General features: G+C 46.9%; 22 protein-coding genes and 3 pseudogenes (1 of these 25 running past the window's edge). 17 read left to right on the top strand and 8 right to left on the bottom strand.

Features of this window, described 5'->3' with window-relative positions; translation table 11 throughout:
* Positions 1–332, bottom strand: partial view of a Uma2 family endonuclease gene (locus tag QUB13_RS23525; protein WP_333385512.1) — the 5' portion only. The gene continues 325 nt to the left of window position 1, outside the view; the window shows 332 of its 657 coding nt (coding positions 1–332); it begins with the start codon at positions 330–332; its stop codon lies off the left edge, out of view.
* 116 nt (positions 333–448) lie between these two features.
* Complete coding sequence (gene gyrA, locus QUB13_RS23520) at positions 449–3,166, bottom strand: DNA gyrase subunit A (protein ID WP_333385508.1); 2,718 nt, start codon at positions 3,164–3,166, stop codon at positions 449–451.
* A 529-nt stretch (positions 3,167–3,695) separates the two neighbouring features.
* Between gyrA and QUB13_RS23515 the strand changes: the two genes are divergently transcribed.
* Complete coding sequence (locus QUB13_RS23515; RefSeq protein ID WP_333091941.1) at positions 3,696–4,619, top strand: histone deacetylase family protein; 924 nt, start codon at positions 3,696–3,698, stop codon at positions 4,617–4,619.
* Here QUB13_RS23515 and QUB13_RS23510 read toward each other — a convergent pair.
* On the bottom strand, positions 4,616–4,768 hold the full coding sequence (locus QUB13_RS23510; RefSeq protein ID WP_333385505.1) for a hypothetical protein: 153 nt from the start codon (positions 4,766–4,768) through the stop codon (positions 4,616–4,618). The two genes, QUB13_RS23515 and QUB13_RS23510, sit on opposite strands and share 4 nt — an antisense overlap.
* Positions 4,769–4,957: 189 nt before the next feature.
* On the opposite strand from QUB13_RS23510, the gene QUB13_RS23505 reads away from it, so the two are divergent.
* Positions 4,958–5,146 (top strand): hypothetical protein, encoded by a 189-nt coding sequence (locus QUB13_RS23505; protein ID WP_194008036.1) that lies wholly within the window; start codon positions 4,958–4,960, stop codon positions 5,144–5,146.
* Between the two features lie 341 nt (positions 5,147–5,487).
* Here QUB13_RS23505 and QUB13_RS23500 read toward each other — a convergent pair.
* Positions 5,488–6,113 (bottom strand): annotated as a pseudogene (locus QUB13_RS23500) (transposase family protein); the annotation flags it as partial.
* Positions 6,114–6,302: 189 nt separating this feature from the next.
* Between QUB13_RS23500 and QUB13_RS23495 the strand changes: the two are divergent.
* From QUB13_RS23495 to QUB13_RS23480, 4 genes and pseudogenes are all read left to right on the top strand, one after another.
* Positions 6,303–6,624: pseudogene (locus QUB13_RS23495) on the top strand (DUF4277 domain-containing protein); the annotation flags it as partial.
* Positions 6,625–7,454: 830 nt separating this feature from the next.
* Entirely contained in the window at positions 7,455–8,777 is a 1,323-nt protein-coding gene (locus tag QUB13_RS23490) for an energy transducer TonB (protein ID WP_333385503.1), read from the top strand.
* A 102-nt stretch (positions 8,778–8,879) separates the two neighbouring features.
* On the top strand, positions 8,880–9,953 hold the full coding sequence (locus tag QUB13_RS23485; RefSeq protein ID WP_333385501.1) for a hypothetical protein: 1,074 nt from the start codon (positions 8,880–8,882) through the stop codon (positions 9,951–9,953).
* 95 nt (positions 9,954–10,048) lie between these two features.
* Entirely contained in the window at positions 10,049–12,136 is a 2,088-nt protein-coding gene (locus tag QUB13_RS23480; protein WP_333385498.1) for an acylase, read from the top strand.
* A gap of 169 nt (positions 12,137–12,305) precedes the next feature.
* Here QUB13_RS23480 and QUB13_RS23475 read toward each other — a convergent pair whose 3' ends face one another.
* From QUB13_RS23475 to QUB13_RS23465, 3 genes are all read right to left on the bottom strand, one after another.
* On the bottom strand, positions 12,306–13,592 hold the full coding sequence (locus QUB13_RS23475) for an MFS transporter (protein WP_333385495.1): 1,287 nt from the start codon (positions 13,590–13,592) through the stop codon (positions 12,306–12,308).
* A 204-nt stretch (positions 13,593–13,796) separates the two neighbouring features.
* Positions 13,797–15,053 (bottom strand): PepSY-associated TM helix domain-containing protein, encoded by a 1,257-nt coding sequence (locus tag QUB13_RS23470; RefSeq protein ID WP_333385491.1) that lies wholly within the window; start codon positions 15,051–15,053, stop codon positions 13,797–13,799.
* Positions 15,054–15,062: 9 nt separating this feature from the next.
* Entirely contained in the window at positions 15,063–17,837 is a 2,775-nt protein-coding gene (locus tag QUB13_RS23465) for a TonB-dependent receptor domain-containing protein (protein ID WP_333385488.1), read from the bottom strand.
* A 950-nt stretch (positions 17,838–18,787) separates the two neighbouring features.
* Here QUB13_RS23465 and QUB13_RS23460 point away from each other — a divergent pair.
* The 10 genes from QUB13_RS23460 (at position 18,788) to QUB13_RS23415 (ending at position 54,968) form a co-directional block, all read left to right on the top strand.
* Complete coding sequence (locus QUB13_RS23460; RefSeq protein ID WP_333385485.1) at positions 18,788–27,379, top strand: amino acid adenylation domain-containing protein; 8,592 nt, start codon at positions 18,788–18,790, stop codon at positions 27,377–27,379.
* Positions 27,380–27,600: 221 nt separating this feature from the next.
* On the top strand, positions 27,601–32,313 hold the full coding sequence (locus QUB13_RS23455) for an amino acid adenylation domain-containing protein (protein ID WP_333385482.1): 4,713 nt from the start codon (positions 27,601–27,603) through the stop codon (positions 32,311–32,313).
* 1 nt (position 32,314) lies between these two features.
* Complete coding sequence (locus QUB13_RS23450) at positions 32,315–35,587, top strand: non-ribosomal peptide synthetase (protein ID WP_333385479.1); 3,273 nt, start codon at positions 32,315–32,317, stop codon at positions 35,585–35,587.
* A gap of 184 nt (positions 35,588–35,771) precedes the next feature.
* On the top strand, positions 35,772–37,460 hold the full coding sequence (gene panP, locus QUB13_RS23445) for a pyridoxal-dependent aspartate 1-decarboxylase PanP (RefSeq protein WP_333385476.1): 1,689 nt from the start codon (positions 35,772–35,774) through the stop codon (positions 37,458–37,460).
* Positions 37,447–38,997, top strand: coding sequence for a condensation domain-containing protein (locus tag QUB13_RS23440; RefSeq protein WP_333385472.1), 1,551 nt, complete (start codon positions 37,447–37,449; stop codon positions 38,995–38,997). Before panP ends, QUB13_RS23440 begins: the two co-directional genes overlap by 14 nt.
* Before the next feature lie 64 nt (positions 38,998–39,061).
* Complete coding sequence (locus tag QUB13_RS23435; RefSeq protein ID WP_333385469.1) at positions 39,062–40,111, top strand: TauD/TfdA family dioxygenase; 1,050 nt, start codon at positions 39,062–39,064, stop codon at positions 40,109–40,111.
* A 22-nt stretch (positions 40,112–40,133) separates the two neighbouring features.
* On the top strand, positions 40,134–43,373 hold the full coding sequence (locus QUB13_RS23430; protein WP_333385467.1) for a non-ribosomal peptide synthetase: 3,240 nt from the start codon (positions 40,134–40,136) through the stop codon (positions 43,371–43,373).
* Positions 43,370–49,126 carry a non-ribosomal peptide synthetase gene (locus QUB13_RS23425; protein WP_333385463.1) on the top strand — a complete coding sequence of 1,919 codons (5,757 nt, stop codon included), beginning with the start codon at positions 43,370–43,372 and terminating at the stop codon, positions 49,124–49,126. The genes QUB13_RS23430 and QUB13_RS23425 overlap by 4 nt, the downstream gene beginning before the upstream one ends.
* A gap of 68 nt (positions 49,127–49,194) precedes the next feature.
* Positions 49,195–53,535, top strand: coding sequence for a non-ribosomal peptide synthetase family protein (locus QUB13_RS23420; RefSeq protein ID WP_333385459.1), 4,341 nt, complete (start codon positions 49,195–49,197; stop codon positions 53,533–53,535).
* A gap of 59 nt (positions 53,536–53,594) precedes the next feature.
* Entirely contained in the window at positions 53,595–54,968 is a 1,374-nt protein-coding gene (locus QUB13_RS23415) for an aspartate aminotransferase family protein (protein WP_333385456.1), read from the top strand.
* A 39-nt stretch (positions 54,969–55,007) separates the two neighbouring features.
* Here QUB13_RS23415 and QUB13_RS23410 read toward each other — a convergent pair.
* A pseudogene (locus QUB13_RS23410) lies at positions 55,008–56,077 on the bottom strand (IS630 family transposase).
* Positions 56,078–56,457: 380 nt separating this feature from the next.
* Here QUB13_RS23410 and QUB13_RS23405 point away from each other — a divergent pair.
* Complete coding sequence (locus QUB13_RS23405; protein WP_333385453.1) at positions 56,458–57,480, top strand: ABC transporter ATP-binding protein; 1,023 nt, start codon at positions 56,458–56,460, stop codon at positions 57,478–57,480.
* Positions 57,481–57,671 lie beyond the last annotated feature (191 nt).

Raw genomic sequence — 57,671 nt, 5'->3', positions numbered from 1 at the left:
CTGCCGCGAGGTGCCATTTGTACCCGGTCTCCGATGTAGTAAGAAGCATCAGGTTGAGCGCCTCTGACACCTGTTTTGGCGTAGCTACAGTTGACCAGCAGTCTCATTTTTATACCTTTAGCAATGCCAAATAAATTGATTAAGATGACGATAATTCCGTTGTCATCAGCATGATCTGCCCCGACTGCTGCCATTTCAATCCTCAACTGTCCGTTGTAGTAGTAGCATTTTGCTCGATCGTACTCCGGCTGTTTAATAATTTCTATATATTCATCCCAAGTCGCTGTAACCCAGGTATCAGTTAGTAGTTTGGTTTGGAGTTGACTCATCATTACCTCACCGGAAAAAATATTTGACTTTTGAGGGAAAACTTCTGAGTAGGGGCGATCGCACTTTTAGCATTCAACAGCAGTAAGGTGCACCGCAGCGCACCCTACAAACTATTAACCTATGACTCCTCTGTCGCTTCCTCAGATGCCGATTCTTCGATCGACTCTTCACCCGAAGCCGGCACCAAAGCCACAGCTACAATTGAATCATCCTCATCCAACCGCTGCACCCGCACGCCTGTTGCAGTGCGCGATTGCGTGGAAATTGCACTCACAGCCTGACGGATAATAATACCTCGGTTGGTAATAATCATCAACTCATCATTGTCGTTGACAATTCGCAGCGCAGCCACGTAATCCTTAGCCTTTTTCGACTTGAATTTAGTAGCAGTCAATCCCTTCCCAGCGCGTCTTTGCAGGCGGAATTGAGAAACTGGAACCCGCTTGCCGTAGCCGTTGCTAGTGATTACCAACACCGAGGGAACTTCGCTGCTAACTGCGGGAATTTCTTCGGCATCTTCGCCTTCAATTTCCTCGGCTTGCAGTTCTAATTCTTCCTCTTCAAATTCCACATCTTCAGCTTCTAATTCAGCAATTTCTGCTCCTTCAAATTCCAATTCTCCCGATTCTAACAGAGCAACTTCTGCTCCTTCAAATTCCGATTCTCCCGTTACCAATTCAGCAATTTCGGCAATAATTGAACTCGGTAAAATGTCCATGCTGATCAGCTCGTCGCCCGATCGCAATTTCATTGATTTCACACCCCGAGTCGCGCGGCCAACCGGGCGTAACTGTTCGTGATTCGTGCGGAAATGAATCGCCATACCTTGGCGCGTACCGATGATGATGCTATCACCAACTTTTGCTCTCCGTACCCAGCGCAATTGATCGCCTTCTTCCAGAGAAATCGCGATTAAGCCATTAGTGCGGATATTAGCAAAAGCCGAAAGTGCGGTTTTCTTAATGTAACCGCCGCGAGTCAACATCACCAAGTATTCTTCACTGGTAAATTCTGTCACTGACACCATAGAAGTAATTTTTTCTTCTATAGGAATCGGCAGCAGTTGCACCACGGGAGTGCCGCGAGCAGTCCGCGAACAGACGGGGATTTGATAAGCTTTGACAGAGTAAACTACGCCCCTGTCACTGAAGAACAAAACGCTGTCGTGATCGCAACAAGAAAGGAAATGTTCTACTCCGTCATCTTCCTTCATTTTCGCGCCTGCTTTGCCGCGAGTAGCGCGACTTTGAGCCTCGAAAGTGCTGACAGGCATCCGCTTGATGTAGCCTTGCTCTGTAATCAGAATAATTGCTTGTTCGTTAGCAATTAAATCTCTTTCATCGATTTCTCCCTCGGCGTGTTCGATGACGCTGCGTCTAGGAGTAGCGATTTTGGTTTGGATTTCGACTGCTTCAAATTCGGCGATTTCTAAGATGCGTTCCCGGCGCGCTAAGATATCTTCCAAATCGGCGATTTTAGTTCGCAGTTCTTCGTGCTCTTGCTGAATTTTTTGCGCTTCCAAGGCTGTCAAACGCCGGAGCTGCATTTGCAGAATTGCGTCGGATTGCTGTTCGGAAAGACCGTAATTATCGATCAATTCCTGTTTGGCTGCTGCGGAGTCGGCAGCGGCACGAATTAGGTGAATAATTGCATCTAAGTTGTCTAGGGCAATTAATAAACCTTGCAGGAGATGGTCGCGTTCTTCTGCTTTGCGGAGTTCGTATTGAGTCCGACGAGTAATTGTTTCAATGCGGAAGTCTAGGAAGACATTGAGGAATTGTGAGAGCGTCAGTAGTTGGGGTTCCCCATTTACTAGCGCTAACATATTGGCTCCAAAGTTTGATTGGAGCGGTGTTTGTTTGTAGAGGTTATTGAGGACGACGCGGGGATAGGCATCGCGTTTGAGTTCGATCACGATCCGCATTCCGTCTCTGTCGCTTTCGTCGCGAATGTCGGAAATTCCATCTAATCTTTTGTCGTTTACCAGTTCGGCAATTTTCTCGATTAGCGCTGCCTTATTTGTTTGGTAAGGCAATTCGGTGATAATAATTGCTTCTTTGTCTGGGCGGCCGACGTGTTCGATGGTTTCAATGTTGGCAACTCCGCGCATGGTAATCGAACCGCGCCCGGTGGTGTAAGCATCGCGAATGCCGCCTCTGCCGAGAATTTGCCCTCCGGTGGGAAAGTCCGGGCCAGGAATGTACTGCATCAATTCCAGGTCGGTAATTCCTGGATTGTGGATTAGCGCTATTAAACCGTCAATTATTTCGCCCAAGTTGTGCGGCGGAATGTTGGTGGCCATCCCGACGGCAATTCCAGAGGAACCGTTGAGCAAAATTTGGGGGATGCGTGCGGGGAGCACGAGGGGTTCTTGTTGGGAACCGTCGAAGTTGTCGCCGAAATCTACTGTTTCCGAGTCGATGTCGCGCAGCATGGAGTCGCTAGTCAGGGCTGTGAGGCGACATTCGGTGTACCGCATGGCAGCGGGCGGGTCGTTGTCAACGGAGCCGAAGTTGCCGTGGCCGTTGATCAGGCGTTCCCGCATGGAAAAATCCTGAGCCATCCGCACCAGGGCGTCGTAAACCGCTGTATCTCCGTGGGGGTGATACTTACCGAGCACCTCCCCGACGACGCGGGCGCATTTGCGGAATGGTCGATCGGGAGTCAAGCCCAATTCGTTCATGGCGTAGAGAATGCGTCGGTGAACGGGCTTGAGACCGTCCCTCGCATCTGGTAGCGCCCGACCGACTATTACGCTCATGGCGTATTCCAAGTACGATCGGGACATCTCACCACCCAGATCCGTCGGGATTATCCGCGACTCAGAGATACTCATAGGTTGAAAAACTCCGTTAAAACTTTAAATTTGACCGCTATAAATCTCAAAAATGCGATAAAATCGATTTGGATTCAGTAGAGCTGCCAAATATTGCAAATTACTCCTAAAATTATATCACAATTTGCCTTTGACTTTAGGGGCAAGTTGCCAGAAAAATTAAGGGACGAAACGAGGGAAATTCGTAAGTTGGTAGTTGGTGATTTAGTCATCAATTTGCCGGAGCTAGAAAGGGTTTTTGAGGCGGTCGGTTTTCATGTTTTGGTGAGCTTTTTTGAGTGCTATCTAAAAAATTAAAAGGGAGCATCGATCGCGCCATTTTTAATGCGTGCTATCGAGAGTTGGCAGGGGGTTAGATCTGGAAGCGAGTTCTCAACAGCGCGCATTAAGAAAAAATGCCTTTTACAAAGCCCCAGATAATCTCAATTAAAATGGTTGCCCGGACGCAATTTTAATTTCATAAAGCCGAATGTCGAATTAAATCAAAATGAAAATCTAAGATATAAAAAATTAACTCTAAAATCTGCTGATGCTACCCGTCATCTACTCCCCTGATTTTTTGCTGCACAAGACTGGAATGCTTCACCCAGAGCGACCAGAACGTTTAACGGCGATCGTCAATGCTCTGAAAGCTGCCCCTTGGGCCGATCGCCTTGACTGGCAACTGCCCGCGCCAGTGGCGCAGCGCCAAACAGAATTGTTCTCGGCGCTCAAAAAAGTTCACGCGCCAAGATACATCAAAGAAGTCGAACATTTGTCTCTTCAAGGAGGCGGCTACCTCGACGGCGATACGCCGATTTCTGCTGAAAGTTACGATGTAGCGCTGCTGGCGGCGAGTGCTTGGCTCGATGGGGTCGATCGAGTATTGGCAGGAAACGCACCAGCTTTCGTGCTGGCCAGGCCGCCGGGACACCATGCCGAAAACAATCGCGCGATGGGTTTTTGTTTGTTTTCCAATGCTGCAATCGCAGCGAAGTACGCCTTGGAACAGCCGGGAGTTAACCGTGTCGGCATCCTCGACTGGGACGTGCACCACGGTAACGGCACTCAATCCGTGGTGGAAAACTGCCGGAAAATTGCCTACTGTTCCCTGCACCAATCTCCCTGCTATCCGGGAACTGGAGATGCCGACGAGCGCGGCAGCTACGACAACGTGCTGAACATTCCGCTGTATCCCGGCAGCGGTATAGCTGAATATCGGAGCGCTTTTGAATCTCTTGTGGTGCCGTTTTTGTCAAATTTTCAACCAGATTTGTTGATTGTCAGCGCCGGTTACGATGCTATTGTCTCGGATCCGCTGGCGAGTATGAATCTGGCCCCGTCAGATTTCGGTACTTTTACCGGATATTGCTTGCAAATCACCAGCCGCCTCGTCTTTGGTTTGGAGGGGGGTTATGCGCTCAAAGAATTGGCCGAGTCGGTGGTGGCGACTATTGACCGATGCCTCAATTAAATGCAAAATTGACAGAGGCGAAAATGATGTTGAAAACGGATTAGTAAGGGATTGAGAGCAATGGCGATCGGCGGAGTTTTGTCGATCGCCCGATCGGCCCTCTCCCCTCTTCCTTCTTCCTTCTTCCTTCTTCCTTCTTCCTTCAACATCAGTGACTGGGATCACAAATTAAAAAGATCCGAGTCACATGGTTTCAAAGTCTAGGTCACAGATTTGTAGCCCAAAAATCACACGGTGTCAATGTTTTCGATCGCCCAAATAGGCCCTTGTACAAAGCATAATAGATATATCAGAGCCTGTGAAAATTTTATTTATCTCAATCAATTAAGAGGTTTATCATGTCAGTTACCCAAATGACACTCGAAGAATTATTTGGTCAAGTCATGTTCTCCAGCGTCGTGACTCGCCACGACCGGAGACAGCTCAGATCCGCACTCTTAGAAAGAACGCTGAATGAAGATGAGTATGCCATCATCAACCGACTGCTGTACAACGTGCGCCGCGGTTGGGTAAAAATTATCGATTAAAGACACCGCAGTCAACTCTCGTTTGGGAGTTAATACTACTTTCAATTTCGATTGGGGCATTGAAGATTAAAGAACTGGGAATGACCGATCCCTATCGGAGTTTATATCGGGGGCTTAGTCATTATTTGCATTGTTTGGGTAAGTGGTTAAAAGTAGAACTTGCCACCTGCAGAAGTTTTGGTTTTTTAATACTGCGATAGACAGTTTGATGTGTTTGAGAGCGGTGTTAATGATTCAAATCGCGATCGACATCAACCTAGAGGTAGAGATAATTATATAAGAACAGGCTTCGGGTGCATCTCTACTAATTAGACCTCTTGCAAAAAAAATCTATGTTATAATTAAAGGCTTTGAATTTGAGACATGAGAGCTAACTCATAATTGTAAAGTGCTGACAACAAATTACAACGGAGATCATAACGGCGGCGACGGTTTCGATAACGACTTGACAAAATCTTGAAAACTTTGAGACTCCTATTAACATTTTCAATTACTATTCGCTTCTGGGCTAAGGCTCGATTGTAGTCTTTTTCTAAAAGAGAAAGCTTCCCATTTTTTGGTTTCTTTTTAGGAGTATAACTATGAGAGTGATAATCTTTTATCCCTTGATAGCCACTATCTTGTAAACTATCTATCTCAGAATGGAAATGAACATTGTTTTTTTTGAACAAGCTGAAATCGTGGCAATAGTCCAAAATTTAGGCAAATAATCTGTGCCGGTTTCTTGATTAATGACCACTTGCATTTTTAGGGTGTGGTATTTTTTCTTACCTGAGTGATATTTTTTTTTTGACGTTCTATAGATGTTTCTGTGACATCCATTACCACAGCTTTGCTGATGCCCACAACCTTAGAACAATGCTTTTTTCCCAGGAATACCAAACTTTCCCGTTTTCATTAAAGTTGATTCAATATTAGTGACAATTCGGCAAATCGTTGATTCAGATACCCCCCAATTTGTCCCTATATCCCACATTCTGCACTTCAATAGCACTACCAAATATAGTATATTGCTACCAGAGCTGACTAAGTAAAAAATACTTAGACAGTTGAGGCAAAAAAAGTGAGACAATCAAAAAAACGTCAAAAATATTATCTAGCTAAAAAAATGCCCCCTACTTCAGAAATAAAAATCAAAAATATCGATCACTGAGGAATAGTAGCTGAACTAATTGATGAGATAGGAAGATTTGAAATAATCAACGATAAATTAGGAATAAATGTTCGGAAAAAAATCTTAGCGGGTATATTAGTGAAAGCTATTTTAAATCAATGGATTAGGGTTTGTATCAAGACCGTTATATTTACTCAGTCAATTTTTTGAAGACAAAGGAATCGAAACCTTGTTAGGTGCTGGAATAAAAGCGGATTATATAAATGACGATAAAATTGGAAGAGTCATGGATAAATTATATAAATATGGATTGAAAAAGCTATTTATGGAAATCGTATTATCCGTAATAAAAAAGTTTAAAGTATAACCAAAATATGCTCATTTAGATGCTCCATTATTAATGTAAATGAAAGCATCCATTGGTTTGTATTCTCGTTAGCTGTGTTGAGCGATCGCCAACTGCCTAATCATGCAATTAGCCCGATCGCAGGCTGGTATAGTTTTTGCGTCAAGCAGGCACAAGTGATTCAGACGGAGAATTGTTTCACTTCCCGCACTTCCCGCACTTCCCGCACTTCCCGCACTTCCCGCACTTCCCGCGCTACCTGTATCTGACTATCTTCGTCTGCAACCAAAATGCTCCTACTGCGATCCTGACCGATTTTTCTCCCCCTGCTTCTTTGGTAAGTATGTGCGTTAGGAGTTGACAATAATCTTAAATACTGTTAAATATTCTCAATTAGACTTCACGAATTTTCAGAAATGTCAAGCCCTAACTCACACATTATCATAATTTATGTTTATCATTCAGCATATTATGTTTGATAAAAGTTATAAATAAATTTCTAAAAATCTTGAGAATGCTGAAAAATGTTGGTATATTGGCCTATGGAATCTTGTATTTAAAGAGTTGTGGAAGCTGGCCCTGTCAGAATCCGAACATTGACAGCGCCCATGCGATCGAGGTAGATCCCAGCCCGAGGAAATGCTGATTGATGGCATCTGCTCGCTAGATCGAAACAAAATAAATGCAAAAGAATAGTAAGAGTGTTAAAAAAAGTGACAGTCTTCTTATAAGATTTGTAGGTTCATCATTGATAGCAAGCTCAACCCGCAGTTGGTAGCTTGTTTCCGGTGATGTCGGGGAGCCAGCCAGGATGTCACCAACCCATCCATAAAGGAGATCGATCGGGCATGAGTTTTTCAAATATTTCGGCGACGCAAAGACAACAACAAGAAGAAGCTCTCAAAAAAGTCCTGGCGATCGGTTTGTTAGCCTCAACCTTACTGCACGGCGTGGCGCTGCCCTTACTTCTGGCGTTGGTCAAACCTGCTGAATTTGCAGAGGATGCCATTGAAATTGTTGTGCTTGATGAGCCTAAAGTAGAGGAAACCAAGCCAGAGCCGGTTATTCCAGAAAAGATATCTCCCCCACCTGAGACGTTCAAACCAGAACCGCCACCAGAGCCAACTCAGCCAGAAAAGCCACCGGTAGCGGCAACGCCCCCACCGATTCCAGAGGAACCCCCGGTAGCAGCAACGCCCCCGCCGATTCCAGAGGAACCCCCGGTAGCAGCAACGCCCCCGCCGATTCCAGAGGAGCCACCGATGGCGGCAACGCCCCCGCCAGAGATTAAGAAAGAGTTGCCTTTAACGGAAACTTTGCCGCCACCACCTCCTCTGGAGCCTTCCCCCCCGCCTCAACAGGATTTCAATCCCCCAGAAACTGCCAAAACCCCGATCGCCAACGAATCAAACGATCCGTTACCCGATCCTCCAAAAATCGATCGCCCCAGCACAACGGCGAGCCAGGAACCCCCTCAGAGCGAACCACCTGTTACCGCTTCCCGCCCCAAAGGCGCTGGAAGTTCGACAGACGTTACAAAAGATGCTGAAAATCCCAACTCCTCCGACAGCCCTGAAAAAAATAAGCCGCTCTCGCCATCTGCTTCGGCGGGTAGCGAGGGGCCTTCCGATGAGCCATTTGCGGCCGGTTCCGGGCGAGATCCCGTGCGCCAAACAGGCTCGCCAGTCACAGCTACTAAGCCAGGAGGCGGTGGCAATTCTGGAAATGCGATCGGAGGTGTAGGAAACCTCGCCTCCTCGGGTAGCCCGGTCGGAAGTGCATCGAACTCATCAGCCGATGGAGGTGGAAATGGTGGCGGGGGTTCCTCAGAGCCATTTGGCGGCGGTTCTGGGCCAGTGCCAAAACCGACAAATCCAAGCAAAGGCGGGAGTCCTTCGCGCCCTTCCGGCCCGCCTCCCGGCACTTGCATTAGCTGCGGTAAACCTGAATATCCGAGCACAGCCAGAAAGGAAGGGCGGCAAGGCATAGTAAAAGTCATGTTTGACGTTGACCCCAACGGTAAGGCATTCAACATCGCGATCTTGACTTCGAGCAATCACGACGACTTCGATCGCGCAGCGATTAAAACAGTAGAAAAATGGAAATTTGCCTCATCAGATAGTGGCATTCAAGGAAAAACAGCATCCATTACCTTCCGCCTCAATGACTAGGGATTTTTTAAAGACTCTAGCAATTTGGCTGGGAATTCTATAGCACCGTCCCAGGAATAGCAAAGTTAAAAGTTAAATTTTTTGTGAATTATGAATTTGGGAATGTCGTCAGCAATATTAAGTAAACTTCAGCGAGTTGGACTCGCTCTATTACTTGGTTCCAACTTGGGAATGGCTCTGTTGTTTGTCAACCCTGACAGCGCAATGGCAGGAGTAATTACTCTACCCGATGGCGGGCGTTGTGAGGGAGAATTGAGCGAGGGAAAACTCAGCGGGCCTGGTCTCTGCCAGTATGCCAATGGCGATCGCTACGAAGGGCAATTTCTCAACGGCCAACCTCACGGTAAGGGAACCTACACCTTTAAAGAAGAAGGTCGATATCAAGGAGAATTTGCCGGCGGGCAATTCAACGGTCAAGGTGTCCGCGAATTTGCTAACGGCAACCGCTACGAAGGAACTTTTAAAGACGGTGAATTCGACGGTACAGGTACTTTTACTTCCACTAACGGCATTCGTTATGAAGGCTCTTTTACCAATGGTTCTCCCAGCGGTCGGGGGGCTTTTACGTTCAGTGATGGCACTCGTTGCGAAGGAGATATTAAAGAAGGCAAAGTTAACGGTAAAGGAGTCTGTCAATATGCTAATAAGAACCGCTACGAAGGAGAGTTGTTGAGTAACTTGCCTCACGGACAGGGAACCTATACTTTTGCTGAAGGAGGCCGTTATGAGGGGCAGTTTAGTGAAGGGCAATTTCACGGCAAAGGGGTTCGCGAATATCCGAACGGCAACCGCTATGAAGGAGAGTTTGTCAAGGGCAACGCTCAAGGTCAGGGGTTGTTAACTTTTAAAGAAGGGGGACGTTATCAAGGGCCGTTCGAGAATGGAGAATTTAATGGTGAGGGGGTCCGCGAATTTGCTAATGGCAATAACTATAAAGGCATTTTTGTCAAGGGTAAGATGAGTGGGAAAGGAGTTTATATTTTTGCCAATGGCGATCGCTGCGAAGGCGAATTTCGCGAGGGTCAGTTCAGTGGCCAAGGTACTTGCATTTACGCCAATGGCGATCGCTATCAAGGTGAATTCCTCAACGGGCAAAAACACGGCCAAGGTTCTTATCTATATGCAGACGGAACGAAGGTAGAGGGAAATTGGCAACAGGGGCAGCTTCAAAAATAACCTTATAAAAGGGATTTAAATCCTCGAGGTTTTGTTCGTGCAGCTTGTTGAAAATGCTGCTATGTTTCAGTTTAACCCTAGCAAATTAATTTCCAGTGTTTATACAACTAAAAAAACAAGGCCGACGGATTGTCTCCTTATTAATGAGTTTTGTTTTAGTTTTGCTCCTCAATAATGGGGTTCAATCCGCACCTGAAACCGGCACTCAAATTCTTTGGGATACCTATGGAATTCCACACATTTACGGAGAGAATACTAAAAGCCTTTTCTACGCTTTTGGCTGGGCGCAGATGCAAAGTCACGGTAATCTGATTTTGCGTCTTTACGGGCAAGCTCGCGGGCAAGCTGCCGAATTTTGGGGCGAAGATTATCTGGAATCCGATCGCTGGGTGCAAACTATGGGAATTCCCAATCGCGCAAACGCTTGGTATGAATCACAAAATCCCAGTTTCCGCAACTATCTTGATGCTTTTGTTGGCGGAATGAATGCCTATGCAAAAGAACACCCAGAGGCGCTCACCGAAGAATTAAAAATAGCATTGCCCCTCAAACCGGCAGATGTATTGGCACACGAGCAGCGTGTCATCAATTTTACTTTTGTAGTCGATCCAGAGCGCGTTGAAAATCTCACTGAAAATCACACCCCCAAAGGCTCTAATGGTTGGGCGATCGCTCCTTCCCATTCTCAAAGCGGCAATGCCATGCTATTGGCAAATCCTCACCTTCCTTGGTCTGATTTATATTTATGGTACGAAGCACAACTGATTGCCCCAGAAATTAACGCTTACGGAGCGACTCTCGTCGGATTTCCTGTATTAACGATCGCCTTTAATGACAACTTGGGATGGACTCATACTGTCAACACTCACGATGGCTGGGATGCCTATGAATTGTCCCTTGCTAACGATGGCTATCGCTTCGATGGCGAAGTCCGAAAATTTGACAGAGAAGAGAAGGTTTTAAAAGTCAAAGAAAAGAATGGAAATTTGCGATCGGAATCTCTAGTAGTGCGGCGTTCTGTTCACGGGCCGATTCTCACAGAAAAACAGGGCAAAGCGATCGCCCTGCGCGTTGTCGGACTCGATAAACCAGCAGCCCTTCAGCAGTGGTGGGATATGGCGCGGGCCAGGAATTTCAATGAATTTGAGGCTGTTTTAAAGCGCTTAGAAATTCCCATGTTTACCGTCATGTATGCCGATCGTGAGGGGCATATCATGCACTTGTTTAACGGTCAAGTCCCCATTCGCAAAAAGGGAGATTTTAAATACTGGTCAGACACAATCCCAGGCGATACGTCAGAGACTTTATGGAGCAAAAATCATCCCTATGCGGATTTGCCGCGCGTTGTCGATCCGCCCAGCGGTTGGTTGCAAAATACCAACGATCCCCCTTGGACGACGACGTTTCCCAAGGCGATCTCACCTGATAATTATCCCGCCTACATGGCACCGCGCGGCCCGATGGATTTGCGATCGCAGCGATCGGCAAAAATGCTCTTAGAAGATGAAAAAATCTCTTTCGATGAATTGATGCAATACAAACATTCCACTCAGGTAGAACTCGCCGATCGCCTCCTCGATGATTTAATTCCCATAGCACGGCAAGCCAGTGAAAAAGCTCGCCGCGCTGCGGAAGTTCTCGCGAATTGGGATCGCAAAGTCGATGCTAAAAGTCGTGGTGCGGTGCTGTTTGCCTTTTGGAAAAAAGCGATGAATGCTAATGAGTTATTCGCCAAACCTTGGAGCGAAGATGCGCCACTAACTACGCCAGACGGGTTGGCAAATCCTGCGGAGGCGGTGCGGGTGTTGGAAGCGACAGCAACCAAAGTTGAGGCAACTTATGGCGCTTTAGATGTGGCATGGGGGGAAGTCTTCCGATTGCCTGGGGAGGCTAATTTGCCGGCAAATGGAGCTGACGGTGCTTTGGGTGTATTTCGCTCAGTATGGTTCGCTCCACGGAAAGACAATCGCTTTCAAGCGGTTGCGGGCGATTCTTTTGTCGCCACGATTGAGTTCTCGAATCCGGTGAAAGCGATGGCGCTAAACAGTTACGGCAACGCCAGTCAACCTGGTTCGCCCCATACCAGCGATCAGTGGCAGTTCTTTGCTCGCAAGGAATTGCGGCCTGTATGGCGATCGCGATCGGAAGTTGAAGCTCACCTGAGTTCGCGCCAAAAACTCTAGCAGAAGGCAGAAGGCAGAAGGAAGAAGGAAGAAGTTAAAAGACTTCTGTGCGCCGTTTCCCCTTGATATCGTTTCCGGTAGCATCGGAATTATTCCTCTCTGTATTCTCTCCCTCTGCGTTCTCTGCGCCCTCTGCGGTTAAATCATTCCGATGCTACCGGAAACGATATTAGCCCTCGCGCAGCAGCCGACAAGCATACCCACCGACTGCAACGAGCAATAATCCCAGCGACGAGATAGCGTATAACAAAGCCATGCCAGCACCGGCACCTGTCCCCAGAATTCCGCCAAAAATAGCTGCTAAAAAACCTCCCGGTTGCATGGCGGGTTCAAAGACGCGATCGGCAAGTGGCCCTGCGATCAATAAACCGATCGCTGAGGCCAATTGCACGATGACTGCTCTGGTAGCAAAAACACGCCCCTGTACCTCTGGTGCAACTTCCGCCAGCCAAATCGCCTCGTTGGAACTGCCGAGGATGGGGAAATTGAAAGACGAACAAAATTGAGCGGGAATCCAGATAGAAAGCGCCTGACCGAAACCAAAGACTATTTTACTCAAGCCCGCGCCTGCCATGCCTAGCAGAAAGCCTCGGATTCGGCGTTTGGGGCCGCCCCAAATACTGACGAACAATGCTCCTAAAACGCCACCTGCGCCGGCGGCGGAAAGGATAGTACCGAGGATTCTCGTATTATTGCCGGTGCGTGCCAGAATCATCGGTGAGTAGAGGGCCGCGCCGATGTCGTGAGCGAACCAGAATAGCGAAACCAACACCAGCAAGGCAAGCAGGCTGGGACGATGGACGATGTAGCGGAATCCGAAGCTGAGTTCTTGCCAAAAGTGGTGGCGAGTCGGCTGGGGATTGGAGGCGATATTGCTCCGCAATGCTGGCGCGATCGCGGGCTGGGGTATTTTCACACATACTAGCGTGGCGATCGCGATTGTAAAAGTTGCCAGGTCGATCGTAAAAATCCCGCCGGGCCCGATCGCAGAATAGAGAATCCCTGCCAACGTCGGAGCAATAATACTCGCGCCATAATTTGCCAAAAAACTTAAACTGCTAGCGCGGCTGTAATGCTTTTCTGGCATCATTGTGGCGATGGCTGCTGAGTAAGCTAACTGCTGAATTTGGTCAAAAATTCCGTTAATCGCACTCGCTACATATAAATGCCATAGTTGCAGGTTGTGGCTGATATAAAGTAATAGGATAGCGAGCGTTAACAAAGCTGAAACCGTATCGCCGATCGCCATCAAAAATTTTCGATTCCAGCGATCGACGAGAATGCCAGCAACCGGAGCAAGCAAGATGCGCGGCAATTGAGTAAAAAACATCAACAAAGCCAAAGCCGTCGCTTGATGGGTAGACTCCCAAATCCAAATAGTCAGCGCAAACCCGGACATAGCGCTGCCAATCATCGAAGCAGTTTGTCCAAGCCAAAGTAGAATAAATTTTTGCATTAAATAGGCAATTGATAGGATTTAAAATTCTGAGGATAGGGTTTTTTAGACAGGAGAATGATATCAAATCCTCTCTTCATCGGAATAGTAAGTTCGAGTTCGCTGTTGACTGTTAACAGTGAACAGTCAACCGTCAACAGTCAACATCATTCCGGTGTTACCGGAAATGATATGATACCCGCATCAAACAGCACATCGCCCTCGTTAAAACCAAGGCCATTGTTGACTAAGTGGAGATAATTCTTCATATTGCTGCCTCGCCTCCTTGCGGTAAAATTTCGCCAAATGCCGCTGCCGCCACATCATTGCGCCCGTCATAAACAGTACGATTGGTGCTAATCCTGCGATCGCATTTACCAGCCGCAAGTAAATTCCGCCATAGCTGCCAATATGTAGCGGATAAAGCGAGTTGAGAATTCGATTTGCGACAGAAGCCGAATTTACACTATCAGCCTGCAATATTTCGCCACTGTATTGGTCGATATAAATCGTGCTAATCCCGTTTGGGTGCGGGTCATTAGGAAATTTTTTCCTTACTTTAAAAGTTGCTTCAGGTGTCAAAGGCAAAGAAATAAAAGTGGTTTTAGCTTCCGGCCAAACAATACTCACTTGCTGTAATATTTCATCAAGTTTTTGCCTCGAACTGCTAGAGTTGGGATGAGAAGTCAATGCTGGCTGGGGCTTTTCATTGGTTAGCCAATACAGAGTAGATTCAACCGGCACGTAAAAAATTATCGCTGTCCCTGTAGCAGAAATGAGGATGAGAAAAGCAACCGATACAATCCCCGAAACGTTATGTAAATCAAAGACAGTCCGCTGCCAGTGAGCTTTCCAATTAATCGAAAATCCGCGACCCAAATTACGCCAACCAGTCCACAATGCCAAGCCCGTAAAAGTTATTCCTAGCATTACTAAACCGCAAATACCCACAACAAAATGACCGAATTCTCCTCCGGCTAATTCCGCGTGTAACGTAAAAATAAAACCTGTAAAAGTTTCTTTTTCAAAGTGCGTACCCGTAATTTCTCCGCTGTAAGGATTGACATAAACGTTAACTACTTCCTCACTTTTTGAAAGCATCGAAACTTGGCAAACTTCCTTCGCCGAGCGCGGCAGCAAGATACTAAGAGCCTGATTTTGCGGATAAGCTTTTTCGACAAGTTGCAGGACATTTTCCAGCGGTATCCGTTCGGCTTGAGGAATTACTTGCAGGAGTTGGGGATTGAATAACCGCTCGATTTCGGGACTAAAAACCAGCAAGCTACCCGTTAAAGCAATTACTGCTAAAAATATTCCTACCACCAACCCCAAATACAAGTGCAGTTTAAATGCGAGTTTGCGGAACTTCATCTCGAATTTTTCCTCGAAGCCGTTAACTGTTCTAATTAAGGTAAAACCGATAGTCAGACAGGGAATGAATTCCCTGTCTTGGGATATTGAATCTACCTCATAAACCTGCATCTGCTGTAACTACCAGTTAAGGCGGTAATTAACACTGAGAGTTAAACCTCTCGCTGCATAATTAGAGCTGTCTGAGCCAAATCCAGCTAAGTATTGCGACAGCACAGGAAAATATTGATTGTTCAATAAATTCTCAACTTTGACTTGTAGTTCGCCCAATCCAATTTTCACCGAGCTGATGTAATCTAACGTGAGATAGCTGCTAATCGGGCCGCCATCCGAGCCGTCTTTGAATGCCCGATCGCGATTTCCAGAATATAAGAACTGTAACCGATTGTTCCATCCCGGCAAAGTTTCATTTTGCAGATAAGCTGTTAGCTTGAGCGGTGGAATTCGGCTGCTATCGAGGGCGAGAGAACGGCCATTGTCGTCGTCATATTCACCTTGAATATAAGTAGCAGTACCGCCGAGCGACCATGCTGGTGCAGGTTGCCAATCCACAGTTCCTTCTAAGCCGTAAATACGTTCTGGGGCGCGGATTAGTTCCAGGCGGCCTGTGTTGCCAACTGGTTGAAAATTCACTCCTAAATCGGAGGTATTGTAAAAAGCAGCAAGCGACATTTGCACCGATTGCCATCCTCCTCGAATGCCAATTTCGTAGTTGTTGACTTTTTGCGGTTGAGTTACCTCTAAAGAAGATTCAATTCCGACAAAATTGTCGGGGGGTTGGCGGAGGATGCGACCGAAATCGGGAACTGAGAAACCTTGAGAAAAGTTGCCAAATACGTTGAAGTTGTTATTTAGTTTATAGACAGCTCCTGTATTAAATAGGGTGGCGTTAAATTTGCGATCGCCTCCTTGGATCTGGCGATCGTTAAAAGTGGTATAATCATCGACTTCTAACCCGATGCGTTCGTGACGTATCCCGCCACTTAGAATGACGATATCGTCAATATTCCATTCCAATTGACCGAAAAGGCCAAGGCTGTTGTAAGTGTAAGGAGGAACGAAAGGACGCTCGGAGATTTTCCGGTAAACCCGGCCGCCACTTGTGTCAAATCTCTCCGGGTCGTACAGGTCGAAACGCTGTCTGCTATCTTCAGTAACATAGTCAGAACCCCAAGTTAATCGCAGATTTTCGGCACGGGATAAAGGAGTGACGATCGCCAATCTACCTCCTATCTGTTCGTTCTCGCCTCGCGATCGAGTAACGCCGAGAAATGGCCCGAAGAAATCGGACGTGCGGTAATCAGAGGGAACACCTACATTGGAATTAGTTCGATAGTAGATTTGACTTTGAAGGCTGCTGCCAAAAAGGTTTTGGTTGGTGTAACTTAGGTTGAGCTGTGTACTTTTATTTCCCGGTGTTTCCCCGTCGATATCCAAATTTCCGGTGCGGATGGCGCGGGCTTTTTGCCGTCCTTCCCGATCGTCAACGCTAAAATCTTGGATCGCATTGGGATCTTGGGTTTCCCGATAGTGATTGACAGTTAGTTGCAGCCGCTGTTGGGTGTCCAAATCTACCCCGACTTTGCCCATCACGTTGAAGAGGGTGCTGCTATCTCCGCCGAGTTCAAAAAAGGGAATACGATCGCCTTTGGCATCGTAAAAAGCTCCACTTCTGGCGATCGAGACAGTGCCGGTGAAATCGAAATTGCCACTTCGGCCAGAAATCGTCTGCTGAGCGTTAAAGCTTAGAGCATCTTCTGTATTTGTTAAAGCGCTACCGACGCCCACTTCAGTAACAGCAGTTAGCCTTTCCTCAGTTGGCCGGCGAGTAATAATATTAATCACGCCACCCGTAGCCTGAGCACCGTAGATTGCGGTAGACCCCCGCACTACCTCAATGCGTTCGATCGCACTGGGATCGATGTTTCTAAATTCTCTGCCAAAAGATTGAAGATTAGTTGTTTGCGGCACGCCGTCAATCAGAACGGAAACGTCGCGCCCCCGCAAAGTTTGTCCATAAGTGCTGGTTTGTTGAGTCGGAGGCGCGAAACCGGGAACCTGATTTGCCAGAGCTTCCCCGATATTTCTCGATTGCCCTACCTGCTGCTGAAGTTCTTCTGAGTCTACCACTGTTATAGAGCGCGGCACGTTTGTCACTCTTTCTGCGGTTCGCGTTGCAGTAACGACGATTTCAATCGAGTCTCTCCCCACCTGTGGCGTTATAGCGGGTGGCTGCGCTGTCGGCGGTAAGGGTTCTCCTGGCGTTCCTGGTGGCTGCGCTGTCGGCGGAAAGGATTCTCCGGGCGTTCCTGGTGGCTGCGCTGTCGGCGGAAAGGATTCTCCGGGCGTTCCTGGTGGCTGCGCTGTCGGCGGTAAAGGTTCTGCGGGTATCTCTACTGGCTGCCCTGTCGGTGGTAAGGGTGCTGCAGGTGTCCCTGGCCGCTGTGTTGTAGGAGCCGGTGCAGGCGGGCGAGCAGTCATCTCCGAGCTGGGTTTTAAGCCCAGAATCAGACCCGCAGTGTTAGGAATCACCCGTGCTACTGGTTGACCCCTCTCGCCAATCACTTTGATGCGGATGGTGTTGTTATCTAAAGGAGTAACGGTGACAGAAGCAATTCCCGCAGCCGGTTTGTCTTGACGAAACTCATTTCCCCCCGGTAGTCGCAGTTGAGCGGTGATGACATCAGCTTGTAAAGTTTTGCCAAAGCTGGTGCTGAAGACTTGCAGGGGTCTTCCATCTTCAGTGTCTAGGATGATTTCGATGCCTTCTGACGTGGGGTTGAGGCGAACTGCCGTCACCTGCGCGATGGTGGAAGCGCACGCCGACTGAGCGATTAACGCTGGCACGACTCCTGCCAGCCCGAGGCTGCTTAATAATTTCTGCGATCTGTTCATTACTCTTGAATCAACAATTAATGGAACTTCGGATATGTGGTTGGCGTTGCTTGCACAACCTGATTTGTGGCAGCGTGGCTGCTTTTCTCTGGCTATTGAAACTGACTTGCCGAAGATCCTGCCCAGTTTTCGGGCGCATTTCGAGCCGATTCTCCCGTCGCTAGGGGATTTGTCTGGGAATGCAGGAGGTGCGTGAGGACAAAAGCCTCAGTCCGGTGGCGCCTTTGGGCGAGTTGCCACAGTGGGCGCGTTCCTCGGTTAAAGGCAGTAGTCGCTGGACACTTAATGAGAAAGTGCCTTAATTAGATAACAGAGTCCTTGCATCTGTCAAGAGCTAACTAATGCAAATTAATTGCATTTTATATTGGTGTGCGACCCTTCTATCTAGTTGGGGACTACTTGCCTATTATGGTTAACGGTAAGGTCTTGACAAACGATCGCCTAAAATGCTATAGCAAGAGCTAGAAAAGATTCTCATATAGGAAATGACGGGAGTCAATAAAATACCTCAACGACTCTTGACAATAGATATCATCTAGTCTACTATCTTTAAAGTCGATAGTCGTAAAGTCCCTGAAGCTGATGTCGAAGCTGGCTCGGACTGAAAATTGCCCCGGAGTCATTCGATTTGAGATTTTAGATTTGAGATGCTTTCGATTGACCCCACGAATCAATTCGGGGGCTTGAGGATTTGAGATTCCAGATGCTCCCGATTGATTCCACGGATCAATCAGGTGGCGGGTACCACCTTTGAAATTCGCTTGTCATTGCCGAACAGGGCGATCGACAACAAAACGTGAAAACAAGCGCTAATACCGGGATTGAAGACTCAAACGCGCTGATGGGAGACTCGTAACGCCTGACAACTGTTCACAGAAAGTCTATGTGGCAAGAATTTGGCGGAACTGGTTGGCGTACTGCAAACAAGATTTATTAGGTGAAAAGAATCGATGAGTGACGCAAGCATTAAGGGAAACCAACTCACCGAAAGTTGTACCAATTTGGTGGAACTCCTACAAAACAGAGCGCTACACCAACCAGAGCAGAAATATACATTTCTGTTAGACGGAAAAACTGAAACCGCCAGTTTGACTTACCGACAGTTAGATGCGATCGCCCGATCGCACGCCGTGCGACTTCAGACATTGGGGCTGACTGGCGAACGAGCCTTACTGCTTTTCCCACCAGGATTAGACTATCTCGCCGCCTTTTTTGGATGTTTGTACGCCAAAGTGATCGCCGTTCCCCTCTATCCGCCGAAGCTGAAGCGGAATTTAGGGAAAATTAGTGCGATCGCCAAAGACGCAGGAGCAACAGTTGCGATCGCTCCCACACGACACCTGGAAAATTTAGAGCAGCTATGCGATCAAGCGCCGGAACTCAAAGGGCTGCACTGGCTGACAGCAGAGGCGCTTGCCGATGACGGCGAAAAATGGCAGCAGCCACCCATCCATCCCGACGAAGTGGCTTATCTTCAGTACACTTCCGGCTCAACCTCCACCCCCAAAGGCGTAATGGTGAGCCACGCCAACGTTTTGTATAACATCGAATACATTCACCGAGGCTTTCACCACGATGCCGAAAGCGTTGCGGTAACGTGGCTTCCCCCCTTTCACGACATGGGGTTAATTGACGGATTGCTCAAACCTTTGTATCTGGGAATTCCCTCTTACTTCATGCCGCCAGCCGCGTTTATTCAGAACCCGATGTGCTGGTTGGAAGCGATTTCGCGCTACAAAGCTACCCACAGTGGCGGGCCAAATTTTGCTTACGACTTGTGCGCTAGCAAAATCAGCAAAATCTTGGATCGCCAAAAAACGCTCGATTTGAGTAGTTGGCGCGTCGCCTATAACGGCGCAGAACCCATCCACAAAGAAACCCTAGAGCGATTTACCAAAGCTTTTGAGCCCTGCGGTTTTCACGCCGATGCGTTTTGTCCTGCTTACGGAATGGCAGAAACCACCCTAAAAATTGCCACGGTTCGCAGCGGGACAACACCGACTTTCTTAGCTGTTGATGCTGGGGCGCTGGAAAATAATCATATTGTAGAAGTTTTGGAAGGCGAAGGGGGCGCGAGAACTTTAGTCGGCTGCGGTTTCCCGGAATTTGGGACTAAAGTTGCGATCGTCAATCCCGAATCTCTGACGCAATGCCAGCCGCAGGAAGTCGGAGAAATTTGGGTAGCTGGCGAAACAGTTGCGCGAGGCTATTGGAATCGCCCAGAAGAGACAGAAAAAACCTTTCAAGCATATCTTTCAGATACCCGCGAAGGGCCATTTTTGCGAACCGGAGATTTAGGCTTTTTGCGCGACGGAGAACTGTTTATTACAGGGCGACTCAAAGATTTGATTATCATCCGAGGTCGCAATCTTTATCCCCAAGATATAGAAAGAACATCAGAGCGCAGCCATCCCAGTTTGCGGCAGGGGGCGATCGCGGCATTCTCGGTGGAAGTCGCAGGCGAAGAACAGCTCGTTATCGTGCAAGAATTACAATCTCGCAAAGCGCCGGATAATACCGAGGAAATTATCAGCGCCATCCGCTCCAGCATTGCTCAAGAATATGAAGTACAAGCCTATGGAGTAGCGCTGATCAAACCCGGAAGCATTCCAAAAACTACCAGCGGTAAAATTCAACGTCGCGCCGCCTATGCAGACTTTCTAGCTAACAAATTGGAAGTTGTCGCGAGTAGCATTTTAGAGATATCTGATTTTGTTGAAATAGAGAATCGCCTGACGCGAGAAAATCTGCTGACAGCCGAGTTAGAACAACAGCAGTCGCTGCTTGAGGCTTATCTTTGGCAGCAGGTAAACCGCCGGGGAGTGAATTCCCCGGCTAATAGCCAAAGTCTGCTACAGCCTACTGAAGAGGAATCTTCAACCCACTTCAGTGCCAGCGGGAAAACACAAAATATTATCGATCGACCACTCAGTAGCTTTGGACTAGATTCTTTAAGAATTTTTGAGTTAAAAAATCAAATTGAGAGTGACTTGGGCGTTACTGTATCGGTTGCCGATTTGTTTGAGGATAGGAGCATTGCTCAACTAGCAGAGAAAATTCGAGAGCAGCTAACAGGAAATACCAAGGCAGTCGTCATTAAGCCAGTTTCTCGATCGCGCCATCTTCCCCTGTCTTTTGCCCAAGAGCGCTTGTGGTTCTTCGACCAATTGGAACCAGGAAACCCCTTCTACAACCTCTGCGGTGCAGTTCGGATTACAGGACAACTCAATGCAGAAACGCTCAGACAAAGTATTGAGAAAATTATCGAGCGGCACGAGGTTTTAAGAACTGCTTTTGCTGGTGGAGAAAAAGCCCAAGTACAAGTTATTTCTGATGCCAAAAGTTTCCCATTGCCGCTGATAGATTTGAGCGATCGCTCCCCGGAGAAATGCGAAAAAGCAGCGCAAAAACTGTCGTTGCAAGAAGCACAATCGCCCTTTGATTTGACTCAGCCAAATCTGCTCCGCGCCAAGCTTCTGCGCCTATCTAAAATGGAACACACCCTGCTCTTGTCCGCCCACCATATCATTTTTGATGGGTGGTCTTTAGGCGTATTTTTACGGGAAATAGCTGCATTTTATGAAGGATTATCTAATAAGAATTTAGCCGCGATTCCACCGCTGCCAATTCAGTATGCAGACTTTGCAACTTGGCAGCGCCAACAAATGCAGGGAGAAATATTAGAAACTCAACTTACTTACTGGAAGCAGCAGTTAAGTGGCAGCACAGCAGTTCTAAATTTACCAACAGACTTTTCTCGTCCCGCTGTTCAAAGTTACAAGGGAGGTCGGCAATTATTTGAATTGCCAGAGCAGTTAACCGAGGCAATTAGGCAATTGAGTCGCCGCGAAAAAACTACTGTATTTATGACATTGCTGGCAGCATTCAAAACACTGCTTTACCGCTACACGGGACAAGAAGATATCCTCGTCGGTTCACCAATTGCCAACCGCAACAGCAGCGAAATCGAATCATTGATTGGATTTTTTGTCAATACTTTAGTCCTGCGGACTGACTTAAATGGAAATCCCACTTTTCGAGAGTTGCTGAGTCGAGTGCGAGAGGTTGCATTAGGCGCTTACGCGCATCAAGATGTACCGTTTGAGAAGTTGGTAGAAGAATTGCAGCCGAATCGAGATTTAAGTCACTCGCCTTTATTCCAGGTGATGTTTGCCTTTCAAAATGCCTCTGAATTCGCCTTAGAATTGCCGGGTTTAAGCCTGAACTGCCAACAGATTCACAGCGGCACAGCAAATTTCGATTTAACGCTGGAATTAGAAACGACAGCAACAGGTATTAGAGGGTGGTTTGAATACAGCATAGACTTATTTTCACCGACCACTATTGCGCGAATGGCAGGACACTTTCAGAACTTATTAGAAAGTATCGTTGCCAATTCTTCCGCACGACTGTCAGATTTGCCCATGCTTGCAGAAGCAGAACGCCAGCAACTACTCTTTGAGTGGAATAATACTGGGATAAATTACTCCCAAAATGGGTGCGTTCACCGTTTGTTTGAAGTGCAGGCTGCGAAAAACCCTGATGCTGTTGCGGTGCAATTTGAATGTCAAAGTTTTACATACAGAGAACTCAATAATCGCGCGAATCAACTTGCCCATTACTTGCTCTCTTTAGGCGTAAAACCAGATGCGATTGTCGGCGTTTATATGGATCGATCGCTCGATGCGATCGTCGCAATTTTAGGCGTATTAAAAGCAGGTGGCGCTTATTTACCTCTCGATCCGAATTATTCCAAAGAACGTCTTAATTTCATGTTAGAAGACGCTGGAGTTCAGGTACTGCTAACGCAAACGCAATTAGCAGCAAACTTACCAGCGCAGAAGATTACTGTGATTTGCTTGGATGCAGAATGGGAGAAAATTTCTCAACAACATCAGTCAAATCCTGATAGCGCCGTTTCGCCAGAAAACCTAGCTTATATCATATATACATCCGGGTCTACCGGCAAGCCAAAAGGGGTTATGGTGCAGCATCACTCTTTGGCGAATTATACCCAGGCTGCAAGTGTCGAATATGGCATTGAAGCGAACGATCGCATTCTTCAATTTGCTTCCCTCAGCTTCGATGTCAGTGCTGAAGAAATTTATCCCTGTTTAACGCGAGGCGCAACTCTGGTACTGCGCGAAAATTCCATGTCAGACAGTATTTCTTCCTTCCTACAAAAGTGCCGGGAGTGGGAAATCACCGTCCTGAATTTGCCGACAGCTTACTGGCACGAATTCACAGCCATGCTCAGTACCAAAACCCAAGAATTTCCCCCGTCAGTGCGCTTGACAATTATTGGTGGAGAAGCAGCGCTTCCAGCGTCGCTAGATCGGTGGCAAAAGTGCGTATCAGAAAAAGTGCGGCTTGTTAATGCTTATGGCCCCACAGAAACAACGATTTCCGCGACGTGGTGCCAGTTATCAGCAAATATTTCTACTGCAAAATCTCTGCCGATTGGTCGTCCAATTCCAAATGCCCGCACCTATGTACTCGATGCTAATTTGCAACCTGTTCCGATCGGAGTTCCCGGCGAACTTTATATCGGAGGTGCAGGGGTTGCGAGAGGATATATCAACCGTTCAGAGTTGAATCGAGAAAAATTTATTCCCGATCTTTTTAGCAAAGTGCAAGGCGATCGCCTTTACAAAACAGGCGATTTAGTCCGATATCTCCCCGATGGGAATTTAGTATTTCTCGATCGCACCGATCGCCAAGTAAAAATTCGCGGTTTTCGCATAGAGTTGGGAGAAATTGAATCCACGCTCAGCCAACATCCAGACGTGCAAGAAGCCGTCATTTTGGCGCGTGACGAAGATTCAGCCGGAAAGCGCTTAATCGCCTACCTCGTTTTAAATTCAGCAGTCAGCATTGACAACTCTGCACGGATTAAAAATCTGCGCTCTTTTCTCCAGAAAAAACTGCCCGATTATATGGTTCCTGCCAGTTTCATGTTTTTAGAAGCGATGCCACTGACACCAAACGGCAAGGTAGATTTTAAGGCACTTCCCGCACCGGAAACTAACAGTTCAGATGCGGATTTTATCGCTCCTCAGACTTTAGAAGAACAAGTATTAGCTGATATTTGGGCGGAGGTTCTGGGTTTAAAACAGGTGGGAATCAATGACAATTTCTTTGAGTTGGGAGGTCACTCTTTGTTAGCAACTCAACTAATTGCCAAGGTGCGCGATCGCTTTCAAGTCGAGCTATCGCTGCGCTGTCTATTTCAATCCCCCACAGTCGCTAGTCTAGCAGCGACGATCGCACAAGCTCAGAGCCAGCAGTCGCCCGAACCCCTGATTTCACTGCCCGCGATCGCCCCCGATGCTCAAAATCGCTACCAACCCTTTCCGCTCAACGAAATGCAGCAGGCGTACTGGATCGGGAGAAATAGCTTCTTTGAAATGGGCAATGTTGCGATTCACGGTTATGTAGAAATTGAGAGCGACGAGTTAGATTTAGAGCGGTTTAGCCTCGCGTGGGAGCGAGTTGTAGAGCGTCACGATATGCTGCGGGCGATCGTCCTTCCGAATGGACAGCAGCAAATTCTGGAAAAGGTACCCGCTTATAAAATTGAGGTTTTGGATTTGCGATCGATCGCTCCAAAAGTTGCCGGCGAACAACTCGAAGCAATCCGCGATCGCCTTTCCCACCAAGTGCTACCGCTCGATCGCTGGCCGCTGTTCGAGATTTGCGCTTCCAAAATTAATAAGCGCCGCATCCGCCTCCACATCAGCATTGACGCCTTGTGCATAGACGGTTGGAGTTTTCAAATTTTGTTTGGCGATTTGGTAAAGTTTTACCGCAATCCCCATACTACGATCGCCCCCTTGCAACTTTCTTTCCGCGACTGCGTGTTAACCACGATCGCCTTAGAAAAATCCCCACTTTACCAGCAATCCTTAGATTACTGGCGAACTCGTCTCAAAACCCTGCCACCAGCGCCGGAATTGCCCCTCGCCAAACACCCGAATTCCTTAACACAGCCGCGATTTAAACGCTGGAGCGATCGCTTAGATTTCTCAACTTGGCAGCGACTCAAAACGCGCATAGCTCGCGCCAGCCTCACTCCTACGGGTTTATTGCTCGCCGCCTATGCGGAGGTGCTTTCCCTGTGGAGCAAAACACCTCGGTTTACCCTCAACGTGCCGCGCTTTAATCGCCTTCCCCTGCATTCTCAAGTTGAGGAGATTATTGGAGAATTTGCCTCATTTACTCTGCTAGAAATAGATAACTCCAAGCAAGAAAGTTTTGAAGTACGAGCCAAGCGACTGCAAGAACAGCTTTGGCAAGATTTAGAACACCAATATGTTAGCGGTGTGCGCGTTTTGCGAGAACTCGCCCAAGCGCAAGGTACAACGGCAGCGTTGATGCCGGTCGTGTTTACGATCGATCCGCAAAACGCGCCAGGGGAAGATACTTCTATCTTCTCTCTCATTCAAGAATTGGGAGAATTGGTGCACATTATCGGTCAAACTCCGCAAGTTTGGATCGACGCGCAATTTACCGAAACTGCCCAGGGGCTGTCTTTTAGCTGGGATGCGGTGGAAGAACTCTTCCCGCCAAGACTGATCGATGAGATGTTTGATGCCTACTGTCGCCTATTGCAAAGCCTCGCTAATGAAGAGGAAACTTGGCAGAAAACGGTGCAGTTTCAGCAAGCTTTTACTAACGGCATCGAAGCACCCATTCCCGATGCACTGCTGCACGAATTGTTTGCTGAGAAAGCCGCGTCGCGATCGCACGAACCCGCTGTCATTACGCGCGATCGTACCCTCACCTACGAGGAACTATACCGGCGATCGAATCAAGTCGCTCACCGATTGCGGAAGCTGGGAGCTCGCCCTAACCAGTTGGTTGCCGTGGTTATGGAGAAAGGATGGGAGCAAATCGTCGCTGTGCTGGGAATTCTCGCATCCGGGGCAGCTTATTTGCCCGTAGATGCGGCGCTACCAAAAGAGCGGCTGTGGTATTTGCTGGAAAATGGCGAAGTTGAGATTGTTTTGACGCAATCTCAGTTAAATCAGCGATTGGAATGGCCGGAAAATGTGCGGCGAATTTGTCTCGACACTGAGGAATTAGCAACAGAAAGCGGCGAAGCTTTGGAGTCGGTGCAGGAAGCGGAAGATTTAGCGTATGTGATTTATACTTCGGGCTCAACTGGCTTGCCGAAAGGCGTGGCGATCGCGCACCGAGGTGCAGTCAATGCGATCGCTCAAACGAACCAAGTGTTTAATGTGACCGAGTGCGATCGCGCGATCGCAGTCACCGCACTGCACCACGATATGTCCGTTTACGATATTTTCGGCATCCTAGCAGCCGGGGGTGCGATCGTCATTCCCGATGCCACACAACGGCTAGACCCCGCTCACTGGGCGCAATTGATGGTAAAAGAGCGCGTCACCATTTGGAACTCGGTTCCCCCGATGATGGAAATGCTGCTCGATTACGCTGGCGGACGTTCTGAAGTGTTGCCCGATTGCTGGCGCTGGGCGTTTCTCGGCGGAGATTGGATACCGGTGACGCTGCCCCAGAGGTTAAGGGCGATCGTCCGTGACTGTCGCGTTGTCAGTGTCGGCGGGCCAACCGAAACTACCCTTTGGAATATTTGGTATCCGGTAGAAACTGTTGATTCTTCTTGGAAGAGCATTCCCTACGGATCGCCGATCGCCAATACACGCTATTACATTTTGAATGAAAGGCTCGAAGACTGTCCCGTCTGGGTTGCCGGCGAGATGTGCTGTGCGGGAGTTGGGCTGACAAAAGGATACTGGCGGAATGAAGAAAAAACTCGCGCCAGTTGCCTCACGCACCCCGTCACGGGCGATCGCTTGTACCGAACGGGAGATTTAGGGCGCTATTTGCCGGATGGCAACATCGAATTTTTAGGGCGAGAAGATTTCCGCCTTAAAATTCGAGGATTTCGCATCGAAGCAGGAGAAATTGAAGCTGCTTTGAACGAGCACCCAGCAGTCAAAGCATCCATTGTCACCGCATTCGGAGAAAATCACAGTCAAAAGCGCTTAGTAGGGTATATTGTTCCCCAACAAAATGCTGTCCTTGCGACTGAAGAATTGCGCCAATTCCTGAGAGAAAAACTGCCCGATTATATGGTGCCGTCTGCATTGATAATTCTGGACGCGCTGCCACTTTCGGCGAACGGCAAAGTTAACCGTAAGGCTCTGCCCGAACCGGATGCTGCAATTCCAGAAGCCAAGAATTTTGTCGCGCCTCGCACTCCTATTGAGGCAATGTTAGCGAGAATTTGCTGTGAGGTTCTCGGCATTGAGCAGTTAAGTATTACCGATAACTTTTTTGAACTAGGAGGAAATTCGCTGCTGGCAATTCAATTAGCAGCAAAGATACGAGAATCTTGTCAGATAGAGTTGCCTTTGTGCGATATTTTTGCAGGGCGATCGCTCGCCGTACTTGCAGAAAAGATTGCTGAAGCCAAAAACCAAAATGCGGTCGTTGAAGAACCCGCGATCGTTCCCGTTTCGCGATCGGCGTACCGCAGGTCACTGTCATCTTTGCGCTAACCACAATTCAGTGATGAGTCATGAGTTAGCAGCCAATAATATCAAATCCGGTAGCATCGGAATTAATATTACCCACAGCCAGGACACGGCAGTGCCGTGTCCCTACAATTAATCGCGGTAGGGAAACGGCACTGCCGTGTCCTCTATATTATTCCGGTGCTCATAACCAATCCCCAAATATCTGCTGCAATCCCAATTACCAATTACCAGCTACTAATCCCATGACGGTGCATTTTTCCGAAAAACCTCCAACAGATACTCGCGACTCTGCGAATACTTCCGAAGAAGAAGTATTTGCATTTCCCACCTCTTTTGCCCAGCAAAGACTGTGGTTTATCGATCAATTAGAACCGGGAAATCCTTTTTACAATCTTCCGGCGGCTGTCTTACTGAAAGGCAAGCTAAATGTAGTAGTGCTAGAACGAAGTTTCAAGGAAATTGTGCGCCGTCACGAAGCTTTGCGAACGACATTTGCCACTGTAGACGGTCAACCTGTGCAGGTGGTTGGTGAAAATTTTAATTTCGGACTGCAACTTTTAGACTTGCAAAAATTGTCCGAAATTCAACGAGAAGCGGAAGTCAAAAAACTGGCAGCAGCAGAAGCTAGCAAACCTTTTGACCTCACCAAAGGGCCGCTGTTGCGAGCTAATTTGCTACAGTTAGATGCTGAGGAATATGTCTTGCTGCTGACGCTGCACCACATTATTTTTGATGGCTGGTCAATCGGAGTCTTTCTGCAAGAATTAGCAGCACTTTATGAAGCGTTTTCGATTGGCAAACCATCCCCACTTCCCGAACTTCCCATCCAGTACGCCGATTTTGCTATTTGGCAGCGGGAATGGCTGGCGGGCGATTCCGTGGGGGATAGCTTCGCTTCACGCTTGCAAACTCAACTTAACTACTGGAAAAAGCAGCTCAGTGGCGCTCCCCCCTTGCTGGAATTGCCAGCCGATCGCCCCCGTCCCCCCGTGCAAACCTATCGGGGCGCGAAAGAATCATTGCTCATCCCGAAAACGCTAACGGCAGCCCTCAAAAAGCTCAGCCGCCAGGAAAATGCCACCCTGTTTATGACCCTGTTAGCAGCCTTTAAAACGTTGCTCTATCGCTATACAGGACAGGCAGATATCCCCGTTGGTTCTCCCATCGCCAACCGCAACAGAGCGGAAATTCAAGGGCTAATCGGGTTTTTTGTCAATACTTTGGTATTGCGAACTGATTTGTCAGGCGATCGCACTTTTCGGCAGTTGCTCGATCGCATTCGGGATGTGAGTTTGGAAGCTTACGCTCACCAGGATTTGCCGTTTGAGAAATTGGTTGAAGAGTTGCAACCAGAGCGAAATTTGAGCTACAATCCGCTGTTTCAAGTAGCTTTTGTTTTGCAAAGTGCGCCCGTTGCTGCTGAATCAATTGCCGGACTCAATCTCACTCTTTTAGATATTGAAAATCAGACAGCAAAAGTTGATTTAACCCTGCATTTAGAAGAACAGCAGGAAGAAATTAGCGGTCAGTTTGAATACAGCACAGATTTATTTGATGCAGCCACAATCAATCGGATGGCGGGGCATTTTCTCACCTTGCTGGAGGGCATAGCTGCCAACCCCGATCGGCGGATTGAAGAGTTGCCGTTGCTGGGGGAAAAAGAGCGGCATCAGTTATTAGTAGAGTGGAATGACACCCGCGCCGATTATTCGAGCGATCGCTGCATTCATCAATTATTTGCAGCGCAGGTCGATCGAACTCCCGATGCCATTGCAGTCGTATTTGAAGACCAAAAACTCACCTACCGCGAGCTGAATGAACGAGCCAACCAACTCGCACATTACCTGCAGCATCTCGGCGTTAAACCAGAAGTTTTGGTGGGAATTTGCGTCGAGCGAGCGATCGATACAATTATCGGCATTCTCGGTATTCTCAAAGCTGGTGGCGCTTATGTTCCGATCGATCCAGCCAACCCGCGCGATCGCCTTGCTTTTATACTCGAAGACGCGCAGGTAAATGTGCTGCTGACTGAGGAAAAGTTGTTGCAAACCCTTCCCAAATGCAGCGCCAAAATCCTTTGCCTCGATGGGGATAAAAGTGCTTTGTCCCAACACAGCAAAGAAAATCCCGCCAGCGCCACCACTGCCGAAAATCTCGCCTATATCATCTACACTTCTGGCTCAACTGGCATCCCCAAAGGCGTTTTAGTTTCTCACTCAAACGTCCTCCGCCTGTTTGCTGCTACCCAGTCGTGGTACAACTTCAACGAGCAAGATGTGTGGACGCTGTTTCACTCTTATGCCTTTGATTTCTCAATCTGGGAAATTTGGGGCGCTTTGCTATACGGCGGGCGACTCGCGATCGTCCCTTATGCAGTCAGCCGATCGCCCCAAGATTTTTACAGCTTGCTATGCAAAGAACGAGTCACAGTTCTCAACCAAACTCCTTCTGCATTTTACCAGTTGATAAAAACAGAAGAATCTGTTGGAATTGGCGAAGATTTAAGCCTGCGCTTAGTAATTTTTGGCGGGGAAGCTTTAGACTTGCAAAGCTTAAAACCTTGGTTCGATCGGCACGGCGATCGACATCCCCAACTTGTCAATATGTATGGCATTACAGAAACCACAGTCCACGTCACCTATCAGCCGCTGACTGTCGCTGATTTAAGTAAAAATGCCAGCCTTATTGGCCGTCCAATTCCTGACTTGCAAGTTTACCTGCTCGATCGCAACTGTCAACCCGTTCCGATCGGCATTCCTGGGGAAATTTACGTTGGTGGCGCTGGCGTCGCGCGGGGCTATCTCAATCAGCCAGAATTAACGGCCCAGCGGTTTATTTCCAATCCCTTTAATGACAGTTTGAAAGCGCAGTTGTACAAATCGGGAGACTTAGCTCGCTACCTACCGAATGGCGATATTCAATACTTGGGACGAATTGATCACCAAGTAAAAGTGCGTGGTTTCCGCATCGAATTAGGAGAAATTGAAGCAGCACTAGGACAGCATTCCGATGTGTCGCAGGCTGTAGTTATAGTGCGAGAAGATGTACCAGGAGATAAGCGATTAATAGCTTATATAATTGCTAATTCAGCAGCACAAAATAAGCATTCTATACTGATTCACGAACTACGCTGCTTTCTGAAAGGAAAATTGCCGGAATACATGATACCTGCTGCTTTTGTGACACTGGAGGCGCTGCCTTTAACAAACAACGGTAAAGTCGATCGCAAAGCCCTGCCTGCACCGGAGCGCGATCGCCCAGAACTCGAAGAGGCATTCGCCGCGCCCACCACGGCTATTGAGAAAATCCTGGCAGAAATTTGGGCGCAAGTATTGGGGTTAGAACAAGTTGGAATTGACGACAATTTCTTTGAATTGGGCGGCGATTCTATCCTCAGCATTCAAGTCATTTCTAAAGCCAATCAAGCTGGGTTGCGACTCACACCCAAAAAACTATTTCAATACCAAACTATTGCCCAATTAGCCACCGTAGTCAATACAGACAAATTAAACTTAACTGAACAAGAATTAATCATTGGCGAAGTTCCGCTGACACCGATTCAGCAATGGTTTTTCGAGCAAAATCTCTCCGATCCGCACCACTGGAATCAGGCGGTGCTTTTAGAGTTGCAGCAACCTCTCGAACCTGCATTAATTGAGTCAGTTTTGCAGGAATTGCTGAAGCACCACGACGCGCTGCGCCTGCGTTTTGTGCGAGAAGAATCTGGCTGGCAGCAGGATCTCGCCAATCCCGACGAGGTTGCGACCTTTACCTGCATTGATTTGTCATCGCTACCTTCAGAAAAGCGAGAAGCCGCTTTCCAAACCGCCGCCAATCAGTTGCAAATTAGTTTAAATTTATCCGAGGGGCCATTACTTCGCGCTGCCCTATTTGACTTGGGTCAACATCAGCCAAATCGCTTGTTATTGGCCATTCATCACTTAGCGGTTGATGCTGTTTCTTGGCGAATTTTAATTGAGGATTTCCAGACAGCTTATGGCCAGATTAGCCGCGGCAAAACAGTCGCGCTCCCGCCCAAAACAACCTCATTTAAGCAGTGGGCAGAACGCTTGCAGGAGTGGGCGCGATCGCCCGAATTGCAGGGAGAGTTCGATTACTGGTTCGCCCTTTCTCATCAACCAACTTCTAGCTTGCCAATAGATTTCCCAAACGCAGCGAATTTAGTTGCATCTGAAAAGACAGTATCCGTTGCTTTGAGTGTTGAAGAAACAAAACTGCTCTTACAAGAAGTACCTGCCGTTTACCGCACTCAAATTAACGATGTATTGCTAACTGCTTTAGGTCAAGCATTTGCACACTGGACAGGCAATAACTCACTTTTACTGGACTTAGAAGGTCACGGACGCGAAGATATATTTGAGGGAGTAGATTTGTCGCGCACAATCGGCTGGTTTACAGCAGTTTTTCCTGTCCTGTTAAATTCAGAAAAACATTCCGATCTAGGCTCTGCCCTCAAATTAGTAAAAGAGCAGTTACGTGCAGTACCAAATCGCGGCATCGGCTTTGGTGTCCTGCGATATTTAAACGAAGAAACGGCTAAAAAGATCTCGAATTTGCCGCTAACTGAGGTAAGCTTTAATTATCTCGGACAGTTTGACCAAGTGCTGCCAAAAGCTTCTTTATTAATGCTGTCTTCCGAGCCGAGTGGCCCCCTTCGCAGCCCGCGCGGAAATCGGCGTTACCTACTGGAAATTAACGGCTTTATTGCCAGCGGCAAGCTGCAATTAGATTGGACGTACAGCGAAAGTATTCACCGACGAGAAAGCATTGAAAATTTAGCAACGGGCTTTATAGAATCGCTGCGATCGCTAATTCAATACTGTCTGTCACCCGACGCTGGTGGCTGCACTTTTTCTGACTTTGCAGAGTTTAAGTGGAGCCAGTGGAGCCAGGACGATTTAGATAACATTACCGCAATTTTGGGAGAGCTTTAATATGATCAAAGGCAATATCGAAGATTTTTATCCCCTCTCCCCAGCTCAGCAGGGCATTCTCTTTCATTCTCTTTACCAGCCAGAATCGGGCGTATATTTCGGGCAACTACTATGCGTCTTGCGCGGCGATCTCAATGTTTCTGCATTTAGAAATAGTTGGCAAAAAGTTGTAGAGCGACATCCCATTTTGCGGACTTGTTTCGTGTGGGAAAATTTGAAAGAACCCGTGCAAGCGGTGCGTAAGCAGGCTGCATTATCTTGGCAGGAAATAAACTGGCGATCGCTCTCTGCGTCAGAACAACAACAGCAGTTAGAAACATTCCTCAAAGCCGATCGAGATCAGGGCTTTGACTTGAAATCAGCTCCCTTGATTCGCATTACACTGGCGCAGTTAGAAGCAGATACTTTTCAGTTTATTTTGAGCCACCACCACTTGGTTTTAGATGGGTGGTCGCTGGCGATCGTGCTTGAGGAAGTTTTTGCATTTTATCAAGCCTTCTCCCAGGGCGAGGAATTGCACCTCAAACGCCCTCGCCCTTATCGGGATTACATCGCGTGGCTGCACCAGCAAGATTTATCTGCGGCTGAGTCATTTTGGCGGCAAACTCTCAAAGGTTTTGCAGATCCAACTGCGATCGCCCGATGCAATATTGTCGCGGGAAACCGTTTAGAAAGTAGTGGCGAACAGCAGGTGATATTTTCTGCAACAGCCACGGCCACACTGCAATCCTTAGCGCGCCAGCATCAGCTAACATTAAATACCCTCGTACAGGCAGCTTGGGCGCTACTTTTGAGCCGATATAGCAGCGAGGAAGATGTGGTTTTTGGTACGGTTGTTTCCGGGCGATCGCCAGATTTAATTGGTGCTGAATCGGTAGTGGGACTGTTCGTAAATCCTTTGCCAGTGCGCGTAAAAATTAACCCACAGGATGTTATTTTATCCTGGTTGAAAGAACTCCAAGCGCAACAAGTTGAGGCGCGGCAGTATGAGTACAGCCCCCTCGTTGAGGTGCAGGGGTGGAGCGAAGTTCCTCGGAGTTTACCTTTATTTGAGAGTTTCGTCGTTTTTGAGAATTATCCCTCGGATGCTTCTTTGCAGGAGAAGATTCACAACTTAAAAGTAGAGAATATTCGCTCCTTGGAAACAACGAATTATCCTCTAACGGTGATGGCGATGCCCGGTGCGGCATTGACGCTGAAAATTATTTTCGATCGTAGCTACTTTGAGGACAGTGCGATCGCGCGGATGCTCAAACACCTGCAAACTTTACTGGAAGGAATGGCGGCTAATCCTCACCAAAAACTATCCAATTTATCCTTATTGAGCGCCGCTGAACAACAACAATTACTTCTCCAGTGGAACGACACCCAAGCGGATTACCCCAAAAATTCCTCAATTCACAAATTATTTGCAGCACAAACAGAGCGAACCCCAGATGCAGTGGCTGCAATTTGCGAAAATGAACAATTGACTTACCGCGAATTGAATGCCAAAGCCAATCAAATCGCGCATTACCTGCAAACTCTCGGTGTAAAATCCGAAGTTTTGGTGGGAATTTGCTTAGAGCGATCGCTGGAAATGCTGGTGGCCATTTTGGGCATTTTAAAAGCCGGTGCCGCTTACGTTCCTCTCGATCCTGCCTATCCCCAAGAACGCCGATCCTTCATGCTAGCAGACGCAAAAGTTCCGGTGCTTTTGACTCAAAAAAACCTCCTAGAAACCCTCCCCGAACACAGCGCTAAAGTCGTCTGTATCGACGCAGAATGGCAGGAAATTTCCCGGCAGAGCGATCGCAACCCCGCTGTTAAAGTGGAAGCTGAAAACCTCGCTTACGTCCTCTACACTTCCGGCTCAACAGGCACTCCCAAAGGCGTACTCGGCACCCACCGAGGCACAGTCAATCGCTGTTTTTGGAACCCCTACCCTTTGATCGCAGAAGATATTTGCTGTCAAAAAACTTCCTTAAATTTTGTCGATTCAATTTGGGAAATCTTTGCTCCTTTGCTGCATGGGTTGCCAACTGTGATTATTCCCGATCGAGCCGTCAAAGATATTAACCAATTCCTTCAAACCTTATCAAAGCAAAATGTAACGCGACTGGTTTTGGTTCCTTCTTTGTTGCGCGCCATCTTAGATTCCTTCCCTGATTTAGACAGGCGTTTGCCTCAATTAAAGTATTGGATTTGCAGCGGAGAAACTCTGCCGATGGAACTTTGCCAGCAATTTCGAGAGCAGATGCCCCAGCGGGTATTAATCAATCTTTATGGCTCTTCGGAAGTAGCTGCGGATGTGACGTGGTACGATGCAACTCACTGTGTCGAGAAAGTTCCAATTGGTCGCCCGATCGCCAACACGCAAATTTACCTGCTCGATCGCAATTTGCAACCCGTTCCCATAGGAATTCCCGGCGAGATTTACGTCGGCGGCGATGGATTAGCCCAGGGCTACTTAAACCGCCCCGAATTAACCTCGGAGAAATTCATTTCTAATCCGTTTGGGCAAGAAAAATTAACTTTTCTCGGTAATTCTCATCAAAAAGTTTTGTTCAAAACAGGCGATATCGGTTGTTACCTGCCGGATGGTAATATAGAATTTCTGGGCCGTAGTGATTGCCAAGTAAAAATTCGCGGTTTCCGCATCGAACTAGGAGAAATAGAGGCAGCACTTTCTCAACATTCTTCTGTGTCCACCGCTGCTGTTTTGCTTCAGGAAAAAGCACCGGGCAGTCAACGCCTAGTCGCTTACCTAGTTGCTAACTCAGAGTTCAGAAATCAGCAGCCAGAACTTATTTCCGAACTGCGTTCATTCTTAAAGCACAAACTGCCCGATTACATGGTGCCTTCAGCTTTTGTGCTATTAGATGCGTTGCCACTAACGCCCAACGGAAAAATTGACCGCCTCGCCTTATCTCAAAAGTGCGATTACGTTTCCGATGAAACAGCCTTCACTGAGCCACAAACGCCCACAGAGAAAGAAATTGCTGAGATTTGGACTGCTCTTTTAGGGCTAGAAAAAGTAGGAACTAACCAAAGCTTTTTTGACCTCGGCGGCCACTCTCTGATGGCAACACGGTTAATATCGCGAGTGCGATCGTGCTTTGGGGTAGAGTTAGCGCTGTGCGATTTTTTTGCTGCTCCCACCATTCAGAATTTAGCTGAACTAATCGAGGAAGAAATTCTGGCAAATGCCGATTCTAACCAGATAGATAAATTGCTCGATATTTTAGAAAAGATTGATGGAGAGGAAGCACAAACTGTGATGCTGACTGAGTAAATATCGGGTTAGTAAAAAAGCACAAACAGCTATTTTTTCCTTAAAAAGTCGGTGGAATAGGAGATATAGCCTTTCTCAGAAAGATGAGGTACTATCCTGGATAGGCCAAACCGGGCATAGGGCATAGGGCATACCTCACTTTTGTGAGAACCGCTATAAAAAACATTTAATAGGATTAATCCCAATGAGTAAACTAACAGTAAAAACCAAAAATTCTCAAGATATAATGCAGCCATTAACAGCCTCAAAAACCCCAATTGAAGAAAAGTTAATGGAGCTATTCAGTGCCTCAGAAAAGTCATTTTTGGCAGAGGAAGCAATGGAGGAGCGAATTTCTGCGATTGTTCAAGACTTTTTGTACGCAAAAACCGCGAGTACAGATCTTGACTTAGAGTTAATTATTCAGGAGTTTAGGGAAAACAAAATTCCCGCCTTTCCTACAGATGTTGGGAATTATATCGATGATTTTGCCAAAACCCTCGTTGCCCATTCCATTCACACATCTTCCCCCCGATATATCGGTCACATGACGAGCGCACTTCCCTATTTTGTGCGCCCGATCGCGAAGCTTTTAACCGCGATGAATCAAAATTTAGTCAAGATGGAAACTGCAAAAGTTTTAAGCCCCTGCGAGCGCCAGACTTTAGCAATGATGCACCGATTAATTTACGATTTTTCTGAGGATTTTTATAACCAGCACATTCAAAAAAGTGACAGCACGCTCGGTATCATGGTAACGGGCGGCACCCTAGCTAATATCACAGCCATGTGGTGCGCTCGCAACGCTTCTTTCGGGCCAAAAAATAACTTTAGTGGCATTGAAAAAGAAGGTTTGTACGCAGCTTTAGAGTTTTACGGTAACAAGGGAATGGTGATAATCGGCTCCAGTTTGATGCACTATTCTTTTGAAAAGGCTGCCGGTTTATTAGGCATTGGCGATCGCAGTCTCATAAAAGTTCCAACCGATTCCAATCACCGCATGGATTTGGCAGCGCTGCGCCAAACTGTAGCCGAATGTCGCGATCGCAACCTGCACATTCTGGCAATTATCGGTATTGCAGGCAGCACCGATTCGGGAAGTATCGATCCGCTGCCAGAAATAGCGGCGATCGCGCAAGAAGCAAACGCTCACTTTCACGTCGATGCCGCTTGGGGTGGGCCCGTGCTTTTTTCCGAACGTCACCGACACAAATTCGCAGGTATTCAACTAGCAGATTCCGTCACCATAGATGGACACAAACAAATGTATTTGCCAATGGGAATCGGCATGGTTTTATTCCGCAATCCCCAAACCGCCAAAGTTATTGAAAAACACGCGCCCTACACGGTGCGAAAAGAGTCCATCGATCTAGGCAAGCGATCTCTCGAAGGCTCTCGATCGGGTGCGAGTTTGTTCTTGCAAGCAGCGTTGAATATCATCGGCCATCAAGGCTATGAGTTTTTGATAGATGCAGGCATCCATAAAACCCAGCACTTGGCCAATTTAATTCGGGAAAGTCCAGAATTTGAATTGCTGCTAGAACCAGAAATTAATATTCTTTTATACCGCTACATTCCAGAAACATTCAGGGGGAAAGCAGCCAAAAAACAACTGGCAGAAGCAGACAACCACTTCATCAATCAATTTAACGAGCGCCTTCAGGAGGCCCAGCGGCGAGCCGGTCACACCTTCGTATCGCGAACAACCGTGCAAAACACCTGTTATGGCAAAACCATTCCCATTGTTGCTTTTCGAGTCGTCCTTGCCAACCCCCTCACCACTGAAGCAGATATCAACTTTGTTTTAAACGACCAGCTCAAAATAGCAGCAAAGCTTTCCTTAACGATCGCAAACAGCGACAACTACGAGGAGGTAAATTATGATGTCTACTAATCGTTCAGAACGACTAAAAAACCTCTCGCCCCAGCAGCGAGCGCTCCTCCTCAAAGCATTGGGCAAAGAGGCAGTACAGGCTGAGCAATCTAAGCGTATTCCCAGGCGATCGCAGCAAGATTCTGCTCCCCTTTCTTTTGCCCAACAACGGCTGTGGTTCCTCGATCGATTGTCTCCCGAAAACCCTGCCTACAACCTTCCTGCTGCTGTGCATTTGCAAGGACAATTGAATTTGTCAGCACTGCAACAAACACTCAATGAAATTGTCCGGCGTCACGAAGTTTTACGGACTGCTTTTGCAGAAGTAGACGAGCAACCTGTCCAACAGATTTCTTCTTCCTTAAATTTCGCTTTGTCGGTGGTAAACTTGCAACATTTACCAGAAACTGAGCAGCAAGCTGAAATTGAGCAGCGTACTCTTGAAGAAGCCCAACGGCCCTTTGATTTAACGCGATCGCCCTTACTGCGAGGCACTTTGCTGCAACTTGGTTCGGCAGAATATGTGTTACTGCTAACGATACACCACATTATTTCTGATGGTTGGTCTATGGGCGTATTGGTGCGAGAAGTGGCCGCACTTTATGAAGCTTTTTCCACTGACAAACCCTCTGAGTTGCCTGAACTTCCCGTACAGTATGCCGACTTCGCCAGTTGGCAGCGGCAGCATTTCCAAGGAGAGAAATTAGAAAAACAGATCGCTTATTGGAAACAGCAATTGGGAGGCGCTTTAGCTGTGCTGTCAACAGATAAGCAGCGCTCTCCCGTGCCAAGTTTCCGAGGATCGCAGCAATCTTTTGTGATTTCTGCTTCTTTAACTGAAAGGCTAAAAACGCTCGGTCAGCAACAAGATATAACCCTATTTATGACTTTGCTGGCAGCATTTCAATCCTTGCTATCTTGCCAAATAAAGCAGGAAAATCTCGCCATTGGCTCTCCAATTGCCAACCGCAACCTCCTTGAATTAGAGGAATTAATTGGATTCTTTGTTAATACTTTAGTGCTACGAATTGACACAGCAGGTAATCCAACTTTCCGCGAACTACTTCGTCGAACACGCGAGGTAGCATTAGCAGCTTACGCTCACCCCGATGTCCCTTTTGAAAAGCTCGTCGTGGAATTGCAGCCGGAGCGAAATCTCAGCTATAACCCGCTATTTCAAGTGTGGTTTGTTCTCCAGAATGCACCCATACCCCCCCTGAAATTAGGCGATTTGACCTTGAGCATTCTGGAATTCGATGTCGGTATGTCTAGACACGACTTAAGCCTCACTCTCTGGGAGATTTCAGAAGGAATTCAAGGCTTATTTGAGTACAAAACAGACTTGTTTGAAGCTGCGACTATTGCCCGAATGGTGAGAGGTTTCCAAGCCCTCCTCAACCAGGTAGTCATCCAGCCAGATATCAAGATGGACGACTTGGCTAAAATTCTTGCCGAAGTCGAAAGGCAGCACCAAATCGAGCAGGAAAAACAAATTCATAGTTCCGGGATTAACAAATTAAAAATGGCTAAACGCAAAGTTATGAACAGTTTTACATGATGGCTCAATCTCTCATATTTATTCTGGAAAAATGAATAAAATTTTCACCAATTTTGCAAAAATTATGACAAATACAGAAACAAAAAATCTCAATTCCCAAAAGTTAGGAGCAGTTAGGCGAAAAGCCGTCAGCCTGTCCTCAGAGGAATTAGTCAAAACCGCCTATCTCCAGCCCGAAAACCTTCTACCTTTAGTTGTTCAGCCAACAGTAGAAAAATTAAATCTCGCGGGTTGGGCACAGAACAATCGCTCATCAATTGAAACACAGTTATCGAAGCATGGAGGAATACTTTTCCGAGGCTTTGAAGTCGGCGATGTGAATGGTTTCGAGCAGTTTATTCAAACTCTTGCTGGCGACTTGTTGGAATATTCTTTTCGCTCAACTCCGCGTAGCTTGGTGAGCGGAAATATCTACACTTCCACCGAGTATCCTGCCGAGCAATTCATCCCGTTGCACAATGAAATGGCTTATTCTCGCAATTGGCCACTAAAAATTGCTTTTTTCTGCGTTAAAAAAGCCGAACAAGGAGGAGAAACTCCGATCGCTAACAGCCGCAAAGTGTTTGAAACCCTGGATTCAAAGATTAGAGAAAAGTTTGCCCAAAACAAGGTTATGTATGTGCGAAATTACGGCGGTGGCGTAGATTTGTCCTGGCAAAATGTCTTCAATACTGATAGCAAAATTGAGGTAGAAAACTATTGCCAAAAAGCTGGAATTGAGTTACAGTGGACAAGTGGCGATCGCTTGAGAACTCGGCAAATATGTCAAGCTATCGCTCAGCACCCAAACACGCAGGAAATGGTGTGGTTTAATCAAGCTCACCTCTTCCACATTTCTAATCTAGAACCCGTCGTTCGCAAAGAGCTTTTAACTTCTTTTAAGCAGGAAGATTTACCCCGCAATGCTTATTACGGCGATGGCTCGCCCATTGAAGATTTTATATTAGACGAAATTCGTCGCTGCTATCAGCAAGAAACGATACTTTTTCCTTGGGAAGAAGGAGATGTCTTGCTGCTAGATAATATGCTAGCCGCGCACGGACGCACCCCATTCTCTGGTTCGCGTCGAGTTGTTGTCGGGATGGCAGAACCGTTTAGCTGTCAAGATATTTAGACCCATGAAAGGAACAGTAGATATGCAAAATGAAACAATCGAAGGGTTTAGACTTTCTCCACAGCAACGACATTTGTGGGGGTTACAGCAAAATAATTCTCAACAGATCTATCGTGTTCGAGGTGCAATTTTAATTTCAGGAAACCTCGATCGAGAGATTCTGAAAAAGGCGCTGCAAAATGTCGTAAATCGGCACGAAATCCTGCGTACTAGCTTTCACTGCTTGCCAGGGATGACACTACCCCTGCAAGCGATCGCCAGCACTGGTGAAGTTCCTATCTCAGAACACAATCTGAGCGGTTTGTCTCCCGAAGAACAAGAAGCTAAAATTGAAGCGCTTTTTCAGCAACTAAACCTGCTTGCTTTTGATTTTGAGCGCGGCCCACTTTGGCATCTCTCTTTAGTAACTTTGGGGGAAAACAAGCACCTATTGCTGGCGAACTTCTCTGCCTTAATTGCAGATAGTGTCACCCTGAAAAATTTTACCCGCGAACTCAGTCTTTCCTACTCAGTTTGTGGGCGCGGGGAAGAGTTCTCTGATGAGTCAATGCAATATGCCGATATTGCTGAGTGGCAAAATGAGTTACTCGAATCAGAAGAAACGGCAATCGGCAAAGAATACTGGCGCAAACTGAATCTTGAATCTTTGGATTGCTTAACGCTTCCTTGGGAAAAGCAGAATTCCGCTTCGGAATTTCAGCCGCTAGTAGAAAGGGTGGAAATTCGGGGTGATTTGTTGAACAGATTGGAAGCGATCGCGCAAAAACACCAAAGCGATATTTCTACATTCCTGCTGACTTGCTGGCAAATTTTAATTTGGCGGCTTACCAGACAGCCAAACCTGATAGTCGGCGTAACTGGAAACGGCAGGAAATATGAAGAATTAGAACACTCTCTGGGGCTGTTGAGTACCTATTTACCGCTACATTGCGACTTGCAAGACGAATTCAGTTTTGTAGAAGTTTGGCGACAAGTTGAGCTAAATCTCAAAGATATTCACACTTGGCAAGAATATTTCACCTGGGAAGAAACTCTAGAATCCGATAAAAGTAACGTTTTTTTGCCCATCTGCTTTGAGTGTGAAACAGAGCCAGAGAAATATGGCGAGTCTGGCGTTTCATTTTTCCTCGATCGGCAAGATGCCTGCCTAGAGCCATTCAAACTTAAACTTTCCTGTCTTTCACGAGGCAATTGCTTAATCACCGATTTTTGCTACGATCCGGCTTTATTTGAAGCTGAAGATATCAAACGCTTGTCAAAACACTTTCAGGCACTATTAGAAAGTGCAGTAAAAAGTCCACAAATTCCCATTAGTCAGTTAAATATACTTAGCGATCGCGATCGTCACCAACTTCTCATTGACTTTAACCAAACTCAAAAAGATTACCCGACAGACAAGTGCGTTCACCAGCTTTTTGAAGAACAAGCCGATCGCACGCCAGATAGCATTGCCGTTGTCTTTGAAAGTGAACAAATCACCTACCGAGAACTCAACGATCGCACCAATCAACTGGCTCATCACCTGCAAAACTTGGGAGTTGAGCCAGAGGCAATTGTCGGAATTTGCGTCGATCGCTCTTTAGAAACAATCGTAGGAATGCTGGGCATTCTCAAAGCAGGTGGTGCCTATTTGCCGATCGATCCGGCAACCCCAGTAGATCGCAAAGCACTCATGCTAGAAGACGCTCAGGTGAAGGTTTTGCTCGCACAACAGCGGCTCATCGAAAGCTTGCCGAAAACTCAGGCAAATATTGTTTGCATCGATCGAGATATTCCGACTGTTTCTGCCTCTTACACGCCCCCTGTTTCTACAGACAATTTAGCTTATGTCATCTATACTTCCGGTTCCACTGGCATCCCCAAGGGAGTAGCGATCGAACATCGACAACTGCTCAATTACCTGTACGCTATTCAGGAAAGATTAAACCTGCCATCTGGTGCCAGTTTTGCTACCGTTTCCACCTTCGCCGCCGACTTAGGAAACACCGTTATTTTTCCCGCCCTTTGTTTCGGCGGTTGCCTGCATATTATCTCCCAAGAACGCGCCACCGATCCAGAAGCACTGGGTGAATATTTTTCCCGCAATCCCATCGACTGCCTCAAAATAGTTCCCTCTCATCTAGCCGCCCTTTTAAATTCCTCCCAACCAAAGTCAATTTTGCCTGGGAAACGGCTTATTTTAGGTGGTGAAGCTGCCAAATGGAGCTTAATTAAAACACTTCGGAATCTTGCTCCCAGTTGCTCAGTCTTCAATCACTACGGGCCAACAGAAACAACTGTAGGTGTGCTGACTTATCAAGTGGATTTTGATAAAACTGGGTGCGATTTTGAGACAGTTCCACTCGGTCTTCCGATTGCCAACACTCAGATTTATATCTTGGATTCTTACTTGCAGTCGGTGCCGATAGGCGTACCTGGTGAACTGTACGTCGGCGGTGATAATTTGGCACGCGGATATCTTAATCGCCCTGAATTAACCGCAGAAAAATTTATTCGCAATCCATTTGACACGCAAGCAAAAACACGACTGTACAAAACGGGTGATTTGGCTCGCTATTTGCCAGACGGAAACATCGAATTTATCGGGCGAATTGACAGTCAAGTAAAAATCCGGGGTTTCCGCATTGAATTGGGAGAAATTGAGGCAGCGTTAGGGCAGCATCCAGATATCGTGCAGGCTGTAGTTATGGCGCGGGAAGACGAGATGGCACAAAAGCGCCTCGTGGCTTATTTGATTTCTGAGCATAAACCAGCACCAAGCAGCAGCGAACTTCGCCGTTTTTTAGCGACAAAATTGCCTGAGTACATGGTGCCTTGGGCTTTTGTAATGCTCAAAAGTTTGCCTTTAACTCCTAATGGAAAGATCGATCGGCGATCGCTGCCAGAACCTGACGAAATGCGGCCGGAGTTGACAGAAAACTTTGTCGCGCCTCGCACAAATATCGAGGAAGTTTTAGCCGCTATCTGGGCTGAAGTTCTCAAACTTGAAAAAGTCGGCATTTACGACAACTTTTTTGAATTAGGAGGGCATTCCCTATTAGCCACTCAAGTAATTTCCAGAGTGCGCCAAGCATTTCAGGTCGAGTTGCCTTTGCACCGTTTATTTGAGTCTGCGACTGTCGCCGATTTTGCTGTAGCGATCGCGCAAAAGCAAGTCGAACAAACAGACAGTGAAATGCTAGCGAGGGTGTTAGCAGACCTCGATCAACTTTCAGAAGCACAAATTCAGGAAATTCTCGCCCAGCAAGGAGTCAGCAAATGAGTGATTTAATTGAACGCATCGCGGGTCTTTCTCCCCAAAAGCGCGAGTTGCTGTTGCAGCGACTCAACCCTAAAAAAGAAAGCGTTTCGCTAGCAAAAATTCTGCCTCAAAGTCGAGAGTCTAACACTTTTCCTCTGTCGTTTGCTCAACAGCGGTTATGGTTTTTTGAGCAACTAAATGCAGGCAACTTTACCTATCATATCCTCGCCGGCGTGCGTTTGACGGGCACACTCGACGCCACAGCCCTCGATCGCAGTCTCAACGAACTTGTCAAGCGTCATGAAGTTTTGCGAACGGCTTTTAAGACAATAAATGGGCAACCCATTCAGGCGATCGCTTCAAATCTGGAATTGAAAATTTTAGAAATAGATTTGCGATCGCTTCCTGAAACTGAACGCGATCGCGAAATTGAACGGTTGATCGCCGCAGAAGCAAAGCTTGCTTTCGATTTGTCACAAGCACCCTTATTACGTGCCAAATTGCTGCAATTGAGCGATTCAAACTGGGTGCTGCTATTGAGTACGCACCACATCATTTTCGATGCCTGGTCAATGGGAATATTCATTCAGGAACTCGCCACGTTTTATCAAGCCTTTTGCACTGGCAAACCTTCTCCCCTTCCCGAACTGTCGGTACAGTACGCAGACTTTGCAAGTTGGCAGCGCCAGTGGTTGCAAGGAGAAGTTTTAGAGACGCAGCTTGCTTACTGGAAAAAACAGCTCGGAGGCAATCTTCCTGTACTAAATTTGCCAACAGATCGCCCCCGCTCGGCAATACAAAGCTTCCGAGGTGCGGTGCATAAATTTACTATTCCCAAGGCAATCGCAGAGGAAATCGTCCAATTGAGCCAGCGGGAAAAAGCTACTTTATTTATGACCCTACTGGCAGCGTTTAAAACATTGCTTTATCGCTACACCGGGCAAGAAGATATTTTAGTCGGCTCCCCCATTGCTAACCGCAACCGACGCGAAATCGAGGAATTAATTGGCTTATTTGCTAACACTTTAGTTTTCCGAACCAATCTGTCGAACAACCCAACTTTTAAAGAGTTACTGGCTCGCGTGCGAGAAGTAGCTCTCGGCGCGTATAACCACCAGGATTTACCATTCGAGAAACTGGTAGAAATCCTACACCACGAACGAGATTTAAGTCATAATCCGCTATTTCAGGTGTTGTTCTCTCTGCGAAATGTTCGGACACCGCAGATAAAATTGCCAGGAGTGATGTTGAGCAATTTAGAAATAGAACGAAAAACGGCGAGATTTGATTTAGCGCTTGACCTGGAGGAAGGATTAGAGGGTATTAATGGAACGCTTGAGTATAGCCAAGATTTGTTTGACGCTAGCACTGCACGACGGATAGCCGGACATTTTATTACCTTACTAGAAAGTATAGCTACCAATCCCGAACAGCGCCTTTCAATTTTGCCAATCTTGACAAAACCTGAACAGCAGCAACTACTATTCGAGTGGAACAATACTCAATCGAATTTTCCGCAAGATAAGTGCATACATGAACTATTTGAAGCCCAGGCAGAACTGACACCAGATGCGATCGCTGTCGTTTTTGAAAATGAATGTCTGACTTACCGGGATCTGAACAAAAAAGCAAATAACCTCGCAAGTTACTTGCAAAAAATCGGTGTCAATCCAGAATTTTTGGTAGGAATTTATGTCGATCGCTCCCTAGACATGGTGGTAGGGCTTCTCGGCATCCTCAAAGCCGGTGGTGCTTACGTTCCCCTCGATCCAGCATATCCGCCAGAGCGCCTTGCATTCATGCTAGAAGACGCGCAAATTTCAGTGTTACTCACTCAGCAAAAACTATTAGAAACACTGCCAAAAAATAGCGCCTCTATCGTGTTTCTGGATGCAGATAGGGAAGGCATATCGAGCTGCGACGAGCCAGTCGTGGGTTTACAAAATTCCTCAAATTTAGCCTATGTCATCTATACTTCAGGCTCAACAGGTCAACCCAAAGGAGTGCAAATTTCCCACGCCTCTGCCGTTAACTTCTTGAGTTCTATGCACCAACAACTCGCGATCGCAGACCGAGATGTTTGGCTAGCAGTAACATCCTTATCTTTTGACATTGCAGCGCTGGAACTTTTCCTGCCTATTACAACAGGTTCTCGCGTCGTTGTAGCCAGCCGAGAAGTGGCATCAAACGGGGAAAAGCTGTTAGAAACATTAACAAATTCTGGCGCGACAGTTATGCAAGCTACTCCAGCCAGTTGGAAAATGCTTTTAGCAGCAGGATGGCCGGGAAACAATCAATTAAAAATACTGTGCGGGGGAGAAGCTTTACCCCGACAGCTCGCCAATCAGTTGCTTTTGCGTGGCGCTGCTGTGTGGAATTTATACGGCCCTACAGAAACCACTATCTGGTCTACTCTCTATCAGGTCGATCGCAAAGATGAATCAGTTTCCATCGGTCGCCCGATTGCTAACACTCAAATTTTCATATTAGACCGCTATTTAATGCCAGTTCCCGTTGGCATATTTGGCGAACTGCACATCGGCGGTGCCGGCTTATCTAGAGGCTACCTAAACCGACCGGAACTGACCGCAGAGAAGTTTATTCCTAACCCCTTTGCAGAGGACGGAATTCATGCTTCATGCTTCATTCATCCTTCATCGTTTATTCTTTCAGAACGCCTCTATAAAACCGGGGACTTGGCTCGCTATCTCCCAGATGGAAACATTGAATTTATGGGGCGCAGCGACCACCAGGTGAAAGTTCGCGGATTTCGCATCGAATTAGGCGAAATTGAAGCGGTACTCAGCCAATACCCGGCCGTGCGAGAAGCGATCGCACTGGTTCGAGAGGATAATCCGGGCGACAAGCGTTTAGTAGCTTATATCGTTGTTAACTCAGAACTCCGGGGCGGACACGGGAACACTGCTCCTACGAATTCAGAATTTATTAATCACTTGCGTGTCTTTCTCAAACAAAAACTGCCGCAGTACATGATACCGTCAGCGTTTGTGCTGCTGGAAGCAATGCCTTTAACGCCTAATGGAAAAATCGATCGGCGATCGCTAAGAGCACCTGACACAAACACAGCGGAATTCGAGAGCAATTTTACCGAGCCTCGAACTCCCGACGAGCAATTAATAGCAGAAATTTGGGCGGAAGTTCTCGGTTTAGAGCGAGTTGGCATTCACGATAACTTCTTTGAATTGGGAGGTCATTCATTGCTGGCTACTCAGGCGATCGCCCGCCTGCGAGAAGCGTTTCAAATTGAATTGCCCCTGCGCGTTTTATTTGAATCGCCTACCGTCGCAACTGTGACCGAAAGCCTCTTGCAATATCGCACCGAGCAAAACCTGAAAGCACCCCCCATCGATCGCGTCTCGCGGGAGGGAGAATTGCCCCTTTCCTTTGCACAACAGCGGCTCTGGTTCGTCGATCAATTGCAACCGGGCGATCCAGCGTACAATATTCCCGCAGCCGTGCGCTTGAAAGGCGCGATCGACGTGACAGCATTACAGCGCAGTTTCCAAACAATTATCGCTCGCCACGAAGCCTTGCGGACAATTTTTAACACAGTGGAAGGGCGACCGATTCAAACGATTATTCCCTCTCCGACTTTCGCGCTTTCAGTCATAGACTTGCGGGAATTTCCTCACTCGCAGCGGGAAGCCGAAGCGGTGCGACTCGCTCTTGAAGAAGCGCGACAACCTTTTGACTTAGCAAAATGGCCATTAATGCGCGTTACTTTGCTACAGTTAAACGAGACAGAATCTATATTATTGCTAACCATTCATCACATCGTTGCAGATGGCTGGTCCCTAGGGGTACTCGTGCGGGAAATGGCTGCACTCTACGAAGCTTTTTGTGTTGGAAAACCTTCCCCACTTTCTGAGCTTCCCCTTCAATACGCCGATTATGCCGTGTGGCAGCGAAAGTGGCTTTCTGGGGAAGTTTTAGAAACAAAACTTGCCTATTGGAAGCAACACTTAGGCAATCCTTTGCCAGTGCTGCAACTGCCTACCAAACAACCGCGCTCTAATGTTTCTACCTATCGGGCTGCCCTTCAACCGTTCCAGCTTTCCCCAACCCTTTCGCAAGCCCTCAATAAGCTGAGTCGTCAAGAAAGTGCCACCCTATTTATGACGATGCTAGCCGCTTTAGAAACGCTGCTATATCGCTATACAAATCAGGATGACATCATTGTCGGCACAGACCTGGCAAATCGCACCCAAATTGAGACAGAAGCTTTAATAGGCTTCTTTGTCAATATCCTCGTTTTGCGGACTGATTTGAGTGGCAATCCCACTTTTTGCGAATTGCTCGCAAGGGTGCGCGAAGTAACTTTAAAAGCCTACGCTCATCAAGATTTACCCTTCGACAAATTAGTGGAGGGATTGCGCCCCGATCGCACTCTAAATCAGCCACAAATCTTTCAAGTTTTATTCGTCATGCAAAATATGCCGATGCCTGCTTTAAAGCTGGGCAATTTAACTTTAACTCCGTTAGAAGTTGACAGCGAAATTGCGAAATTCGATTTAGTTCTCTTCGTGGGGGAAACCGAGCGGGGAATTGCCGGTAGTTGGAAATATAATGCAGGTCTTTTCGACTGCGCCACCATCGAGCAAATGTCAAATCGCTTTGAAACCCTTCTCAGCAGCATTGTAGCGCAGCCAGAAACTCGGTTAAACAACTTGGAAATTATCACGGAAGCTGAAAAACAAAAACAAACCATGCAAGAACTAAAGCGCGAAAAACTAAATTTCAGCAAGTTTAAGAGCATTAAACCGAAAGAGGTTGCTCTGCCTGAAGGCGAGTTGATAAAAACCGAGTTTCTTCAGCCTGGGGAACTATTCCCGTTAGTCATCAAACCCTCTGTTAATAATGTCGATCTCGCAGATTGGGCTAAGAACAACCGCGAATTGATAGAAGCAAAATTGCTACAGCACGGAGCAATTCTGTTTCGAGGATTCATTGAGCCTGTGGTTTCTGCTTTCGAGCAGTTTGCTCACGCAATTTGTCCTGAATTATTTGGGGAGTACGGGGATTTGCCACGCGAAGGAGTTAGCGGAAAAGTTTACGGTTCAACTCCTTACCCAGCAGATCAAGCTATCTTATTTCACAGCGAGAGTTCGCACCTGCACCGCTGGCCGATGAAAATCTGGTTTTTCTGCGTTCAGCCAGCGCAACAAGGCGGAGAAACGCCGATTGTTGACTGCCGTAAAATTTACCAGTTGCTAGACCCGAAACTAAGAGAAAAATTTGCCCAAAAGCAAATTATGTACGTCCGTAACTACACAGACGGACTGGATGTAAGCTGGAAAGATTTTTTCAAAACGGAAGACAAATCGGTGGTTGAGGAATACTGCCGGCAAGCTGGGATGAAATTTGAGTGGAAAGCAGGAAATAATTTGAGAACTCGCAAAATTCGCCCCGCAATTGCCAAGCACCAAAAAACTGGAGAGATGGTATTTTTTAACCAACTTCCCTTGCACCACATTTCCTGCTTAGATGCGGCAACCCGCGCTTCCTTGCTCTCTGTTTTTGGAGAAGAGAACCTCCCCCGCAATGTCTATTACGGTGACGGCACTCCTATTGAAGACTCGGTAATGGAAGAAATTCAGGCAGTGTACGCGCAAGCTGCTGTTAGTTTTCCCTGGCAAGCAGGAGACATCTTAATGCTAGATAATATGCTTGTCGCTCACAGTCGCAATCCATTTATCGGTTCGCGAAAAATTGTTGTAGCGATGGGCGAAATGATTCCTGAATTAGGAATTTAATTCCCTCTCATCTCTTCCACGCAGAACCTGTAAACGAGAATAAAGTAGTGCTTTGAGAAATAAAAACAATGCAAACAATTAATGGATTTCGGCTTTCACCCCAGCAAAAATATCTGTGGCTGTTGCAGCAAGACAGCCCTGCTTATCGCATTCAATCCGCTATTTTGATCGAGGGAAGTCTTCAAACTGACAACCTAAAAAAAGCTTTAGAAAAAGTGAGTAAGCGTCACGAAATTATCCGAACCAGTTTTCAGCGAAGGCCAGGGCTAAAAATTCCTATACAAGTTATTTCCGAACATAGCTTTGTTTCGTGGAACTGGGTTAACTTGAGTGAAGGGACTCCCCAGGAGGAAGAAGCCAAACTTGAAGATATTTTTCAGCAAGAAAAGAGCGCTTTATTCAACTTCGAGGGCAATCCTGTTTGGCGCTTGTCTTTAATTACACTTTCATCTGAGAGGCATATTTTGTTAGTCAGCTTACCAGCACTGTGCGCCGATAGTCGCACACTAAAAAATCTGGTTCGAGAACTCAGCCAGTGCTATGCTGCCTCCCTTCACGGCGAAGAACTTTCCGATGAAGTTGTACAATACGTTCAATTTTCCGAATGGCAAAATGAATTGCTCGAAGATGAGGAAGCGGCGGAGGGCAAAGAATACTGGACTAGACAAGATTTATCGGCGCTAGCGAGTTTAAGGTTGCCGTTTGAAAATAGATTAATCAACGCGCCAGCTCAATTTACTCCCCAAGCTTTTGAGGTCAAATTAGAGTTAGCTTTGCTAAAAAAAGTGGAATCGATCGCCCGCCAGTACAACACCTCACTTTCTACATTCTTGCTCGCTTGCTGGAAAATTTTGCTCTGGCGGCTGATTGGCGAATCAGAGCTCACTGTTGGCGTGGCATTCGACGGTCGAAAATACGAAGAACTAGAGCCAGCGCTGGGGCTGTTTGCCAAATTTTTACCGCTGTCGAGCCAACTAACCGAAAATTTTTCCTTCGCGGAAACCTGGCAGCAAATTCAGCAGGAAGAATGCGAGGCATACAAGTATCAAGAATATTTCTCCCACGAATATTTAGGCAACTCTTCCGGCTTTCCATTTTGTTTCGAGTTTGAGGAACAGCTCGAAAAGCATTCGGCTAGTGGCGTATTTTTTTCAATTGACAAGCAGTATGCGTGCGGCGATCGCTTCAAAGTTAAACTTTCTTGCCACCGCCAAAATAACTCGCTCGCCGCTGAGTTTCACTACGATCCTATCTTCCTTGCAGACAATAGTATCCGGTGCTTGGCAGAGCAATTTTACGCCTTGGTGCAAAGTGCAGCCAGCAATCCACAAACCGCGATCGACCAACTCGAAATGCTGAGCGATCGCGCCCGACATCAGTTATTACTAGAATTAAACAGCACCAAAGCAGATTACCAGCTCGATAAGTGCGTTCATCAGCTCTTTGAAGAACAAGCAGAGCGATCGCCCAACCGTATAGCTGCTGTTTGTGAAAATCAGCAAATTACCTACAGCGAACTCAACGCCCGCGCTAACCAAATCGCCCATTACTTGCAGCAATTAGGTGTCAAGCCAGAGGTAATTGTCGGCCTTTGCGTCGATCGCTCTTTAGAGGCGATCGCTGGAATTCTAGGCATCCTCAAAGCAGGTGGCGCGTACCTACCGCTCGACCCAGCCATGCCCAAAGAGCGCCTAGCATTGATGTTGCAAAATGCTCGGACTCCAGTGCTGTTAACCCAACAGCATCTCCTCAAAAATTTGCCTGAAACTCAAGCACAGATCGTCTGCTTAGACGCAGAAATTCCCTCTGTCTCCCCCTCTCCCTCTCCCCCTCTCTCTCCTGAAAATTTAGCTTATGTCATTTACACTTCCGGTTCCACCGGCACACCCAAAGGAGTCGCCATTGAACACCGGCAACTGCTCAATTACCTGCACGGCATTCAGGAAAAATTAAACCTGCCACCGACTGCCAATTTTGCCACCGTTTCCACCTTCGCAGCAGACTTAGGACACACTGTTATTTTCCCCGCTTTGTGTTCGGGCGGGTGCCTCCACATCATCTCTCAAGAACGCGCAACAGATCCTCAAGCAATTGCCGCTTATTTTCAGCAACATTCTATCGATTGTCTGAAAATTGTTCCCTCTCACTTAAAAGCTTTGTTGAGCGATTCTAACGCCTCGCAAATCTTACCTAAAAAGCGATTAATTCTCGGCGGTGAGCCTTTGATGTGGAATTTAATTGAAAGAATTCAGAAATACAATCCAGACTGCTCGATATTCAACCATTACGGGCCGACAGAAACAACTGTAGGCGTGCTGACTTATCAGGTAAAAATGCAAGGCGATCGCATTTCCGAGACAGTTCCTTTAGGTCGCCCGCTACCCAACACGCAGATTTATTTGCTCGATTCGCACTTGCAGCCGGTTCCTGTAGGGGTGGCCGGTGAATTATATATTGCTGGTGCGGGATTGGCTCGCGGCTATCTAAACCAACCAGAACTCACCGCAGAAAAATTTATTAGCAAGTCATTGACTCAGGAACCGGAAACTCGACTTTACAAAACTGGCGACTTAGCTCGCTATTTGCCAGACGGAAATATAGAATTTATCGATCGCGTCGATCGCCAAGTAAAGCTGCGAGGTTTCCGCATTGAATTGGGGGAAATTGAGGCGGGGCTGTCTCATCATCCCTCTGTACGCGAGGCAGTCGTTGTACTTCAGGAAAATGAACCGGGAAATCAGCGTTTAGTCGCCTATATCGTTGCTCACTCAAAACTCAGCGTTCAGGACTCACAACTGATTGAAAGCCTGCGTTCATTCCTCAAAGAACAACTGCCCGAATACATGATACCTTCTGCTTTTGTGGTTCTGAAAGCGCTGCCACTGACTCCCAATGGCAAAATAGACCCTCAAGCGCTTCCTGCACCGTCCATAGCAGCCAATTTTACAGATACGTTTGTAGGCCCTCGCACTCCCGGTGAGGAGATTCTTGCCGGAATTTGGAGCCAGCTTCTCAACCTTAAAAAGGTAGGAATTCACGATAATTTCTTTGACTTGGGGGGACACTCATTACTGATTACTCAGTTGTTAGCCAAAGTGCGAGAATCTTTTCAGGTGGAATTGCCTTTGCGCGTTTTGTTTGAAGCTCCTACTGTAGCTGGTTTAGCTGAAAAAATCGAAATGCAACAAGGGGGCAACACAGCGGGCGATCGCCCCTCGAATTTCGATATTAATGCTGAAGCTATCCTAGACCCAGCCATCCGCCCTGCAACTCCATTGAGCGAGCCAAAAACTGAACCAGCTTGCATTCTCTTAACAGGGGCGACGGGCTTTTTGGGAGCCTTTTTACTCCGCGATCTCTTGCAACAAACTCAAGCAGAAATTTATTGCCTAGTCCGTTCTGCCGATGCAGAATCAGCTAAAAAGCGGATTCAAAGCAGCCTGGAATCCTATTTAATTTGGGATGAAAGCAGCAGCGATCGCATTATCCCAATTGCTGGAGATTTGTCTCAACCACTGTTGGGGCTTTCCGAGGAGCAGTTCCGAGTTTTAGCCAGTAAAATTGATGTCATTTACCACAACGGCGCGTTTGTCAAGTTTACTTATCCCTACTCGGTTCTCAAACCCGCTAACGTTTTGGGGACGCAGGAAGTTCTGAGATTGGCGAGTCAAAGTAAGCTAAAACCAGTCCATTTAATTTCTACGATTTCCGTTTTCTCGGCAAGGGGAGAATCTGGGATTAAGGTGGTGCGAGAGGAGGATGAACTCACTCCGGGAGAGGGTCTAAAAGGCGCTTACACTCAGACTAAGTGGGTGGCAGAAAAGTTAGTAGAGGTTGCGCGCGATCGCGGGATTCCTGTTAGCATTTACAGGCCAGGTCGCATTTCTGGGGACAGCCAAACAGGGGCCTGCAATCCCAGTGACTTACTGTACAGGTTAATCGCTGGTTGCGTGCAACTTGGATGTGCGCCCGATGACGATAAGCTGATGAATGTAGCGCCTGTTGACTATGTGAGCCGAGCGATCGTTCATCTTTCGAGGCAAAAAGAATTGCTCGGAAAGACTTTTCATTTAGTCAACACTCAGTCCTTTCAAATGAGTGAATTGCTGGGCTGGATTTGCTCAATGGGTTATCCAATCAAACGAGTTTCGTCTGAGACTTGGCAAGCAGAAATTGTGAATCGCGCTGGAAATTCTCCCGATCATGCTTTGTACCCGCTTGTCGGTCTTTTTTCAGAAAAAGTTTCTGAAACGGAAATGTCACAATCAGGAACGCTACAGTTCGATTGCAAAAATACACTAGATGGACTTGCTACCACTGACATCACCTGTCCGCAAGCGGATGCGAATCTGTTTCGCACTTACCTTTCCTATCTCGCCGATTGTGGCTTGATAGGTAGCCACAATTAAAACCTATAAGGGCGCAAAGTATTGCGTCCCTACCTAGCTCAATCTCTGGAGACTTCAAAATGAACGAATTGCAGCAAAGACACATGAAAGCGCTCATAGAGCGCTACACCGATCGCACAAAGACATCTAAGAATTTCGCGCAAAAATACCGTCCGGTTCTGGCTGATAATCGGGCTTCTGATGGGTTTCGCCTTCCCGTTAAGGAGATGTTTTATCCCATTGTCGCCGATCGCTCGCTTGGCTCTAAAATATGGGATGTTGATGGCAACGAATACATCGATATCACGATGGGATTTGGCATCAATCTTTTCGGTCATAATCCGACCTTTATTAAAGAAGCCTTATTAGAGCAACTCGATCGCGGCGTGCAAATTGGCCCTCAAGCAGAAATTGCCGGAGAAGTTGCGGAATTAATCTGCGAACTGACGGGGATGGAGCGCGTCGCTTTTTCTAATACCGGCACCGAAGCAGTGATGGCAGCTTTACGATTAGCTAGAGCGGCAACTAAACGCAATAAAATTGCTTTGTTTTCTGGTTCTTATCACGGTCATTTTGACGGAACTCTCGCAGTTCTAAAAAAGATCAATGGCGATTTATGCACCATTCCAAAAGCGCCAGGAATTCTCGCTAATTTTATTCAAGATGTTTTAGTTTTGGATTACGGAAGCCCTCACGCCCTGGAAATGATCAAAGCTCACCAGCATGAATTAGCGGCGGTTCTCGTCGAGCCGGTGCAAAGCCGCCGTCTCGATTTACAACCCAAAGAATTTCTCCACCAACTCAGACAATTAACAAAAGAATCAGAAATTGCGCTGATTTTTGATGAAATGGTTACTGGTTTCCGAATTCATCAAGGCGGGGCGCAGGGGTGGTTTGGTATTGAGGCAGATATTGCAACTTACGGTAAAATTGTCGGGGGTGGTATGCCGATTGGAATTATCGCTGGAAAAGCTGCTTATATGGATAAAATTGACGGCGGTTTGTGGAACTACGGCGATGATTCCTCCCCCCAGATAAAAACAACAATTTTTGCCGGTACTTTTTGCAAGCACCCACTTGCTCTGGCCGCTGCGCGTTCCGTGCTGCGCTATCTTAAAAGTCAAGGCCCAGCCCTTCAGCAGCAGTTGAATCAGCGCACTTCACACCTAGTTGAAACCCTGAATGCTTATTTCAAAGAAAATGAAGTCTCTGTCTGGCTTGTAAATTTCGGATCGCAATTTCGCGCTGCTGCCTCGGTTGAGATAGATCCGCTACTTTTTCACTTACTTGAAAAGCGTATTTTCATATCCGAAGGTCGTAGCTGCTTTCTCTCCACCGCTCACACTAATGAAGACATCGATCGCATCATTCAGGCAGTTAAAGAGAGTATTCAAGAAATGCGCGAAGGAGGCTTTTTCCCGGTTTCTTCTCATCCCCAAGCAGAAGTTGTTTAGGCTCTTCCTTACTTACCATGCCAAACTAACACCATTTTTTTAAAGATGTGCTAGAGATAAAGAATGTAAAATCCAAGACCATCCTGTGAGAAAACCAATGACATGATTCGTTAAAGATGCTAAGATTTCCTGAACTTTTACGCGGAGTTCGTCAAGATCACTAAAAACTAACTTTCGCTTAAAATTCTTTGATGTATTCCCACACTCTTTCTGTTGGATTTACTTCAGGACAATGAGGAGGCTGAAATAGTAAAATAATATTGTCTGGCAATTCAGATGTGCTTAAAAGATGACCGGGAGCATCCAGGACTTGAATAATATGCAATTCATCGGGATATTCAAGCGACAATTGTTCCAAATATGCTTGAAAACAAACTTTATCTAAATGGGAAAACTCCCAAAAAAAACTTCTTCCAGTAGATGGGGATACGGCGACCTAATGCCAGAAACATTTAAATTTCCATTGATGTTCTCCTACGGGCTTTACACCCCGTAGTGTTATCCTTCGTCTCTGAATTGTATGTAGTCCTAATCGAGTTTCGTCACCACACCAAAACAGAACTTTCTTGTATTTCTTTACTTGGTCAGGATCTCGATCCAGCAAGGCTTTGATTTTTTGAGGCAGGCTATTCTTGAATTCATTGATTGCCGTTGGCTTTTGTTTCCTACTGCGGGTTTTTGGGATTTTTGATTTACTTTTCAACTCCCCTTTAACCAAGGAGTATACAGCTTGATAACTACTAGGTATTTCTTTGATCGACCAGAGCCAGAGATGAACTTCTTTATAACTGGAAAATCCTTCTGGGTCTCTCAATTATTGTTGTAATGCAGCCGCTACGTCAACTGAAAACTTCTTGGGTCTGCCAAAAATCTGCCGATTTTTTAACAAGTTTTCCAGACCACCCTCTTTATATTGAAAGAGCCAGCGATGAATTGTGGTTTCACTTTTACCCAAAACCGACGATACTTCTCGGACTGTTTCTACTTTTTTTGATTGAAATAAATAAATCATTTGAACTTTATTATATGCTAATTTTTTTTTGTTGTTTCCCAATCTTTAGCAATACTTCTACAGGTTCGGCAATCTTTATATGAGGACGACCAGACATTTTAATGTTCTCCTTTACTTTATATAAATCTATCATAACTTTATAAAAATGGTATAAGAAGTTATAGTTAACTCCATTTTTTTTGATAAAAACATCAATAACCGAGAAAAGAAATCAGAACTGGCGCATAAATATTAAAGAAACCGGGTTTTGGACAGGGATTAAAGGTTGAGATGCGCGGGTTCGTTAAAAAAAACCGGTTTCTGCCTCGGCGCATCAATCTTAAGCAAATTGGGTTGTGGAGAGGGATTAAAGGTTGAGATGCGCGGGTTCGCCAAAAAACCCGGTTTCTATGGAGACTTGGGCTTTGAATTTCGAGATTCCGGCAAATCAAGCCCAGAAGTGTCAAAATATTAACAACCAGTTCATCCCCAAAATATATGGCTCCCGCCGTTTTAATTGAAAATCTTCAGAAACGCTACGGCACTGTAGAAGCCGTTAAAGATGTTTCCTTCAAGGTAGAACCGGGGGAAATATTTGGTTTGCTAGGGCCCAACGGTGCTGGTAAAACCACTACCCTGCGGGTACTTTGTACTTTAACATCGCCAGACAGCGGACGCATTGAAGTGTCTGGCATTTGCGCTGTCAGCCAGCCGAGAATTGCTCGACAGAGACTAGGCTATGTGGCTCAAGAAGTGGCTCTCGATAAGGTGTTGACGGGCCGGGAACTCCTGCAACTGCAAGCGGCGCTTTACCATTTGCCGCGCCCTACGATTAAAGGGCGGATTGACGAAATGGTGAAACTCCTCGGTTTGGAGGAGTGGGAAAATAAAAAGACTGGTACGTATTCCGGCGGTATCCGCAAGCGCTTGGATTTGGCTGCTGGGTTGCTTCACCAGCCGGATGTTTTGGTGTTAGACGAACCGACTGTGGGGCTCGATATTGAAAGTCGGGTGGTGGTGTGGGATTTCCTGCGGCGCTTGCGGGAGGAAGGTACGACGGTTTTGATTACGAGTCACTATCTCGAAGAAGTGGATGCTTTGGCCGATCGCGTGGCGATTATTGACAAGGGTACGGTGATTGCACAGGGCACGCCGGAGGAGTTGAAAAATCGGGTTGGGGGCGATCGGGTGACTTTGCGGATTCGGGAGTTTTCGCCGATCGAAGAAGCCCAAAAAGCCCAAGCTTTAATGCAGTCTCTGCCTTTTGTACAGGAAGTAATTATCAACAGCGCCCAAGGAAATTCTCTCAATTTGGTAGTGAGTACCCAAAGCGATGCGCTGGTGAGCATTCAGCAAGCTTTGAAAGATGCGGGATTGCCTGCGTTTGGGATTGCTCAATCTCGGCCGAGTTTGGATGATGTGTATTTAGCGGCGACTGGTAAGACGCTGTTGGATGCGGAGTTGGCTGCTGCTAGCAACCGCGATTTGAAGGCGGAACAAAAGGCGGCGATGCGATCGTAATTTAGTTTAATTGGAAGCTCCACGCGCGGGGTCAGAAACCCGGTTTCTTTACAGATTTCTCGTCGCCAAACCAGATTTTTTTAAGAAACCGGGTTTCTTTTGCCTTAGTCCTATTTAGGGCTTGCTGAATAAGCCTAAAACCCTTACCTCAAAAGACTTTGACTCGCGTTCGGCGTAGACAACGTGTAAGA

It is taken from the genome of Microcoleus sp. B4-D4, assembly GCF_036705185.1.
In the GTDB taxonomy this organism is placed as follows: domain Bacteria; phylum Cyanobacteriota; class Cyanobacteriia; order Cyanobacteriales; family Microcoleaceae; genus Microcoleus.
Note: the sequence above shows the minus strand (reverse complement) of the source record. Positions and strands in the feature narration are given on the sequence as shown.

Excerpts from the sequence above, each read along its gene's own strand:
- QUB13_RS23470 (WP_333385491.1), bottom strand. The coding sequence starts at position 15,053 with ATGCAGGTTTATGAGGTAGATTCAATATCCCAAGACAGGGAATTCATT.
- QUB13_RS23450 (WP_333385479.1), top strand. The coding sequence starts at position 32,315 with ATGATCAAAGGCAATATCGAAGATTTTTATCCCCTCTCCCCAGCTCAG.
- QUB13_RS23485 (WP_333385501.1), top strand. The coding sequence starts at position 8,880 with ATGTCGTCAGCAATATTAAGTAAACTTCAGCGAGTTGGACTCGCTCTA.
- QUB13_RS23420 (WP_333385459.1), top strand. The coding sequence starts at position 49,195 with ATGCAAACAATTAATGGATTTCGGCTTTCACCCCAGCAAAAATATCTG.
- QUB13_RS23490 (WP_333385503.1), top strand. The coding sequence starts at position 7,455 with ATGAGTTTTTCAAATATTTCGGCGACGCAAAGACAACAACAAGAAGAA.
- QUB13_RS23430 (WP_333385467.1), top strand. The coding sequence starts at position 40,134 with ATGCAAAATGAAACAATCGAAGGGTTTAGACTTTCTCCACAGCAACGA.
- QUB13_RS23405 (WP_333385453.1), top strand. The coding sequence starts at position 56,458 with ATGGCTCCCGCCGTTTTAATTGAAAATCTTCAGAAACGCTACGGCACT.
- QUB13_RS23440 (WP_333385472.1), top strand. The coding sequence starts at position 37,447 with ATGATGTCTACTAATCGTTCAGAACGACTAAAAAACCTCTCGCCCCAG.
- QUB13_RS23465 (WP_333385488.1), bottom strand. The coding sequence starts at position 17,837 with ATGAACAGATCGCAGAAATTATTAAGCAGCCTCGGGCTGGCAGGAGTC.
- QUB13_RS23510 (WP_333385505.1), bottom strand. The coding sequence starts at position 4,768 with ATGTTGAAGGAAGAAGGAAGAAGGAAGAAGGAAGAAGGAAGAGGGGAG.
- QUB13_RS23515 (WP_333091941.1), top strand. The coding sequence starts at position 3,696 with ATGCTACCCGTCATCTACTCCCCTGATTTTTTGCTGCACAAGACTGGA.
- QUB13_RS23455 (WP_333385482.1), top strand. The coding sequence starts at position 27,601 with ATGACGGTGCATTTTTCCGAAAAACCTCCAACAGATACTCGCGACTCT.
- gyrA (WP_333385508.1), bottom strand. The coding sequence starts at position 3,166 with ATGAGTATCTCTGAGTCGCGGATAATCCCGACGGATCTGGGTGGTGAG.
- QUB13_RS23415 (WP_333385456.1), top strand. The coding sequence starts at position 53,595 with ATGAACGAATTGCAGCAAAGACACATGAAAGCGCTCATAGAGCGCTAC.
- QUB13_RS23425 (WP_333385463.1), top strand. The coding sequence starts at position 43,370 with ATGAGTGATTTAATTGAACGCATCGCGGGTCTTTCTCCCCAAAAGCGC.
- QUB13_RS23435 (WP_333385469.1), top strand. The coding sequence starts at position 39,062 with ATGACAAATACAGAAACAAAAAATCTCAATTCCCAAAAGTTAGGAGCA.
- QUB13_RS23475 (WP_333385495.1), bottom strand. The coding sequence starts at position 13,592 with ATGCAAAAATTTATTCTACTTTGGCTTGGACAAACTGCTTCGATGATT.
- QUB13_RS23460 (WP_333385485.1), top strand. The coding sequence starts at position 18,788 with ATGAGTGACGCAAGCATTAAGGGAAACCAACTCACCGAAAGTTGTACC.
- QUB13_RS23505 (WP_194008036.1), top strand. The coding sequence starts at position 4,958 with ATGTCAGTTACCCAAATGACACTCGAAGAATTATTTGGTCAAGTCATG.
- panP (WP_333385476.1), top strand. The coding sequence starts at position 35,772 with ATGAGTAAACTAACAGTAAAAACCAAAAATTCTCAAGATATAATGCAG.